The following is a 40,966-nucleotide window of genomic DNA, read 5'->3' on the forward strand; positions in this document are numbered from 1 at the left end:
TTTTTTTGTTCCCCCCCGGTGGTTTTAAATTGGGGGGGGGGGGGGGGGGGGGGTTACCCCCCCCCCCCCCCCCACGACCCCGCGTCGTTGTTAAAATTTCTCACCCCGCCAGCAGCGACATCGGGCCGGAGATCAGCACCGTCGCCCCCACGTCCGTCCACTGCTCGACGTGGTCGCTGCCGTCCTCCGCCCACTGGTAGTCGCCGGCCCGCATCCGCACCGTGCCGAGGATCAGCTCCCCCTCCAGCACCAGGCACTCCTCCAACCCGTCGTGGTGGTGCGGCGGAATCCGGCTGCCCGGCTCCAGCTTCACGATCGCCGAGAACCGCTTCGCCGTCGGGTCCAGGTGCAACAGTCGCGCGGACACGCCGGGCATGTGCGAGAACTGGAAGACGGCCTCCTCCTTGAACGAGAACCGCAAGTCCGGCAACTGGTCCGCGGCCGCCCGCTGCTGTTGCAGCGTCGGGTTCGCCTTCGGGGCCTTCGCCAATCGGTCCAGGATGTTCTGCTTGAGCGCGGGCGGCGGCTCGACCGACGGGATGTCGGCGGTCATCGCCAGCACCGTCGCGTCGAGCTGGTCCCACTCGTCGGCGGCGAAGACATCGAAGAGTTCGTCGTTGTTTGGCATGTTCATTGGCTCACCCCCGTCGTCAACCGCTCCCGCAGACGGAGGAATCCTAAGCGGATGCGCGTCTTCACGGTCCCCAGCGGGATCTTCAGGTGGCGGGCGATCTGGTCGTGGGTCAGCCCCTCGAAGAACGCCAGCCGGATCGGCTCCCGCTGGTCCGGCGGCAGCACCGCGAGGGCGGCCGTCACCTGGACCGCGTCGTCCTGCCGGTGCAGCGCGATGTCCGGTTGGCTGTCGGTCGCGACCTCGGGGATGGTGTCCGTCACCGTCTCCCGCCGCTTCCGCAGCCGGTCCACCGCCCGCGACCGGGCGATCATCAGCACCCACGCCTCGGCGGTGGCCCGTCGCGAGTCGAAACGGTCGGCCTGCCGCCACACCTGCCAGAACGCCTCCTGGAGTACGTCCTCCGCGTCCGTTCGGTTTCTGAGGAGGTGCAATAAAAGGCCAAATACCCGCGACGAGTACCGGTCGTAGAACTCGGCGAACGCCGTCCGACTGCGTTCGGCTATCCGGCTCAAAATTTCGCTGTCGGTGGGTGTCATGGGAAGGGACCACGTCCGGGTGAGTGGCGACGGGACAATTTTACTTGCAATAGGGGTTGTTCGGCAATTATCTAAAGGGATAACGGAGAAATCCGCCGGCCGGGGTGGGGCGTACAGACAGTTGGCCCGGCTGTCTTACACCGGTCCGTCACGTCTTTAATTCTCTAGGGGCAAGCACATGCGACGAGTGGCAACGTGGGCGGTCGGGGCGATCTTTGTCCTGACCGTCGGGACCGCCGTCGGCCAGGACAAGCCGGCCGAGTCCGTCAAAACCGCGGAGTTGGACAAGAAGGTCGCCAGCCAAATCTACGAAACGACGAAAATGGGGGTCGAGTTGTTCAACGCCGGCAAGCCGGCCGAGTGCCTGCGGGCGTACCAGGGCGCGCTGACGGTGCTGGAGGGCGTCCTCGACTACCGGCCGAAGACGGCCGCGGCGATCAAGGACGCCCTGGCCGCGGCGAAGACGCAGTCCGTGTCCGACGCCGCGTTCACCCTCCGCAAGGCGCTCGACGACGCCCAGTCGGACGTGACCGGCAAGAAGAAGGCGCTCTGGGACCGGCTCGGCGGCGAGCCGGCCGTGCGGGCCGTCGTCAAGGACTTCGTCCTGGCCGCCGCCCCGGACCCGAAGGTGAACTTCTTCCGCGACGGCAAGTACAAGCTCGACGACGCCGGCGTCGCCAAGCTCCAGCAACTGCTCGTCGAACTCATCTCCCAGGTGACCGGCGGGCCGCTGAAGTACACCGGCCGGAGCATGAAGGAGTCCCACAAGGGGATGAAGATTACCGAGGCCGAGTTCGGCGCGCTGGCCGGCCACCTCGTGGACACGCTGAAGAAGTACAAGGTCCCGCAGGCCGAGATTGACGAACTCGTCGGCATCGTCGCGAGCACGAAGGGGGACATCGTCGAGGCGGACGCGAAGCCGGAGAAGAAGGCGCTGTGGGACCGGCTCGGCGGCCAGAAGGCGGTCGAGGCGGTCGTCCACGACTTCGTCGTCGCGGCGGCCGGCGACGAGAAGGTGAACTTCTTCCGCAACGGCAAGTACAAGCTGGACGCGGACGGGGTGAAGAAGCTGGAGAAGCTGCTCGTGGAACTCGTGTCCGCGACGACCGGCGGCCCGCTGAAGTACAGCGGCCGCGGCATGAAGGAGTCGCACAAGGGGATGGCGATCACCGAGGCGGAGTTCAACGCCCTGGCCGGCCACCTGGTCGCGACGCTGAAGAAGTACGACGTGCCGAAGGCGGAGATCGACGAACTCGTCGCGATCGTGGCGAGCACGAAGGACGACATCGTCGAGAAGAAGTAACGCTCGGCGTTCCGCCAGGAAACGCAAAAGCCGCCGGGGTCGTCCCCGGCGGCTTTCTTGTCCACAACCCGTTACCCGACGAACACGCCGCCGAGCGGGTTGAAGTTCTGGTCGAACGCGTCGAACGACCGGAAGACCGGCGGCTGCCCCGCCGCCTGAATCTGCGACCCGAGGTACGCCGTCACCCGGCGGCCGCCCGGCCCGGACCCGGCCACGATGTCCGCCCGGCCGTCGCCGTCCAACTCCAGCGCCGCCACCGGCACGCCCTGCCGCTGGTTCGCGTCGCCGGCGAAGAAGTTCGCCTTGAACGTCAACAGCGCCCCGCCGGTCCGGAGCAGGTCGTTGCCGCTGTACGCCACCACCCGCGGGCCGCCGCCGGGGCCGGCCCCGAAGATCAGGTCGCCGAACCCGTCGCCGTCCACGTCGCCGACGGCCGCGAACGTGCCGTTGCGGAGCGTGCTCTCGAACGCGAAGAAGTCGTTGAACAGCTTCACCGGGACGTTCACCCGGACCGACCGGCCGTCGAACGCCGCCACCCGCGGGCCGCCGCCGAACCCGGCGGACACGACGAGGTCGTCCACCTGGTCGTTGTTGATGTCGCCGAGGGCCGCCCGCGCCCCGCCGCGGAAGTTCGGGTCGTCGATGCCGAAGAAGTTGGCCAGCACCTTCATCGACGCCCCGTCGAACACGGTGACCCGCGGGCCGCCGCCGCGGTCCGGGGTGACGACGAAGTCGGCCCGGAGGTCGCCGTTCACGTCCCCGCTGGCGACGAACACGCCGCCGGTGAAGTCCTCGAACGGGAAGGCGTCGAACAGCGGGGCGCTGGTCGCCCCGTCCAGGATGCGGACGCGGGCCTGCGTGCCGGGGCCGGTCCCGATGATCCGGTCCGGGACGCCGTCCCCGTTCACGTCCCCGGTCGCCACCCGCGCGCCGCTCGTGTGGTCCGGGCCGAACGCGAACAGCGGGTCCTGCGAGATCGTGCCGTCCGGGTTGTACACCCGGACGATGTCGCTGCCGCCGGCCCCCGCGCCGACGGCGATCGGGTCGATCACCCGCGTCGTGGTGAACGTCGTGGCGGCGGTCGTCGGCTTGTACGTCGGGTTCCCGGAGTAGGAGACGCTGATGACGTGCGCCCCGAGCGACAGCCGGGCCGTCACGGCCGCTTGGCCGTTCACCAGCGCCGCCGTGCCGAGCACCTTCGTCCCGTTGTCGAGGAACGTGACCGTGCCGGTCACGGCGTCCGTCAGCCCGTTGACCGGGGTGTACTGGACGGTGAACGTCACGTCCTTGCCGACGACGGCGACGGTCGTGCCGGTCGAGTTCGTAATCTCCACGGCCGGGGTCGCCCGCTCGGTGAGCACCTGGACGGCGTTCGTACCGGCCGGGGTGATCGACTCGGTGCCGCTGAACGCGGCGGAGAACGTCGAGGTCCCCTGCGGCAGGCCGGTGATCGTGGCGGCGGCGACGCCGTTGGCGACCGGGACCGGGCCGACGGTGATGGCCCGGCCGCTCGCGTCCGTGCCGGTGAACGTGACCGTGCCGACGAGGACCGGGCGGGGCGGCGTCTGGGTGTCGTTGACGAACGCGGACAGGACGACGCCGGTGCCGACCTCGTTGGTCGGCGGGGTGGCGACGAGGGTGGCCATCGACGTGGTCGGGGCGATGGTCACGGTGACGGCGTTGGACGTGGACGCGGAGACGCTGGGCGTGGCCACGAACTTGGCCGTGAACGTGTGCCCGCCGACCGTCAGGCCGGGGACGTTCACGGTCGCGTTCCCGGCCCCGTCCACCGCCCCGACGGCGACCTTCGTGGCCCCGTCGAAGAACTCGACCGTGCCGGTCGCCGTCCCGACGCCGGGGGCGGCGATGGCCACGTTCGCCTTGAACGTGATGACATCCCCGAAGATGCCGGTCAGGCTGCTGGCCGTCAGCGTGGTGACGGAGTTCGCCTTCGTGACGGACACGATGACGCCGGCGGAGGCGGTCGTCGCGAAGTTCGGCGACCCGAGGTACTGGGCCACGATCGAGTGGCTGCCGATGGTGAAGTTGCCGATCGTGATCGCCGCCCGGCCGGCCCCGTCCAGGGTCCCGGTGCCGATCAGGTTGCCGTTGTCGAAGAACACCACGTCGCCGGGCGGAACGAGGCCGGAGAACGTGCTCACGTCGGCCGTCAGCGTCACCGGCTGGCCGAACACCGGGGCCGTCGCGGACGGGGTGACGGCGGCGAACGTGGTCGCCTTCGTGACGTTCACCGCGACCGTGTTCGAGTTCTTGGCCGGGTAGTTCCCGTCCCCGAGGTACTTCGCCAGGACGGTGTGCTGGGCGACGGCGAACCCGCCGAACCCGAACTCGGCGACGGCGACGGAGCTGCCCTGGTTGTCCAGCCCCGGCTCCAGGGCGTCCTGGCCGAGGAACACGAACGTCTGCGCCCCGGTCGAGTCGGTCACCACGTCGAAGAACTGGACCGTGCCGGTCGGGATCGGCCCGCCGAGCGGCGGCGGGAAGATCGTCACGTCGTAGTTGACAGTGTCGCCGAACTCGGCCAGCCCGCGGTCCTGGACGAGGACCGTCTCCCCGCCGACGCCGGACTGGTTGAAGTACGGCGTGTACACCTGGCCGGCGGCCGTCCCGACGCCGACGACGAAATCGACGTTCCCGTTCCCGTCCAGGTCCACGTTCCCGATCGCGCCCGGCGGGGCGATGAGCGGGTCGAACGGGCTGCCGTTGGCCGACACCATCGCGGTCGCCAGCAGGTCGGTGCGGCCGAGGAGGACCTCGGCCGTGCTCCCGGCCGTGATGATCGCGAGGTCGTCGATACCGTCCACGTCGTAGTCGGCGGCCTCCATCCCGACGATCGACCCGCCGAGCGCCGTCCCGGCGTTCTGCTTGGTCGTGAACGTGTTGCTCGTCGGGTCCTTGAGGAACACCGTGACCTTGCCGTTGGACTGGCCGACGGCCACGTCCGGCCGGCCGTTCTTGTCGAAGTCGCCGACGGCGATGGCGTTCGGGAGGCCGGTCACGGACAGGTTGCGGGCGAACGAGAACCCGCCGGCCCCGTCCCCGAACATGACGGAGACGAGGGCGCTGGACCGCCGGAGCATGACGAAGTCGAGGTTCCCGTCCTGGTCGAAGTCGGCCGAGATCGGGGCCGTGTAGTCGGTCCCGGCCGTGCCGGTGTTTAGCGGCGTCTCGATCTGCGTGTACGACTTCCCGTCCCCGTTGTTCAGCAACACGACGTACTGGTTGCCGTTGACCGACCCGGTGAGGGTGACGATGAAGTCCCCCTTGTTGTCGCCGTTGAAGTCGCCGCCGGTGACGCCGCCGAGGTTCAGGTTCGCCTTGAACGGGGTGGCCGACTTGTCCAGGTCCACGACCGTGCTGGCGAGGGTGACGAACACCCCGGTGTTCTCCAGCCGGGAGACGGTGACCGCGCCGGTGGCGGTCGAGACGGAGACGATCTCGGCCTTGCCGTCGGCCGTCACGTCCACGGCGGCCAGCCCGAGCGGGTTGCCGAACCCGCCGCCGACGGAGAAGCTGGCGTTCGTCAGGTAGTTCGACCCGGCCTTCTGGTCGCTGAGGAACACGTCCACCCGCGGGAAGCTCTTGGCCCCGGTGGCGGCGGCCCCGGCGAAGTCCTGGCGGCCGTCGCCGTTGAAGTCCCCGGTCACGATGTTCAGCGGCGTCCCGTTGTTGTTCGCCGGGGCCCCGGTCGCCGGCAGCGTCCCGGCCGTGAACAGCGGGTCCGGGGTGAACACGGGCGTCAGCCGGTCTTCCAGCGCTTCCATCCGCAGCTTCGGGGCGTGGATGCCGACGAGGGCCGGCCGCGAGAGGGTCGGGCGGGGCCGGCGGACGAACCGGGTCACGGACATGGTGCGAGTCTCCTGATGCCGAACGGCCCGGCGAGTGGGGCAACCGGGGCAGCAAAATACAGACGGTTCAAGTCTTATATTGGATCGGCTTCAATTTTTTTCCGCAACAACATGCGGGCGCAGAAACGGGGAAACGGGGGGAAAAATCCGCTAATTTGCCGGAATTGCTCAAGCGGGCGCGGGGGCAAACTGGCGCGGATTGAGCGGTCGCGAAAGGGGTAGCGGACGACCGGGTTGCCCGGCCGGCCGCCGTAACCTGGGACCGCGGGCGTCCCGCCCGCCACGGCCCCGGCCAGTGAAGATTGGTCCCCGTGACCGGGAAGGTCGGCGGGCGGGACGCCCGCGGTCCCAAGGCCGCCCGGCCTTGAAACGACTCCTTATTCGGAGGCGCAAGCGATCATCCCACGAAGATGCCGCCGGTCCCACTGAAGGTTGTCACGTTCAGCCGCGGCTCCGTCCCGCCCTGGGCCAGGTCCGACCCGGTGTACACCCGCAGCCGGTTCTCGCCGCCCGGCCCGTCGCCGGCGATCAGCTCGAACGTGCCGTCCGCGTTCAGGTCGCGGGCACCGACCCGGATGCCGCCACGGAGTTTCGAGTCGCCGGCGAAGAAGTTCGCCACGAACGACTGGGTGTTCGACAGAAGGCTCTTGCCGTCGAACGCGGAAATTCGCGGCCCGCCGCTCGGCCCGCCGCCGGCGATGACCTCGGCGAACCCGTCGTCGTTCAGGTCGCCGACGGCGATGAACGCGCCGTTGCGGAGCGTCGGCTCGAACGCGAAGAAGTCGTTGAACAGCACCCGCGGGTTGCTGCCGGGCACGGACTTGCCGTCGTACACGGCCACCCGCGGCCCGCCGCCGAACCCGGCGGCGACGACCAGGTCGTCGGTCCCGTCGTTGTTCACGTCCCCGACGGCCGTTCGCGCCCCGCCGCGGAAGTTCGGGTCGGCGATGCCGAAGAAGCTGGCGACCTTCCCGAACCCGACGCCGCTGTACACGTCCACCCGCGGGCCGCCCCCCTCGTCCGGGGAGATGATGAGGTCCGGTACGCCGTCCCCGGTCACGTCCCCGGCGGACACGTACACGCCGCGGGTGAACGTCGTCTCGAACGGCTGGACGCCGAACAACTCGGCCTTCGTGACCGGGTCGATGACGCGGACGCGGGTGACGATCCCCGGCCCGGTCCCGGCGACGATGTCCGGCACGCCGTCGAGGTTGAAGTCGCCGGCCGCGACCCGGACGCCGCCGGTGAAGTTCGCGTCGAACACCGTCACGCTCGTGGCGACGGCCCCGGCCGCGTCGTACAGGGTGACGACCGGCGCGCCGCTGCCGGCCGCGGCGAAGGCCAGCCGGGCGTCCAGCCCGCGGTCCGGCCGGGCCTTCGAGAACGAGAACGCGGACGTGTCCCCGGCCGTCGTCGCCGTCGCCGTGGCCGACACGAACGGCCCGGTGAGGCCGGCCGGGACGTTCCCGGTGAACGTCGCGTTCCCGGCGGCGTCCGTCGTGACGGTGACGGTCGCGGCCTTCGTCTCCCCCTCCCCGAACCCGCTCGGGTCCTGGACGGCGTTCGTGTAGATCGTCACGTCGTAGCCGGTGTTCGGCTGCCCGGCGACCGTGCCGGTGACGGTCAGGGCGTTGATGCTGTCCGCCTTGATGTTCGTGATGTTCGGGGCGGCGAGGCCGTTCTGGGCGGTCGGGGCGATGTCCAGCCCGAGGCCGCCGTTGAGGTTGATGGAGTTGTTGACGACCCGGACGAACCGGCTGGTGTCGAGGACGGCGACGCCGGCCCCGCCGTTCCGCTGGATCGTGTTGGTGCTGATCGTGTTGTTCGTGCCGGGCGGGGTCAGCCCCCCGGCCGGGGCGGTGCCGGCGGCGTTCTCGACGAGGACGCCGTTGCCGATGTTGGGGGACGGGTTGCCGCCGAAGTCGAGGCCGATCCGGTTGCCGGAGACGAGCGTGCCGGCCGTCTGCGGGTCGCGGATGCGGACGCCGGCCTGGCCGTTGGCCGCGATGATGTTGCCGGCCCCGGCGACCGTCCCGCCGATCGTGGTGAACGTCGCCCCGTCGCTGACGAGGACGCCGTCGGCCCCGTTCCGGACCGGGGTGACGCCGTCGAACGCGACGCCGATCAGGTTCCCGGCCAGCGTGTTCTGCTTGACCGCGCCCTGGAAGACGACGCCCTGCTGGAGGTTCCCGCTGATGACGTTGCGGGTCGTCTGCCCCTCGCCGACGACGCTCTGGGTCGTGCCGTTGGTGAGCAGCACGCCGACGCCGTTCCCCTCGGCCGCGATGACCGTCGGGTTCACGCCGATGAAGTTGTTCTGGACGCGGTGCTGGCCGCCGGCGTCCAGCCGGATGCCGGCCCCGGCGAACCCGCCGACGGCGAGGCCGCGGACGGTGCTGCCGGTGTGGTTGACGAGGTTCAGCCCGTTCGCCCCGGCCCCGGCCTCGGCCCCGTTCAGCCGGATGAGCGGCGTGCCGGCGAAGTTCGGCTGGGTCGTCCCGTCGATGGTGACGGCGTCCGTGACGGCCGGGAGCGGGGCGGGCGGGAGGATCGTGCGCGTGTTCGGGCCGGGGATGTCGAAGGTGATCGAGTCCGCGCCGAACGCGGCGTTCGCGGCCAGGATGGCGGCCCGCAGCGACCCGCCCGTCGGGGCGGCGTTGTCCCCGTTGTCGGCGGTCGTGGTGACGGTGAAGATCGCCGGCGTGGCGCGGTCCTCGAGCTGAACGACGGTCAGGGGGTTGCGACGGAGCTTCCGCACGAATCGGTCCTCGGGGGTGGGTGTCTCTGCTGGTCTTCCCGCGGGCGGAACCCCTCGGCGGGTGCGAGCGGTTTGGGGTTCCTCCCGGCCGACGATTATCGGCGGGACGTGCGCCGCGTCATGAATTGGAGACGAATGAGGGGGCGGGGAAGATTGGGCGAACGCCCGACCGGGGCGGCCGCTCATTTCCTGCAACCCGTGTGGTCTCCGGAACCGACCCGCGTTCGCACGCCTCCCGATAGGCCCGTGTCACCGGCCGCAAGGGTCGGTCCTGTCCGTCTTGTGGAACCCGGAGCGGTAGCGACGGGGTGTTGGGGCCGGTCCACACCCCGTCGCTACCGCTCCGGGTTCCACGGCACGTGTGACTTTTTCGATTGGGAAAACTTCAACGGTTCTCCGGCCGCGTGCCGATAACACTCGACGACGGCGGAATTTCTCCCCGTGCGCGAGGGACACCCATGCCGTGGGGCAGCGTTTCGATCCGGGCGTTGGTGCTGGTCGTCGGCCTGTCGGCGACCGGCTGCCTGCACGCCCCGATGCACGACGGCCAGGGCCGGCGGCCGCTCGTCGCCGTCCCGACCGGGGACGTGCCGGGCGAACTCAGCAAGGTGACGCTGCCGCCCTACGTCATCGAGCCGCCGGACCAGCTGCTCGTCGAGGTCGTCGCGATCCTGGAAGACCCGGACGCCGCGGCCGTCGCCGCGAAGGCCGGGAAGCCGCCGGCGGCGAAGGAACTCAAGGCGTTCAGCCTGCCGGTGCAGCCGGTGTCCGGGCAGTTCTCCGTCCGGCCGGACGGCAGCGTGTTCCTCGGCATCTGGGGGTCGGTGCCGGTCGCCGGGCTGACGTTGCAACAGGCGGCGGACGCGGTCCGCGAACACATCGCGCGGCAGGAGGACCCGACGAAGCCGGGGACCGGCGGGTTCAACCGGGACACGCTGCGGGTGGTGCTGGACGTGGTACAGTACAACAGCAAGCGGTACTACGTGGTGACGGACGGCGGCGGGAACGGCGAGCAGGTGACGGCGTTCCCGATCACCGGCAGCGAGACGGTGTTCGACGCCATCGCGAACATCGGCGGGCTGCCGCCGGTCGCGTCGAAGCGGCAGATTTGGGTCGCCCGCCGCACGCCGCACGCGGGCCAGCCGGAACAGATTTTGCCGGTAGACTGGGTGGCGATCACGCAGCACGGGCTGACGACGACGAACTACCAGGTGATGCCCGGCGACCGGGTGTACGTGAAGGCCCAGCGGCTGGTGCGGATCGACACGGCGCTGGCCCGGTTCCTGTCGCCGGTCGAGCGGGTGCTCGGCGTGACACTCTTGGGGGCCTCGACGGTGAACCAGATTTCCGGCCGCGGGGCCGGGTTCGGGAACTGACGACCTGACTTCCGAAGTCCGGCTTCGACTTCGGAAGTCGATGTTGCACGGGGCCGTTGCACCGTTCGATCCGCTCATCGGTCCCGCTCGACTTCCGAAGTCGAAGCCGGACTTCGGAAGTCAAGGTTCTGAGGTGCACCATGCGATCCACCCTCCTCGCCCTCGTGCTGACCGCGTCGCCGGCCGCGGCGCAGCTGCCGAACTACCTGCCGAACTATTACAACCGCCAGACGCAGCCGCTCAGCCCGTACTTGAACCTCCTCCGCGGGACCGGCAACCCCGGCGTCAACTACTACTACGGCGTCCGCCCCGGCCTGCCGACCGGCGGGCTGAACACGTTCGGCCAGGTCCCGCCGGTCCAGCAACCGGTCGGCCCGCAGTTCGGCGGCTTCCTCCCGCAGTCGCAGATTCCTTACGACCCGGCCGGGCAAACCTACGAGCCGGGCGGCCAGCCGGTCCGCCTGAACTCGCCGAGCCACCCGGTCGTCTTCGGGAACCAGTACCCGGCGCACGGCGGGTTCTCGTCCGTGTACGCGCAGAACGTGAGCCGCACCGGGTTCGTCGGGCAACGACCCGCGCAATCCGTCGCCGGCCTCGGGACCGTGAACCGCGGCCGCGCCGCCGCGCCGATGCCGCCGGCCGGCCGGTGACGCCAGGATTTCTTCGGAAGGAACCGAACCGTGAACCGCAAGTCCGCCCGCCGAATTGTTGCCGTTTTCCTCTCCGGGGTCGGGGCCGCGCAACCGTCTTCGGCCGACCCGGTCCCGCTGGCCGCGGTGCGGCCGAAGAAGCCGGCCGTGCAACTCGTCGGCGTCCGCGAGGCGGCGGCCCCGGCCGTCGTCGCCCGCGGCGTGTCGAGCGGCCCCGGCCAGCCGTTCGACCCGTTCTTCGACCCGACCGCCCCGGCCCGAGCTGACACCGCGGTGTCAGGTTTGCCGGGCGGCTTCCCGATCAACGCGACCTTCGACCCGCGGACGCAGCAGCCGAACGGCCGCGGCGTGTGGGGCACGATCACGACCTGGACGAACGACCGGGCGAAGGCGGTCCGCACGGCGCTCGGCGAGCCGCAGCAACCGCCCCCGCGGGTCGGCCAGCTGCCGCCGGGCCAGCCGATGGTGGTGGGGCCGCCCGTCGTCGGCCAGCCGGTGATGGTCGGCGCGCCGATCCAGGGCTACGCCCCGACGGGGCGGGCGGCTTACGCGGGGAACCCGGCGTACCGGTGGTACGGGTGGGGCACGACGACGCCGGGGGCGAACGCCTACGCCCCGGCCGGGGACTACCCGCCGGCGTCCGCCCAGTGGCACGCGATGACCGGCGCGACGCCGGGGGCGTTCCCGGTCCCGGTGACGAACCCGTTCCGCCCCGAGCCGGGCGCGGAGCCGCCGGGGTACGCGGCCCGGCCCGCGCCGCCGAAGGCGGCCCCGGCCGTGCCGCCGCCGGCCGTCGCGGTGGCCGACGCGCCGCTCCCGTCGCCCCCGACGGCGACGCCGATCGCCGAGACGCCGCCGTTCCGGTACGTGCCGCCGGACGAGCTGCCGGTTCACACGTCGGTCGCGCCGGTCGTGCCCGCGGCCGGGCCGGACTGGCGCAGCCCGGTCGGGCCGATCTCGGCGAAGCCGACGGCCGAGCCGAAGCTCGCGCCGCCGGCCGACGAGACGACGTGGCAGCCGGTGAGCTACACGGAGCCGGCCGCCACCGCCGCCACCGCCACGGGGGGGGCCATGGTCGGCCAGAGCGTGCCGTCCGCAGACCGGCCGGCCGGCGGGAAGTTGTTGGAAGCATCGGCGAAGGCGACGAAGGAACTGTCCCCGGCGGAGCGGGTGCGGCTGGCGTGCGGCCCCGGCGTGTCGGCGGTCGAGGTGAAGAAGCTCGGCGCGGAGAACGTGATCGTGCGGTTCAACGCCGCGTCCGACGCCGTCGCCGAGCGGGCCGCGAAGGCGATTTCCGAGCTGGCCGAGTTGAAGCCGTACACGGTGACGTTCGACGTGGTGATCGGGAAGTAGACGGCCGTTCGAGGCGGGCCGTCACAATCAACGCGACACCGAACCGGCCCGCGATGGCTTTTGCCCCGAAGGGGCGGAACATGTCAGCCCAGGGCAACGCCCTGGGTATCGGCCCACCCAAACCCAACAAGCCCTGAAAGGGCGGCACAGCGCAACCCGTGTCGCCCTTTCAGGGCTTGATCCATTCGCGTTCCACCCAGGGCGTTGCCCTGGGCTGACATGTTCCGCCCCTTCGGGGCAAAAAATTCGTCCCAGCGATGCCCACCCCTTCGGGGTGAAAACCCTGTCGCCGCGGCATCCCGTTGATTCGGTAAGATGCCCCTCATGAAACTCATCCTCGCGATCATCAAGCCGGAGAAGCTCGACGCCGTGAAGGAGGCGCTCAACCGCGTCGAGGTGTTCCGCCTCACCGTCGTGGACGTGCAGGGGTTCGGCCGGCAGAAGGGGCAGTCCGAAATCTACCGCGGCCACGAGCTGACCGTGAACATGCTCCGCAAGGTGCAGCTCCAGATCGCCGTGAACGAGGACTTCGTCGAGCCGACGGTCACGGCCATCATGGACGCCGCCCGCACCGGGACCGACGGCCGCATCGGGGACGGGAAGATTTTCATCCTGCCGCTGGAGGACGCCATCCGCATCCGCACCGGCGAGCGCGGCCCGGAGGCGATCTGATTTGGAACAAATGCGCTCACGGAACAAGTTACCGGTAACTTCGTCCGTCACAGCCACGTGTGCGGCCGGGCGAACCGGCCGGTCACCCGCTCCCGGCGGACGGCGTCGCGGACGGCCGCGACCGGCGGCAAAGTCTTCACCGTCTCCGCAACCACCCGCCGCCCGTTCACCGCGACCGTGAACTCGCCGCGGGTTCCGTCCGCCAACTCGACCGCGACCTCCTGGCTTTCCAGCGCGGCCACCACGTCCGACAAGTAGTCCTGAAGGGCCGGGCAATTCGGGCAGTGCGAGATGACGGCGTGCAACATAGCGCTTCGTCCTTTTGCAAGGGTCGCGGCACCGGCGGGCGAGGCGGAGCGAGTCTGGAAAAAGTGCAATACTTCCCCACCGAGCAACCGGTGTGCCGGGCGTAGAATTGATCCCGACTCCATGCGCGAAGGGCGAACCCGTGAGCCGCGACCGTGACGATGACGACCGACCCCGACGGTCGGCGAAGAAGGGCAAGCGGCGAAAGAGTGCGGGGCCGACGGTCCTGCCGTGGGTCATCGCCGCCGCCGCGGTCCTCGTCCTCGGCGGCGTCGGGTTCGTCGCGATGCGGATGCTGACGGCGGACAAGCCGGCGGTCGGCGGCGGGCCGGGGGCCGCGGCCCGCCCCGGCGTCGCGGAGCTGCCGGCGGCCGCGCGGACCGGCGTGAAGTACGTGCCGCACGAGTCCGAGCGGAAGATGGGCGAATTCCTGGAGACGATCGGCGACCGCCGGGCGACGGAGGCCGAGGTGTTCGCGATCATGGGGGAGCCGACCCGCATCGACGGGCCGGACACGGTCCGGAAGCACGGGCACGTGTTCGTCGTCTACGAGGCGTTCTGGGAAGTCCCCGGCAGCGGCATCTCCAGCCGGATGGTGTTCTCCAACGGGGTCGAGAGTGGGATGATTCTCGGCCTGGAAGTGACGCCGCGGAAGTAGGTCGGTCAATTTGGCGAGCCGAGCGGCGTAAGCCGCCGGGTGTTGGACACTCACCCGGCGGCTTACGCCGCTCGGCTCGCCATGACGCTACGCCAGTTTCCACGGGGCGCGGTAGGACTTGGTCGCCATCGCCGCCGCTTCCGCGTCGCCGACGATCGCCTCCTTCGCCGGGTCCCACACGATCTTCCGTCCGGTGCGGACGGCGATGTTCCCCAGGTGGCAAACCGTCGCCGACCGGTGGCCGATCTCCACGTCGCAGATCGGCCGCTTGCGGGTCTTGATGCACTGCAACCAGTCGGCGTGGTGGTTGCCGCTCACGTACAGCTTCGTGTCGCCGGTCGCCAGCTTGTACGGGTCCGGGACCTTCTCGCCGTTCAGCGTCACCTCGATCTTGCCGCGGTTGACGTGGACGACGCCCTTCTCGCCCTGGAACGTCGTCCCGCCGGGGTGGCCCTTGCCGAGCGTGCAGGAGACGGGGATGCCGCTCGCGTAGGTGTACGTGATGGTCGCCGCCTCCGGCGTCTCGAACCACCCGTCCTTGTTGAACGTCGCCTTCCCTTCAATGGTCGTCGGGCCAGAGTCGTCCATGCCCAACCCCCACTGGGCGATGTCCAGGTGGTGCGCGCCGAAGTTCGTCTGCTGGCCGCCGGAGTAGTCCCAGAAGAAGCGGAACAGGTAGTGGACCCGCTTTTCGTTGTACGGCCGCATCGGGGCCGGCCCGAGCCAGAGGTCGTAGTTCAGCCCTCCCGGCGGGGTCGAGTCCGGCACCGGCGTCTTCGCCCGGTCGATCCAGTTCGGCCCCGGCAGCCCGACGAGTACCTTCGTCACCTTCCCGATGGCCCCGTTGCGGACGAGTTCGCAGGCCGTGCGGAACTCCTTGGACGACCGCTGCTGGCTGCCGGTCTGCACGACGCGGTTGTGCTTCCGGGCCGCGTCCGCCATCGCCCGCCCCTCGGCGATGACGAGGCTCAGCGGCTTCTCGCAGTACACGTCCTTGCCGGCCTCGCAGGCGTGGATCGTCTGCAGCGCGTGCCAGTGGTCCGGCGTCGTGAGGACGACGGCGTCGATGTCCTTGCGGTCGAGCAGCTTCCGGTAGTCCTCCTCCGCGACGGGCGTGCGCTTGCCGTCCTTCTCGACGGTCTTGGCGGCCTCCGCGAGCCGGGCCTTGTCCACCTCGCACACGGCGACGACGTGCTTGAGGAACGCCTTGAGATTGCCCTTGCCCTGGTTGCCGACGCCGACGGCGGCGACGCGGACCTGTTCGCTCGGCGGCGTGTCGGCGGCGAACGCGGCCCGGTACGTGACGGCGGGGAGCGTCAGGATCGCGCCGGACGCGGACAGGAATCGACGGCGGGAGAGCATGGGAGCGGCCTCGGGAGCGGGTGGGAGGAGTGCGTGGTAATTATCCGCGGCCGGGGGTAAGATTCAATTGCAGGTACGTTTCCGGAGCGAGGGCCGGCCATGGCAAGCGAAGCGATGCTGACGACTGAAACAAGTCCGGCGACCGCCCGACCCGCGTACCGACCGCCGGTCGGCACGGGCGACGATTGGCAACAGCGGGCGAAGCGCGTTCTGAGCGGCGACCGAAAGCCGGAGGATTACTTGCCTGTCCCGGACGAGGTGCGCGAAGCTGTCGAACGCGACATGGGTTACTTCCGCGAACGGCTCGGTGGGGCCGAACCCGTGCCGAAAGTCGCCGCCGATCAACTCGAAATTTACCTGCTGGCCTACCACCACGGCGGCCAAAACATCGGGTACGTCGGGGACGACCGTGGCATCGTCGTGGTGGCCGTAGGTCTCGAACAGATCGCGTATGTGTGCCAGGTCATGCCGTACTCGTTGACGGAGCACATGGCGTTCGCCGCGCCGGAACCGATTTGGGGTATTTGACAGCCGATGCCCACCCTTCACCTGCCGATCCACGGTCGCTTCGTGATTCCGCCGCGTGGGGAGGATGGCCCCATTCGACGAATCCTGACGACCCGCGTTGTGTTGGACGCCGTGGATCGATTCGGTCGCTTCCGCGACGTACCCGAGTGCCGCCTCGACACCGGGTGCAGCACGACGACGATGAGCGCCACCCTCGCGCGGTCGATGAGCCTGCCGTTTTCGATGACCGAGCCGCACCGCGTCCCAACCTTGACGGCGAACGGGCTGGTAAACGCCACCGTCTACTTCGGAGAACTGAAGGTCCGCTTCGCGGCCGATCCCGTCAACACCTACCGCCTGTTTTGTCATTTCTCCGAGGCCCATTCCCCCGGCGCGCCGCTGTTGTTGGGCCTACACGACCTGCTCGAAACCTTCCGGGCCACGTTCGTCGGAACGAGTTCTCTCGAGTTCCCGATGGGCCACGTCCGCCTCGAAACCTACGCTTGACCGCCCCGCCGCCGGCGGTATAGTCCCGCGTTCGTACCGGGGGACACGACCGACATGACGGGCCGCAGGTTGCTGGTTTGCCTTTCGCTCGGGCTGGCCGGGTGCGGGACCACCCGCACCACGGACACCACCCGCGCCGCCACCGAAATGCTCCTCGTCTCCCAGGCCGTGGACAAGGCCGTCGGGCAGATCGACTTCGCCCCCCTCAAGGGCAAGGCCGTCTACCTCGACGTGGCCCAGATCGACAAGGAAGTCATCGACAAGGGGTACGTCATCAGCTCCGTCCGCCAGCAACTGCTCGCGCACGGGGCGCTCGTCATGGAGGAGAAGCGGGACGCCGTGTACGTCGTCGAGGCCCGGATCGGGGCGATCGGCACGGACCGGCACACGCTCCTCTTCGGGTCGCCGCAACTGTCCGTGCCGGCCGTCGTGCCGGGGCTGCCGACGAACATCCCGGAGATCGCGCTCTACAAGCGGACCGACCAGAAGGGCGTCGCGAAGCTGGCCGTGTTCGCGTACAACCGCGTCACCGGCCGGGCCGTGTGGCAGTCCGGCCTCGTCGAGGACGTGAGCCGCAACAAGGACCGGTGGGTCCTCGGCAGCGGGCCGTACAGCTCCGGGTCGATCCGCCAGCGGACGGAGCTGGCCGGGGAGGCGCTGCCGCAACTGCCGCCGATCCCGATCATCGGGCAAAGCGAGGACGGGGCGGAAAAGGGGGAGAAGGCCGCGCCGCCGGGCGTGCTGCCGACGCAGGTGTTCCAGTACGTCAACGGCGACGCCCCGGTCCCGCCGCAGCCGGTCCCGGTCGGGCTGCTCGGCATTACCGGGGCCGCGCCTGCAATCAATCACCCGCTCCTGTCCCGATAACCCGGCGACCGTGCCGGACGTGCCGGCCGTGCGGGGCGGGGAAACCCGGCCCGATCTGCCGCTTCCGATTCGCCTCAACTCGGAAATTTGCCCCGGCCGATCCTGATTACCTCTCCCCACCTTGGCGGGTCGCCGCCACGATGACCGCAGCCCCGTGCCGGAGAGTTTGCCATGGCGAAACTATCCCTGTTCCGCGAAGCCGACGAGCCGAAGGTCGAGTTGCTCCGCCGCCACGGGTGGAGCGTTCGGAGTACCCACGGGGACTACTGCGTCGTGTGGCGCGGGTCCGAGGAAGTGCTGATGGTCTGGCGGGACGGCCGGTGGGAGCGGGTCGGCGGCGGCCAGCTCCGCGACGCCGCGTGACGGTTCCTGGGACCGCGGGCGTCCCGCCCGCTTCGCTCCCAGCCGCTGTAGACCGGTCCCCGATACCTCGCAGGTCGGCGGGCGGGACGCCCGCGGTCCCAGCCGGTCGTATCCTGACCGCATGGCGGACCGCTTCTACACCCCGGACGCGCTGCGGCCGGGCGACTACCAACTGACCGGCCCGGAGGCCCACCACCTCGCGGCCGTCCGCCGGGTCGGCGTCGGCGACCGCGTCACGCTCTTCAACGGCGACGGGTTCGAGTACCCGGCCGAAGTCCTCGGCGTCGCGAAGAAGGCCGTCGCCCTCCTCGTCGGCGACCCGGTCCCCGCGAACCGCGAGCGGGGTCATCCCTTCTGGGTCGCGTCGGCGCTGCCGAAGGGCGACCGACTCGACTTCCTGATCGAGAAGCTAACGGAACTCGGCGTGACGCGGTTCGTGCCGCTGGTCACGGACCGGAGCGTCGTGCGGCCGAAGGCGGACGCGGTCGAGAAGTACGAGCGGATGGTGGTCGAGGCGAGCAAGCAGTGCGGCCGGGCCGTGCTGATGGCGATCGACCCGCCGACGGCGTGGGAGGCGTTCGCGCGGCGAACCGACCTCCCGGCGACGCGGCTGATCCTTCACCCGTCCGGGCCGGTGGCGTGGGCGGCGACCGGGCCGACGGTGGTCGCGGTCGGGCCGGAGGGCGGGTTCACGGCGAAGGAGGCGGCGACGCCGGGGTGGACGCCGGCGTCCCTCGGCCCGACGATCCTGCGGGTCGAGACGGCCGCGGTCGCGGCGGCGGCGGTCACAGCTTCTGGTTCCCCACGGACAGCAGCGCGTCCTTGAAGTGCCGGGCCGTCGGGTACCGCTCCGCCGGGTCGCGGGCGATCGACTTCGTCAGCACGGCCGCGAGGTCGTCGTCGATGTGCGGGGCCAGGACCTTCGGGTCGCGGGCCGGGGTGTTCAGCCGCCGCCGGAGGTTCTCCTCGGACGACACCGACCGCTCCCACGGCAGGTGGCCGGTGACGACCTCGAACGCCGTCACGCCGAGGGCGAACAGGTCCACCCGGTGGTCCGTCCGGCTCCGCTTGATGATCTCCGGGGCCAGGATGTCCACCGTCCCCGTCCGGTTCCCCGGCTGGCAGAACGCCGGCGTGTACGGGATCGTCAGCCCGAAGTCGATCAGCTTCACCACCCCCTCCTTGTCCACCATCACGTTCCGCGGGCACAGGTCGCGGTGCAGGTACTTGGTGTCGTGCAGGTACTGCACGCCGTCGCACAGCTGCCCCAGGTAGTTCATCCGGTTGCCGTTCAGCTGCGCGTTCTTCGTCTCGACGAGGTAGTTCAGCCCGAGGCCCTCGATCCACTCCATGACCAGGTACGGCTCGCCCTTCGTCGTCAGGCCGAACTCGTAGCTCCGCACGAGGTTCTCGTGCTGGAGGGCCATGCAAATCTCCCCCTCCTGCGGCTTCACGAGGCCCATCTGGGTGAACCGGGCCTCGAACTTGATCGTCTTCTCCTTGTCCATGAGCTTCAGGCAGACGGTCCGGCCGAGGTCGCGGTCGTACGCCTGGAACACCTTCGACATGCTCCCCTGCCCGGTCCGGCCGCGGAGGTCCCACCGCTTGGCGAAGTCCACCCGCTTCATGCCCTTCGTGTTCATGGTCGGCTTCTTCTTGCCGCCGCCGCCGAACAGTTTGCTGAGGATGCCCACGCGCCGCCCCCGACGTGACGAGTCCGAAACGAGTCTGTGTGAGAGGAATTGTACCCGATTTCCGTGATTGGTGATTGGTGAATAGTGATTGGACGGGCCGCCCCTGCCCGCAAGGTCCGAGAACCAATCACCAATCACCAATCACCATCACTTCATGTCGCAGTAGTCGATGAGCTGCGCCACTTCCGTCCGCAGGTCGCGGCGGTGGACGATGCGGTCCACGAACCCGTGCTTCAGCAGGAACTCGCTCGTCTGGAACCCGTCCGGCAGCTCCAGCCGGATCGTGTTCTTGATCGTCCGCGCGCCGGCGAACCCGATCATCGCCTTCGGCTCCGCGAGCGTGATGTCGCCCTGGAACGCCCAGCTCGCGGCCACGCCGCCCATCGTCGGGTTCGTCAGCACGCTGACGTACAGGCCGCCGGCCGAGTCGTACTTCGCGAGCGCCGCCGACACCTTCGCCATCTGCATGAGCGACAGGATGCCTTCCTGCATCCGCGCCCCGCCGCCGGACCCGGAGACGAAGATCAGCGGCACGCGAAGGTCCGTGGCGCGCTCCGCCGCCCGCGTCAGCTTCTCGCCGACGACGCTGCCCATGCTGCCGGCCATGAACGCGAAGTCGGTGATGCCGATGACGACGCCGCGGCCGCGGATGAACCCTTGACCCGTCACGGCCGCGTCGTTCATCCCCGTCTTCTTCTTCTGATCGACGAGCCGCTTGCCGTACGGCTGGTTGTCCACGAACCCGAGCGTGTCAACGGATTGCAGGTCGGCGTCCCACTCCTCGAACGTGTTCTCGTCGAGCAGTTGCGCGATTCGGTCGGCGGCGGACGTGTAGAAGTGGTGCTGGCACTGGTCGCAGACGTTCAGGTTCCGCTCCACGTCCTTCTTGAAGAGCGTGGACTTGCACGACGGGCACTTGATCCACAGCCCCTCGGGGACGCCGCGTTTTTCGATGGAGGACATGGCGAATCTCAGCTGGGTTCTATATAGCCGCCGGCTTGCCAGCGGGGTTTTCGAGTTTCAAAACCCCGCCGGCAAGCCGGCGGCTATATAAACGCGGCGACTAAACCTTACCGGTCGTCGATTTGCGCGAGCGACTGGAACTTCTTGCCCTCGACGTAGGCCAGGAACGCGCCGCCGCCGGTGCTCACGTGCGTCATCTTGGCGTCGTACCCGAACTGCTCGACGGCTTCCGCCGTCTCGCCGCCGCCGACGACCGTGACCGCGCCGCTCGCCGCCATCGCCTCGGCGACGCCCTTCGTCCCCTTGCTGAACGCCGACTTCTCGAACCACCCCACGGGGCCGTTCCAGATGACCGTCGCGGCCTGCTTGATCTTGTCGGAGAACAGCGCCAGCGTCTTCGGGCCGATGTCCACGCCCTCGAACCCAGCGGCGATGTTGCCCTCGAACACCTGCGTCGCGTTCAGGTCGTCCGACTTCGCCGCGAGCGCGTCCACCGGCAGCGTGATCTTCGTGCCGACGTGTTGGAGCAGCGGCTGCGCGGCGGCCAGTTCCTCCGCCGCGACCTGGGTGCTGCCCACGTCCACGCCCTTCGCCTTGAGGAACGTGTACGCCATCTTCCCGCCGATCAGCAGGTGATCGACCTTTTGCAGTAGGGCGTTGATGAACGCGATCTTGTCGGACACCTTCGCCCCGCCCATGACGGCGAGGACCGGCTTCTTCGGCGCGCCCATGAGGCCGTCGATGATCTCCAGTTCCTTCGCGACGAGCAGCCCGACGGCCCGCGGCTTGCCGTTGGCCTTCAGCGCCGCGGGCACGGCGACCATGCTCGCGTCCTTGTCGTTGTGGCACGTCCCGAACGCGTCGTTCACGTAGGCGTCGCCGAGGGCGGCGACGGCGGCCGCGAACGCCGGGTCGTTCTTCTGCTCGCGGGGGTCGAACCGGACGTTCTCCAGCATGACCACGTCGCCCGGCGTCATCGCCGCGACGGTCGCCGACACGTCCGGGCCGACGACGGCGTTCCCGGCCTTCCGCACCGGCCGCTCCAAGAGGTCCGCCAGCCGCTCGACGACCTTGTCCATGGTGAGCAGCTTGTCCTTCGCCGGGTCGCCGCTCGGCCGCCCGAGGTGGCTCATCGCGATGACCGACGCACCGGCCTTGAGCAGCGCCTTGAGCGTGGGAATCGCGCCGCGGATGCGGCGGTCGTTCTTGATCTCGCCGCTGACCTTGTCCAGCGGGACGTTGAAATCGACCCGGATGAGGACCTTCTTGCCGGTCAGGTCGCCGAGGTCGGCAATCGTCTTCTTCGCCACGGATGCTTCCTCAAGAAAATGGGCCACCGATCAACACGGCGAACGGCACGGCGTAAGCGTGCCGGTGTGACGCGAGGGCGCACCACCGGCACGCTTACGCCGTGCCGTTCGCCAGCGACCTACCCCTTCGCGATCATGTACTTGAGCAGGTCCACGCACCGGTTGCTGTAGCCCCACTCGTTGTCGTACCAGCTCACCAGCTTGAAGAACGTCTTGCTGATCTCCGGGTTCTTCAGCGTCGCGTCCGCGTCGAAAATGCTCGACGCCGGGTCGTGGATGAAGTCGCTGCTCACGACCTCGTCCTCCGCGTACACCAGCACGCCCTTCAGGTACGTCTCGCTCGCCTTCTTCATGGCGGCGCAGATTTCCTTCAGCGTCGTCTCCTTCTTCGTCCGCACGTTCAGGTCCACGACGCTGACCGTCGGCGTCGGCACGCGGAACGACATCCCCGTCAGCTTGCCCGCGACCTCCGGGCAGACGAGGCCCACGGCCTTCGCCGCCCCGGTCCCGCTCGGGATGATGTTCACGGCCGCCGCCCGGCCGCCCTTCCAGTCCTTCTTGCTCGGGCCGTCGTTCGTCTTCTGCGTCGCGGTGTAGCTGTGAACGGTCGTCATCAGCCCTTCCTCGACGCCGAAGCCCTCCTTCAGCAGGACGTGGACGAGCGGGGCGAGGCAGTTCGTGGTGCAGCTCGCGTTGCTCACGATGTTGTGCTTGGCCGCGTCGTACTTCTCGTGGTTGACGCCCATCACGACGGTAACGTCCTCGCCCTTCGCCGGGGCGGAGATGATGACCTTCTTCGCGCCGGCCGCGATGTGCCCCTTCGCCTTCTCGGCCTCGGTGTAGAGGCCGGTCGATTCGATGACGTAGTCCACGCCGAGCGCCTTCCACGGCAGCGCGGCCGGGCCGTCCTTCACGGCGAGGCACTTGATGCTGTGCCCGTTGACGACGAGCAGGTCGTCCTCGGCGACGGAGGGCGACGACTTGGCGCTCTCGACGGTGCCGGTGAACTTGCCCTGGGTGGAGTCGTACTTGAGGAGGTACGCGAGGTTGTCCGCCGGGACGAGGTCGTTGACGGCGACGACGTCGAGTTCCTTGCCGAGAAGCCCTTGTTCGACGAGCGCCCGGAACACGAGCCGCCCGATCCGCCCGAACCCGTTGATGCCGACTTTGACCGCCATCGCAGTGACTCTCCTGGGAAAGACGCGCCGTCCCCGAGGGGTGGGGGCGTCGCAACCGGGTTAGGTTATGGATCGCGAACGGGAATGGCCCGCGGCCGGGCGAGCGTCGGGGACGAGGCGAGCGTCGGGGACGAGGCGAGCGTCGGGGACGAGGCGAGCATCGGGGACGAGGCGAGCGTCGGGGCGTCAGCCCGACGTGGCTGGACGGCGGGAAAAGGGCGAATGTGGATAAGGGGACGTGCCGGAACGCGGGACGCCACGTCGGGCTGACACCCCGACGCTCGCCGTTGCGTCACGGCACGGGTTCGTCCTCGGCCGGCGTCCGGAGCTGGCGGAACGCCGCCTTCACCCGGTCGTCCGCCTCGCCGAGCATCACCGTGAGCGTGTGCCGCTCGCCGTTGCGGTTCACAACGACGGCCAACTTCGTGCCCGGCCGCAGGCCGCCGACGAGCAACTGGATGTCCCGCCGCGTCTTCGCCTCGACCGGGCCGACGCTCACGAACTCGTCGCCGACCCGCAACCCGCTCTTGGCGACCGGCAGCGACGGCTCGATGGCCGACACGCCGAGGCCCTCGTCGGTGAACGTGATCCCCATCCGGCCGACCTCGAACGGGTCCGGCGGCGGCGGCTTCGGGACGGGGGCGGCCGCCGCGGTCGCGGCCGTGAGCAGGACGATCATCAATGACCGAGGCACGTTCGATTCCTCCGCCCGGCGGGTATCGAACATTATCCACAGTTGCAAAAACAAAGAAAGCCCCGCGACGAACGTCGCGGGGGAGACGGGTCATTACTTCTTGAACGTCTTCTCCGCCGCGTCCGCCTCGTCGGCGGAGATCAGGCCGTCGCCGTCGGCGTCCAGCGCCGCGAACTTCGCCCGCGGGCCGAGGAACTCCGCCAGCGACACGTCGCCGTCGCCGTTGCGGTCCATCTTCTGGAACCACCGCGGGCCGCCGACCTTCCGTGCCCCCGGCTTCGCGAACATGTTCGCCGGTTGCGTGTAGTCCTGGCCCGCGAACGCGGCGAACCCGAACCGCACGCTCGCCGACGGCTGCAGCGCCGCCCGCGTCACCGCCGCGCCGCCGCTCGGCTCCAGCACGATCAGCCGCCGGTACGCCGTCCGCAGTTCCCGCACGCCGAGTTGGTTGTCGCCGTTGTCGTCCATCAACTGGAACAGGCTCGGCCGGCGGGTCGCGAAGCTGGCCGTCACCGCGAGGTTGATCGTGTCCTCTTGCAGTTGCAGGTACTGCTTGAACTCGTCGCGGGTCAGCTTGCCGTCGGCGTTGCGGTCGGCCGCGTCGAACACCACCCGCAGGAACTGGAACGCCGGCCCGTTGATGTCGTTCTCCGTGACGACGTTCTTGTCCGCGGGGTAGACGGTGTTCAGTTGCTCCGTCACGCGGTTCGCCACGGCCCCCGGCGGCGGGGCGGCGGCGCTCAGGTCGAGCAGTTGGTTGTCGATCCGCAAGACGACCCGGCCCTTCTCGCCGGTGCGGAGTTCGCAGTTCTTCGGCAGCGCCGCCCGCGGCTTCAGCTCGACCGCCCGCCTCTGGTAGTCGTGGGCCACGTCCACCGCCGCGGTGAGGTCCGGCTCCAGGGAGCGCCAGGCGTCGAGTTCCGTGCCGGACAGCTTGCCGTCCTTGTTGGCGTCGAGCTTCGCGAACGCGTCGGCGGCGAACCCGACCTCCGCGGCGGTCAGGTGGAAGTCCTTGTTCGCGTCGTACTTCTGGAGCATCAGCTGCACGACGCTGCCGGGGATGCCGCCGCGGTAGACTTGCAGGTTCGGGTCGCGGGGCGGCGGGGCCGGCTGCCGCGGGGCCACGTCCGGCCGCGGGAACGTCTGCCGGACCATCGGCGTGCTGCGGACCTCCGCGGCGGACATCGCCTCGTTCTCGTCCGTGTCGAGCGCCAACAGCAGGGTCTCGGCGTTCGCCAGTTCGTCCTTCGACAGCTTGCCGTCCGTGTTCGCGTCGAGGCGGCCGAACAGTTCCTTCGTCAAATCCTGATCGACCGAGTCGTCGAGCGTGACCGACCGCAGCCGGACGAGGTCCGTCGCGACCTCGGCGTAGCTGGCGGCGAATTCGGCGAACGACACCCGGCCGTCGGCGTCGCGGTCGAGGTCGGCGAGCGACTTGCCGTCGTCGCCGGCCCCGTGGTAGTACGTGCCGCCGAGCAGCCCGCCGAGGCCCTTCGGGGAGAAGACGTTGTCCACCTCGAACCGGTTGAGGAACCCGTCGCGGTCGCGGTCGAAGACGGCGAACAGCTTCTTCAGGTGGTCCCGCCACACGTCGCCGAGGGGTTGGCCGTTGACCTTGAGCGTGGCGCGGACGCGGACCGGGCGGGCGTTCGCAAGGTAGACGATGTCGGCCGTGTCCGGGAAACTCGCCGCGGGGTCGCGGTCGAACTTCGGCGGCACGCGGCGGGCGACCGGCGTGGGGGCGGCGAGGCCGGCGAGGAACGCGTCCCCGCGGGGGCCGGTGGGCCGCGGCAGGCCGGGCGCGGCCGGCGGCGCGGCCGCCGCGAGCGGCGACGCGAGGAGCAGCGGCAGGAGGAAGCGGGTCACGGGAAAAGCCCGGCGAGCGTCGGGGCGTAAGCCCGACGTGGCTGTGGGTGTCAAACCACGTCGGGCTTACGCCCCGACGCTCGCCAAGAATTAGACCAACACGTCCGTCACCGGCCGCGCGGACTTGTCCACGATCCTGATCGGGCGGCCGACGTTCGACATGTTCTGCTTCTCGTGGTCCACGCCGAGCGCGCCGCAGACCGTCGCCAGCAGGTCGTGAACGCTCGTCTTGCGGTCCTCGACCGTCGTGCCGTCGGCGCTAGTCTTGCCGATGGCCTGGCCGCCCTTGATGCCGCCGCCGGCGAGGACCGTCGCCCACGCGTTCGGATAGTGGTCGCGGCCGTTGCCGCCGTTGATCCGCGGCGTCCGGCCGAACTCGCCCATCCACACGATCAGCGTGCTGTCCAACAGGCCGCGGTCCTTCAAGTCCTGCATCAGCGACCCCCACCCTTTATCGAGGTGTTCGCTGTTCCGCTTCACGAAGTCGAAGTTGTTGCCGTGCGTGTCCCACCCGCTCATCGTGACTTCGACGAACGGCACGCCCTTCTCCACGAGCCGCCGGGCGAGCAGGCAGCCCTGGCCGAACAGCGACTTGCCGTACCGGTCCCGTACGCGGTCCGGCTCCTTCGTCATGTCGAACGCTTCCGCGGCGTGCGAGGTCATCAGCCGGGCGGCGCGGTCGTAGGCGGCGACGTGGCTGTCGCTGATCGGCGTCGGCCGGCCGGCCGCGAAGTCTTCCTGCATGTCCCGCAAGAGCGCCAGCCGGCCGTCCGCGTGCGCGGCGTCCACGGACTTCGGCCGGTGGAGGTTCTCGACCTTGAGCTGCTCCCACATCTTCTCGCCGGTCGGCTCGTTGAAGGCGTTCGACGTGCCGACGAGCAGCGGGGCGTAGTTCGGGCCGAGGAAGCCGGGCGACGTGGGGTCGTTCTGGAAGAACAGCTTCCGCGACGCGATGCTGACGAAGTTGGGCAGCTCCGCCTTCGGGTCGCCGATCTCTTTGGAAATCAGCGACCCGATGTTCGGGTACGGGATCGGCCCCATCGGGAGCTGGCCGGTCTTCATCTGGAAGCTGGCCCGCTCGTGGTCGCCTTCCCGCGTGGACATGCCGCGGAGGAGGGCCATCTTGTCCATGAACTTCGCGAGCGTCGGCAGGTGCTCGCTGACCTTGATGCCGGGGACGTTGGTTTGGATTTCCTTGAACGGCCCGCCGTTGTCGTGGCCGGGCTTGAGGTCCCAGAGGTCGATGGTAGACGGCCCGCCGTTCATCCAGAGGAGGACGCACGAGCGTTTGCGAGCCGGGTCGGTGGCGGCGGCGTTGGCGAACGGGGCCAGCCACCCGGACGCGGTGACGGCGAGGCTCGCGCCGCCGAGTTGGGCCAGGAACGTGCGGCGGGAAGTGGGGGATCGCATGGGGAACCTCGTGCGGGAAGCTGGGCTTCACCCGTACTGACGATCCTAACCGAGGGTTATTTCACGGGGAATTGCCGACCGCACGGATTTGGCCTCGCCCCGAAGGAGACGCCGTCCCCCTCCCCGACGCGGGAACGACGCGGGAACCCGGCTTTCAGGCTGAAAGCCTGGAACACGTCAGCCCAGGGCAACGCCCTGGGTACGCTGCCACCCGACGCAACAAGCCCTGAAAGGGCGCGACAGTTGCGACTGTCGCGCCCTTTCAGGGCTTTCCTCCGCGGGCGTCCGACCCAGGGCGTTGCCCTGGGCTGACATGTTCGGCCCTTTCAGGGCCAAGACCGTTGGTACGGGATCGTTACTTCGACCAGTCAATCGTGAACGGCAACCATTTACCGTCGATCCCCACCCGCCCCGAGATTTCGACACGGCCTTGCTTGCCGATCTTGATGACTACGCCATCAACGCCGTTGTGTTCCATCATGTAGATCGCCACGTCGTAGTTGTCCGTGTCGTCAGGCATGAGGCGAACGATCATTCCCTTCGTAGGCGATCCGGAAACGGGGTACTCGCGGAGGTAGAACCGCGGGGGATAGAGCGTCCACGACCAAGGAGAGGATTCGTTCTCGGTTATCTGGGAATGGCGTTGCTTATCCCCTTTGATTTCAACGTTCAGAATGAGGCGGCCCTTGTCTTTGGTCGAAATGTCAACCGCGGAGCTGGCTTCATCAATCCCGAAGTCCGTGCCGTCGATGATGAAGCTGGCCACTCTGAACCCTCCGTGCATATCCGTATCCCGCTCCGCGCCGCGGCTTTCACTCCATGCTAGTGGTTGAACAAAAACTCCGTGCTGTTCAGCAGCACCCACATCACGTCGGCGACGGCCTTCTTCTTGTCCCCGGTCGGGCCGCCGCGGTCGGCGTAGCTGGCGTACTTCTCCCGCTCCGCGTCCGTCGCCTTGCGGCCGACCACCGCCAGGAACAGCGTGTCGATCCGCTCGTCCGTCGTCAGGAACGGGGCGTCCGCCACCGCCGCCAGCGCCTGGCTCGTGTCCACCGTCGTCTGCTCCGCCATCTGCTTGCCGTTCATCATCAACAACGCCTGCAGGATCGACGTTTGCGTGTCGATCGACTTCGACCCGGCCGGGTACATCTTCAGGAACTTGCCGCGGAGCGTGCGGTCGCGGAAGTCCTGGTTCTCGTCGTCGAACAGTTGGTTCGCGTTGCGGATGCCGGTCGCGATCACGAAGCTGTCGAAAATCTGCCCGCCGTTGAGGCCCTTCATCGCCATCTTCGCGAACCGGCGGGCGTCCCCCTGCGTCGGGTGCGACAGCCGGCTGGAGAGCTGGTACGCCTTGCTGCCGACGATGCCGCGGATCATCGTGTGGTGGTCGAACCCGCTCGCGACGAACCCCTTCGCCAACTCGTCGAGCAGTTCCGGGTGGGACGGCGGGTTCGCGTCGCCGGGTTCGTCGATGGGATCAATCAGGCCGATGCCGAAGAAGCGTGCCCACAGGCGGTTGGCCATGTTCTTCGCGAAGAACGGGTTGCCCGCGCCGGTCAGCCACGCGGCCAGTTCCTCCCGCGGGCTGGCGGTCGGCTTCCAGTCCGGGGTGGAGCCGTCGAAGTACGTGGCCAGCAGCGTCGTTTCCGTGTTCGGGATCGTGATCTGGTTCTTGCGGAACTGCGGTGGGAGCGGGCCGACGAAGCTCGGCGCGACCGGCGGCAGGGCGGCGAACTCGCCGAAGAACGCGGCCGTCTGCCAGAACTGCTCCTTCGTGTACGTCGCGAACGGGTGGTCGTGGCACTGCGCACATTCCAACTTCACGCCCATGAACAGGCGGGACGCGGCGGCCGCGAGGTTCTCCGGCCGGCCCTCGTTGGCCTGGTAGAACGCGGCGATCCGGCCGTTGGTCGTGTCGCTTCGGAGGCCCTCGTCGAGGTCGCGGAACCGGGCGAGGCCGTCCGGGACCTTCACCGTCAGCACGTCGCGGACCATCGCGTCGAGCGGGGCGTTCTTCCGGAACTGCGTTTGCAGCCACTCCTCGAACTGGACGCCGTTGTTGAAGAACCGGATGTCCGTGGCGGCCTGCGGCATCCACTCGTGCCGGGTGGTGTACGCGAAGTGCCGGGCGTAGGCCGGCATCGTCAGCAGCCGGTCCACGAGCTTCGCCCGCTTGTCCGGGGCCTTGTCCGCGAGGAACGCCGTCACTTCCGACAGCCGCGGGATGCGGCCGACGACATCGAGGTAGACGCGGCGGGCGAACTCGGCGTCGTCGCTGACGGCGGCCGGCTTGATGCCGCGGGCGGCCCAGTCGGCGGTCAGGTGCTTGTCGATCGCGGCGGTCAGTTGCTTCGCCACGTCCGCCTTGTCCGCGGTTCGCCCGACGGCCGGGGCGACGACGACGAGGGCCAGGGCCAGCCGGCATACCTGCGACATTGGGGAAACCTCAGAGACAGATAGCGGTGGGCTTGCCCACCGTGCGGTTTCGAGTCCGCGAGAAACCGCATGACGGAGCCTCGTCAAGAGACCTGACCGCCGGGGAAAATACGTTGCCGGGGGAGGCTCGCCCGTGCGGGCTCTCGAAGACTCGAACCCGCACCCCCGGCAAGCCGGGGGCTATATACCCGAGACGCGGCGAAGCCGTCATTCTAACGACCCGCTCATCCGGGATGACGCCGCAGTTCGGCGGCCATTTCACGGATTCTGGCCAGCGGGCTGCCCGTCAGTTCGCGGACTTCCTCCGGGAATTTGCCCGCCGCGAGGAGGCCCAACACCAACTGCCGCCGCCCTTTCCGCGTGCGGCGGGGGTCCGTCAGGAAGCGGTACGGCTTCGCGAAGAAGGCCGGCTCCCGGCTCGCGTTCAGCCCCACGCGGGCGGAGGTGTAGACCGTTCGCCCGTCCGGCTGGGGGAGTTGTTCCAAGTGAACCGGGCACGCCGGGTCCCACGCCGGCCGCTCGCCGAGGAGGGCGGCGAGTTCCCGCGAGGTCTTCGTGCCGGTCCGCTTCAAGAGGTGATCGACGAGCAGGGACGGGCCGTCGATGAAGTTTCCGTCCGCCGTCTCGAGGCCGCGGAGAAGGACGCCGGCGAACGCCCCGTCGCCACCGAACGCGAGGTCGATCCCCTTGAAGCTGCCGCCGGTCCGGTGGACGTACCACCGGCCGCGGTGCAACTGCACCGGGTCGCGGTGGGCGAACGGGTCCTCGTGGCCGGGGCCGTGAAAGTAAACCTCGACTTCCGCGAGGCGGTGCGGCTGGTTCGCGACGACGAGGCGGGTTTGCGTGAGGAGGGCCGTCGCGACGCGGGCGAACCACGCGTCGAAGTCCGGCGACGGGGCGAGGAGCTGGGTCCAGAACTGCATGGCGGTTAGCGCCCGACTTCCGAAGTCCGGCTTCGACTTCGGAAGTCGATGCGGGAGGGGGCGTCTGCGGACAGAGTGAAGGCCGCCGCGGCGTTCGACTTCCGAAGTCGAAGCCGGACTTCGGAAGTCAGGGTTGAACGGGTTCTTCCTTCGCCGGCGCGTCCTCCGCGTGCGCCGCCCCGTTCGCCGACGGTTCCGGCGGCTTCTCCTCGCCCTCCGGCGGCTTCGCCTCCTCCGGCGGCTTCTCGTCGTGGTGGCGGTGGACCACCTTGTCGTAGGCTTTCTCCACCACGTGCTCGACCGCCTCCGTCACCTTCTCGACCGGCTTCACGATCATCGGCACGTCCTTCGACTCGCCGGTCGTCACCCGCCGGTCCACGAACAACTTGTACAGGATCACCCCGGCCGCCGCGGACAGGACGCCGACCACGACGAGCTGCTTGTACTGCTCGATCCGGTGGAACACGTCGAGGACCTGGTCCGTCAGGAAGTACGCCAGCCAGAACATGGCCATGACGCCGGGGATGGCGTACAGGCCGTCGGCCAGCAGGAACCGGGTAAACGACACCCGCAGCACGCCGGCCATGAGGAAGATCGGCGTGCGGATGCCGGGCGTCAGCCGGGCGGTGAGCAGGATCATCACGCCGCGTTCCTGGAAGTTCTTCTCGATGACGGCCCGCTTCTCCGGCGAGAGAATCTTCCGCTGCACCCACGGGTTGCCGAGCAGCCGCGGCCCCCAGAGGCGGCCGACGCCGTACAGCAGCCCGTCGCCGACGACGACGGCCGCGATCACGACCGGCAGCATGATCCACCACCGCAGGCGGTCCGGCGGCAATGCGGTCATGCCCGGCGTGAGCGTGTCCCCGTGCCCGACGAGCACGCCGGAGAACAGGACCGGCAGCTCCTCCGGCATCGGCAGCCCGAACCCCGTCGCGATGATCGCGCAGAAGATGCCGACGTAGCCGTATTTCGCGAAGTCTTCAATCATTCCTGGCCTACCAGGACTGGGGACGATCCCATCACGGTACAGTAAATATGAGCCGGGCGTGAAGGTCAAAAGAGAAAACGGTCGGCGGGCGAAACCGCCCCTCGGCCGCGGTGCGTACTCCCTCATCCCGGAGACCCTTCCCATGCAGCTCGGCCTCATCAACTCCGCGTGGGTGCAAGCCGGCCGCGGCACGGCCCACGGCATCCGCCAAACGAAGGCGGTCGGGTTCGACGCCATCGACATCTTCGCCGACCCGCTCGACACGGACGCGAAGGAGCGCCGGCTCATCCGCACCGAGTGCGAGGCCGCCGGGCTGCCGGTCGTGAGTTTGGCGTGCGTGGCCGTCGGCCTCATCGACTTCAACCCGTCGGTGCAACGCTTCCACCTCTCGCGGTGCAAGGCGTACCTCGACTTCGCGTTCGAGTTGCAGGCGAAGAACGTGCTCCTCGTCCTCGGCGAGTACATCTGGGAGAAACAGGTCATCCCGCCGGGCGAACAATGGAATACGGCCGTCGCGCACCTGAAGGCCCTCGGCGACTACGCCGCCGCCCTGGGGGTGCAGATCGCGCTGGAACTGGAGCCGTTCGAGTTGTCCCTGCTGAACGACGTGGATAGCATGGTGCGGTTCGTCGATGCCGTGAACCACCCGGCGGTGGCCGCGAACATCGACGTGTCGCACCTGGCCCTGGCGAACGTGAAGCCGGAGGAGCTGCGCCGGCTGAAGGGCAAGGCGATTCACGTCCACATCTCGGACTGCGACGGGAAGGTCCACGGCGACCTGCCGCCGGGCCGGGGCGTGGTGGACTTCGGCCCGTACCTCCGCGAGATCCGCGACCTGGACATCCCGGCCATGAGCATCGAGCTGGAGTATTCGCCGGAACCCGACAAGATCGGCGAGTGGGTGGCGGAAGCGTACTCCGCGACCGACCGGCTGATGCGCGAGGCGGGCATCCGCCGCGGCTAACAGAAAACAATGGCCCGCAGATGACGCGGACTTCGACGCAGATGAAAACCGGATAAGAACTAATTTCATTCTCGGTTTTTATCCTCTTCATCTGCGCCGAAGTCCGCGTCATCTGCGGGCCGATTCTTCGAGACTCTCTCCCATGCAAACCAAGCTCACCGACTCGCAGATGATCCGCTGGGGCAAGGACTCCGGCACCGTCACGCCCGAGGCGACGCGGTTCCTCCAGGGGCCGCAGAAGCGGACGTTCGAGCTGTGGCGGGCCGTCCAGGTCTTCCGCGAGATGATCTACGGCTTCCGCAAGCTGCACTTCGTCGGCCCGTGCGTCACCGTGTTCGGCTCCGCCCGGTTCGACGAGAACCACAAGTATTACAAGATGGCCCGCGAGGTCGGCCGGCTCTTGGCGAAGAGCGGGTTCACGGTCATGACCGGCGGCGGCCCCGGCATCATGGAGGCCGCCAACCGCGGCGCGAAGGACGTGCCCGGCGCGCGGTCGATCGGGTGCAACATCATCCTGCCGCACGAGCAGAAGCCGAACCCCTACGTGGACCAGTGGATCGACTTCGAGCACTTCTTCGTCCGCAAGCTGATGCTCATCAAGTACAGCTACGCGTTCATCGTCCTGCCCGGCGGGTTCGGCACGCTCGACGAGCTGTTCGAGGTGCTGACGCTCATCCAGACGGGCAAGCTCGAAGACTTCCCGGTCGCGCTGATGGGCACGGACTTCTACCGGCCGGGGATCGAGCAGTTGAAGACGTTCGTGGAGCAGGCGACGATCGACGCGATGGACCTGTCGAAGCTGACGATCAGCGACGACCCGGTGCAGGTGGTGAACGGCGTGACGGAGACGGTGATGAAGTCGTTCGGCCTGACCTACGGCTCGCCGCCCGTTCGCCGCAAGCGGTGGTGGTTGGGCGAGTGGTGACAGATGGCGGTGTGGCTCTGCCCTCGGTCAGATAGCGGTGTGGCTCTGCCCACCGTGCGGGTTCGAGTCTTCGAGAACCCGCGTGGGCCTTCCCGACAGGGGGGCGTTCCTCCCATCGCGACCAGCTACCGTGGGCGAGAAGGCGTTCCTCCCACGGGAACGTCCCTCCCGCCGCAGATAGTTCCCCGCGGGAGGCTCCGTGGTGCGGGTCTCGCAAAGCCTCGCCCCGCACGGTGGGCAGAGCCACACCGCTATCTGACCGACAGCCGCAGCGAGTTCAAGATCACGCTGACGCTGCTGAGGCTCATCGCGGCGGCGGCCCACAGCGGCGTGACGACGCCGACCGCCGCCAGCGGGACCGCGACCGCGTTGTACGCGAACGCCAGGAACAGGTTCTGCCGGATCGCCCGGACCGTCGCCCGGCTCAGCGATCGCGCCTCGACGACCAGCCGCGGGTCCGGCCGCACGAGCGTCACGCCGGCCGCGGCGATGGCCACGTCCGTGCCGGTCCCCATCGCCAGCCCCACGTCCGCGGCCGCCAGCGCCGGGGCGTCGTTGATCCCGTCGCCGACCATCGCCACCGTCCGGCCGGCCGCCTTCAGCCGCTCGACCTCGCCGTGCTTGTCCGCCGGCAGCGTCTCCGCGATCACCTCGGAAATGCCGACCGCTTGCGCGACGACTTCGGCCGCGGCCCGGCGGTCGCCGGTGAGCATGACGGGGCGAACCCCGTCGGCCGTCAGCGCCGCCACGGCGTCCCGGCTGGTCGCCCGCGGCTGATCCGAGACGTGCAGCGTCCCGGCGAGTTGACCGTCCACGGCGACGCCGACGCCGGCCCCGTTCAGGTCGGGAAGGTTGCCGACACGGACCGTCCGCCCGTCCACCGTGCCGCGGACCTCGCGGCCGGGGACCGCTTCCACGTTCGCGGCCGGCGGCAAACTCAGCCCGCGGGCCTGCGCCGCCGCCACGACCGCGCGGCCGACCGGGTGCTCGCTGCCGACCTCCACGGCCGCGGCGAGCGTCAGCACTCGTTCCTCGGCCCACCCGGCGGCCGGCTCCACGCGGTCGAGCGCCGGCTTCCCCTCCGTCAGCGTGCCGGTCTTGTCGAAGACGACGGTATCGACCGCCGCGAGTCGTTCCAGCGCCGCCGCGTCGCGGAACAGGACGCCCCGCCGCGCCGCCCGGCCGGTCCCGACGACCACGGCCATTGGCGTCGCCAGCCCCAGCGCGCACGGGCAGGCGATGACCAGCACGGTGACGGCGCACGCCACCCCGACCGCCGGCCGACCCGCGACCGCCCAGCCCACGAGCGTGAGGGCCGCGATCAACACGACGACCGGGACGAACCACGCGGACACGCGGTCCACCAGCTTCTGGATCGGCATCCGCGACCGCTGCGCCTGGCCGACGAGTTCGACGACCTTCGCGAGCAGCGTGTCCGTGCCGACCTTCGCGGCCTCCACGAGCATCGCGCCGTTGCCGTTGAGCGTTCCCGCGGACACGGCGTCGCCGACGGCCTTCGCCACCGGCAGCGGCTCGCCGGTGAGCATCGCCTCGTCCACGGCGCTCGCCCCCTCGCGGACGACGCCGTCCACGGCGAGCCGCTCGCCGGGCCGCACGCGGACGCGGTCGCCGACGTGGACCAGTTCCGCCGGCAGTTCGACTTCCTTCCCGTTCGGCAGCAGCACGCGGGCCGTGGCCGGCGTGAGTTTTAACAGTTCGCGGACGGCCGCCCCGGTCCGGCGGCGGGCGTGCAGTTCCAGCACCTGGCCGAGCAGCACGAGGACGACGATGGCCGCGGCGCTCTCGAAGTACGGCTCGACGTGGCCCATCGCCGTGCGGAACGCATCCGGGAACAGCCGCACGCCGAGGGCGTCCGCGAGGGCGGCGACGCTGAATAACACGGCCGCGCCGACGCCGAGGCCGATGAGCGTGAACATGTTCGGCGACCGGTTCCGCAGCGACGCCGCGAACCGCTCGAAGAACGGCTTCCCGCACCACGCCACGACCGGGGCCGCGAGCACGGCCTGGAGAATCAGGAAGCGCGTGTGGCCGAGGGCGTGGCTGATCGGCATGTTCGGCAGGAACATGTCGAGCATCGCGAGGGCCAGCAGCGGGACGCCGAAGATCAGCCCGACGACGAGGCGGCGGGTGAAGTCGATGAGTTCCGGGTCCGGCCGGTCGTCGGCCGTCGGGGTGGCCGGCTCGAGCGCCATGCCGCACTTCGGGCAGGAACCGGGGCGGTCGCTCTCCACTTCCGGGTCCATCGGGCAGATGTACCGCACGGCGGGCGCGGTCATGCCCTCGCGGTGGCCGCCGAGGTACCTGGCCGGGTCGGCCATGAACTTCCGGCGGCACCGCTCGGCGCAGAAGTGGTAAGTCGTCCCGGCGTGGGCGTGCGTGCCGGCGGCGCGGCCGACGGTGACGGTCATCCCGCACACGGGATCGACGGCGGTGGTTTCGGGGGCGAGGTCGAGGGAGAGTGCCATGAGGGGGTATACCGGCGGTGGTCGGCCCTCTGTCAGATAGCCCCCGGCTTGCCGGGGGTGCGGTTGTCACATAGCCCCCGGCTTGCCGGGGGTGCGGTTTCGAGTCTTCGAGAAACCGCGTGGGCCTTCGCACGCCGGGGACGTTCCTCCCCGCGCGGGGAGGTCGTCGCGGGTGGGGAGGCGCTCCTCCCGCGGGGGCGCTCCTCCCACTCCGCACGGTTCCCGGCGAGAGGCTCCGCGGTGCCGTTTCTCGAAGACTCGAAACGGCACGGTGGGCAGAGCCACACCGCTATATGACAAGAGACTTCCCACGCTTCGCCAGCAAACGGGACAACTCGTCGGCGGAAAGTCGCGGGTCGTCGGTGAAGAGGCCGCCCAGCTCCGTCAGCACGAACTGCTCCAGGTCGTCGCCGTCCCACCCGTCCTTCACCAGCCGCGCGCCGAGCACCTCCAGCGCCTTGTCCCGCAGCTTGTCCGTCTGCCGGGAGATCGTCCCCTCGTGGACGCCGAGCAGGTTCGCCACTTCCCGCTGGCTCATCTTGTACCGCCACCGCAGCCCGAGGATCAGCCGCTCGCCGTCGGCGATGTCGCCGAGCCACTCGCGGGCGGCGGTCACGAACAGCTCGTGCCACCGCGTCTCCGCGTGCGGCGCGGTCGGCAGCGGCATCGCCAGGTCGTCGTCCGGCAGCGCGACCGTGCCGCCGTGCTGCCGGAGCTTCGACAGGTGCCAGTTCTGGAACACCCGCACCAGCCACGGCGTCAGCGGCCGCTGGCCGTCGTACCGGGCCAGTACCGGAAGCGCCGTGTCCGAGTCGGACGCGATCAGGCTGCTCCAGAACTCGGTGACGGCCGTTTCCTGCTTCTCCTCGTTCCGCGGGTAGAGCCGCACGGCGCGGGCGCGCAAGGCATCGACGAGGAGGGAATCGCTCCGCCCCATCCGCGCGGCGAACAACAGCTCCCACGCGGCTTCCATCCCTTCCAGGCAGCCGACGCACACGGCCCAGTCGAACGAGTAGAGGCCGTCCAGGTAGGACGCCCACGTCACGGGCGTCTCGCTCTTCGCCGCGAAGATGTTCAGGGTACGTGCGAGGTGGGAATCGAAGTTTTCGCGGGCCAGGGCGATGCGGGGAAACTGGACGCGGAGGAGGTGGTAGAGGAGCGTCTGCCGCAACTGTTCGGCGTCGGTCGGCGGCGGCACGTCGGTCACAGCGTCGTCTCCGTGAGCGAACGGCCGCCCGTTCGCGCGTCCTTATGGCGGGGTGAACGTCAGCACCTGCACGTAGTTCGCCGGCAGCGGTTCCGTCGCCGTCACCGGCGACCCGCCGCCGCCGAGGCCGACCGTCGCGACCTTCCGCCGGCTCCACCAGCCCATTTTATGCGCGCCGTGGTACTTCAAGTGCTCGGCCACGATTTCGGCCTGCTTGCGGGTCAGCTGCTCGGCCGTCGCGCTCGATACGAGTGCATCCGCCGGGTCGCTCGCCGCGGCCACCACGACTTCCGTTTTCCCGTTCGCCTGCCCCTTTAGCCACGTCACGACCGCCTCCAGGTGCGCCCGGCCGGTGTCCGTCAGGATGGCCGTGCCCGGCTCGAACAGGTCGTGCGCGTTGTACGTCATCGCCTCCCGGCGGCAGTCCGGGCGAACCAGGATCGCCGTCGCGCTCTCGACGTAGTTCCGCACGATCGGCAGCCGGGCGACGGCGTCGCTGTTCTGCCGCACGGACTGAATCGCGACCCGGCCGTCCTTCACCAGGCCCCGCACGCCGGCCGCCTCCGTTTCCACGGCGGCATCGACCTTCTTGACCGCGCCCCGCACGTCGCTGGTGAGCACGCGCACGTCGCCGACCATGCCGCGGATGTCCTTGAGCGCCGCCTCCCCCTCGGCCGCGAGGCTCGCGAGGTCCGGCGTCGGCGCGGCCGCGAGCGTGTCGGTCGTCAGCGGCCCGGCCGCGGTCGTGCCCGGATGCACGGCGATCACCTTCGACCCGAGCAGGCCGGTCGGCTGGACCTGGGCCTTCGCGTCGGCGAACAGCTTGCCGCGGAACTTCGCGTCGAGTTCGAGGCGAACCCGGACCGGCCCGTCGCCGTCCGGGTAGTCGAGGGCGACGACCTGCCCGGCGTCCACGCCGCGGACGCGGACCGGCGTGCCGGGCGTCACGTCGTGCGCCTCCGGGAAGCCGACGGAAACGCCGAAGGTTTCGCGCCAGTAGCCTTGCTTTGCGGCGATGGCGACGAGGCCGCCACCGCCGAGGGCCACGGCCGCCGCGACGACGAGGCCGAGCACGACCGCCTGGAGCCGGGAGAGTTTGTCCGTCATGGGCCGCCTCAACGGGGAGTACGAGCGAGGACGCTCACCGGATTATTCGCCGAAGGAACGGACGCGATTTGGGGAAAATGCCGCCACCCGACTTCCGAAGTCCGGCTTCGACTTCGGAAGTCGAGCGGGGCGAAGGGCAACGGGACCGGGAAGGACCGCCCCCGCACGGGATCGGCTTCCGAAATCGAAGCCAGACTTCGCAAGTCGGGCCGCCGTCAGCCGCCCGGCCGCTCGAACGCCGCGATCCGGCAGTTGTGCCACACGTCGTCGCGGTTCCACGGCGGCGCGGACCGTACCGCGTCCGCCGCCGGCACCCACCCGGCGGCCCGCAGCTTCGCCACGAACGCCGCCCCCACCTCCCGGCCGGTCGGGTCGGCCGCGTCGATGCAGACGGCCCACAACCGCCCCGGCACGTCGGCCGGCGCGGGCACGGCCCCGACCGGCAGGGCGTGGTCGCGGAACCGGCTCACGTGCCACCGCACCTCCTGGTTGTCTTGCACCGTCGGGCGGAACACCGCCGCGTCCGGGTCGAACGCGATCCGGTCGCCGGGACGGAGTCGGTCCGCCAACTCCCGGTGCAGTTCCCGCCCCAACCGGCAGACCGGGTCGTGGTCCGGGAACGTGGCGTCGAAGACGACCTGCCCGACGGCGTACCCGCCGAGGACGACGGCCGACACCCGCACCCACTTCAAGCGCGCCGTCAACGACGGGGCGATTCGCTCGTGAACTTTTGCCCACCCGACGCCGGCGAGCAGGCAGATCGCCGGGGCGAGGTGCTGCGACAGCCGGCAGCACGCCCCGTAGGGGTAGCGGCCCATCACCGCGGCCGCGAAGTTCAGCCCGAACGGGACGAGGCACAGCGCGAGTAGCGGCCGGTTCCCGGTCCGCCACGCCTGCCAGACGCCGACCGCGAACAGCACGAACGTGAGCGTGCTGCCGCCGTTCTTGTCGCCGATCGGGTACGCGAACATCCGCCCGGTGTGCTGCGCCGCCAGCCAGACGGGGAACTTGACCACGTCTCCCGGCGGGAACCCGCCCCGCCAGTAGTCGAGCATGAACCGGTTCAGCGACTGCCCGGCCGCGGCGTCCTTCTCCCGGAGTTGCACCGCCAGACACCCGGCGAACGTGCCGACCAGGAGCACATTGAACGCGACGAACCCGAGCTTCGCCCGCCAGTCCGGGTGTCGCCACGCGACCGGCAGCAGGTAGAGCGAGATCGCCCCGGCCGCGAACACGACCGGGAACGACGACGCGACCGCGACCGGCACGGCGACGACGAGTGCGGCCAACCACCGCAACCGGTCCGGCCGGTGTCGCCACTCGGCCGCGAGCGCCAGCAGCGCGCAGGCCCAGAACAGGTCGCCGGCGTAGGGCTTCACCGTCGAGGACATGAACACCGGCCACCGCGCGGCCGCGAGCAAGCCGACGGCGAGGACGGCGGCCGTCGGCGACACGGTCCGGCGGGCGAACGCCCAGAACGCCCCGAGGGCAGCGACGCCGGACAGCAGCGGCACGAGCCGCAGCGCCCACCCGCCGTCGCCGAGGAGCAGGAACGCCGCCCGCTCCGCCCACAGGAACAGGACCGGGCAGACCTGGAAGTAGTCGAGCGTCTTCGTGAGGCCGAGGAACCCGCGGTCGGCGACGTTCAGGGCGAGCATCGCCTCGTCGTTCCAGATGGCCGGGCCGACGGCGTACCGGGACACGCGGGCGACGACGCCGACGGCGACGAGCCACACCGCGAGGCGGCGGACGGCCCGGTCGTAGTCGCGGGCGGATGGGTCGGGCATGGTGTAGGTGTCCGGAAGGTAAACGGGTTTAACCGCCGCCAGAATGTTCGTCAATCCCGAAGGGCCGCGAATTTCCCCTGGACAACCGCGCTTCCCCACGGTATTGCCCGCCCCCAATCGTTCACACTCGGGCCGGGGACCGACCGTGGCTGCCGCCAAGCCGGACAGCGAGCTGGTGGTCGAAACGTCGCACCTGACGAAGATCTACCAGAACCGCCAGATCGCCCTCAACGACGCCACGCTCGCCGTCGAGCCGGGGACCGTCCTCGGCCTGCTCGGCCCGAACGGCGCGGGCAAGACCACGTTCCTCCGGCTCATCCTCGGCCTGCACCGGCCGACCGCCGGCTGGGCGAAAGTCTTCAACAAGGTGATGACGCCGAACGCCGCGGACCTCCGCCGCCGGATCGGGTACATCCCGACGAACCCGCAGTTCCCGAAGGGCATGACGCCCATCACGTACCTCGACTACATCGCGCGGCTGTTCGGCATGCCGCGGGACGAACGCAAGCCGCGGCTCGCGAGCCTGATTCGCGCCGTCGATCTCTTGCCGCACTCCGGCGAGTCGATCGCGCACTTCACCCCCGGCCAGACGGCGCGGCTGGCGGTCGCGGCGAGTTTGATTAACGAACCCGACCTGCTGATCTGGGACGAGCCGACGCACGGGCTGGACATCGAGGCCCGGCGGTCGATGCTCGAACTCATCAAGACGCTGGCGGCCGAGAAGACGCTGATCCTGAGCAGCCACAACCTGACGGACGTGGACGAGGTGTGCAACCACGCGGCCGTGCTGAACAAGGGGCAGCTCATCTTCCACGGCAGCCTTCAAGAGTTGAAGGGCCGCATCCGCAAGAACCACTACGAGCTGGACCTGGACGGCGACCAGAAGTCGATCACGAAGTCGCTGGGCGTGCTGAAGTCGATGAAGGAAGTGACGCAGGCCGTCCTGCGGCAGCGGCGGATGGACCTGAAGCTGACCGACGACGTGCCGAACACGGCGATCCTGGCGCAGGTGTTCCAGGTGCTGTTCGACAACAAGGTGACGCTGATCTGCCTCCGCAGCGTCGGGATGCAGACAGAGCAGGCGTACCTCGACCTGATGGAACAGGAAGAGAGCCGCGGGTTCACGCGGCTGGTGCAGCTCGCGGACGCGGCCTGAGGCGAGCGTCGGGGGGGGGGGGGGGGGGGGGGGGGGGGGGGGGCGGGGGGCGCCCCCCCCCCCGCCCCCCCCCCCCCCCCCCCCCCCCCGCCTCCGCCCCCCCCCCCCCCTCCCCCCCCCCCCCCCGCGGCGCCCCCCCCCCCCCCGCCCC

35 protein-coding genes are annotated in these 40,966 nt (G+C 69.5%); 14 read left to right on the forward strand and 21 right to left on the reverse strand.

The window, feature by feature from the left end; genetic code table 11:
• Window positions 1-100: 100 nt before the first annotated feature.
• Window positions 101-628, reverse strand: a complete 528-nt coding sequence (locus tag AC5JJ2_RS05455) for a cupin domain-containing protein (protein WP_495856954.1) — start codon at window positions 626-628, stop codon at window positions 101-103.
• Between the two features lie 2 nt (window positions 629-630).
• Entirely contained in the window at window positions 631-1,170 is a 540-nt protein-coding gene (locus tag AC5JJ2_RS05460) for an RNA polymerase sigma factor (RefSeq protein ID WP_495856955.1), read from the reverse strand.
• A gap of 178 nt (window positions 1,171-1,348) precedes the next feature.
• On the opposite strand from AC5JJ2_RS05460, the gene AC5JJ2_RS05465 reads away from it, so the two are divergent.
• Window positions 1,349-2,473 carry a group I truncated hemoglobin gene (locus AC5JJ2_RS05465; protein WP_495856956.1) on the forward strand — a complete coding sequence of 375 codons (1,125 nt, stop codon included), beginning with the start codon at window positions 1,349-1,351 and terminating at the stop codon, window positions 2,471-2,473.
• 71 nt (window positions 2,474-2,544) lie between these two features.
• On the opposite strand, the gene AC5JJ2_RS05470 is transcribed toward AC5JJ2_RS05465, so the two are convergent.
• A complete protein-coding gene (locus tag AC5JJ2_RS05470; RefSeq protein WP_495856957.1) occupies window positions 2,545-6,342 on the reverse strand; it encodes an Ig-like domain repeat protein in 3,798 nt (1,265 codons plus the stop codon).
• Between the two features lie 397 nt (window positions 6,343-6,739).
• On the reverse strand, window positions 6,740-9,100 hold the full coding sequence (locus tag AC5JJ2_RS05475; protein ID WP_495856958.1) for a beta strand repeat-containing protein: 2,361 nt from the start codon (window positions 9,098-9,100) through the stop codon (window positions 6,740-6,742).
• A gap of 458 nt (window positions 9,101-9,558) precedes the next feature.
• Here AC5JJ2_RS05475 and AC5JJ2_RS05480 point away from each other — a divergent pair, with 458 nt between their 5' ends.
• The 4 genes from AC5JJ2_RS05480 to AC5JJ2_RS05495 all read left to right on the forward strand — a co-directional run bounded on the left by AC5JJ2_RS05480 (window position 9,559) and on the right by AC5JJ2_RS05495 (window position 13,151).
• Complete coding sequence (locus AC5JJ2_RS05480) at window positions 9,559-10,476, forward strand: polysaccharide biosynthesis/export family protein (RefSeq protein ID WP_495856959.1); 918 nt, start codon at window positions 9,559-9,561, stop codon at window positions 10,474-10,476.
• 140 nt (window positions 10,477-10,616) lie between these two features.
• Window positions 10,617-11,126, forward strand: a complete 510-nt coding sequence (locus AC5JJ2_RS05485) for a hypothetical protein (RefSeq protein ID WP_495856960.1) — start codon at window positions 10,617-10,619, stop codon at window positions 11,124-11,126.
• Window positions 11,127-11,156: 30 nt separating this feature from the next.
• Window positions 11,157-12,479 (forward strand): hypothetical protein, encoded by a 1,323-nt coding sequence (locus tag AC5JJ2_RS05490; protein WP_495856961.1) that lies wholly within the window; start codon window positions 11,157-11,159, stop codon window positions 12,477-12,479.
• Between the two features lie 324 nt (window positions 12,480-12,803).
• Window positions 12,804-13,151, forward strand: a complete 348-nt coding sequence (locus tag AC5JJ2_RS05495) for a P-II family nitrogen regulator (RefSeq protein WP_495856962.1) — start codon at window positions 12,804-12,806, stop codon at window positions 13,149-13,151.
• A 47-nt stretch (window positions 13,152-13,198) separates the two neighbouring features.
• Here AC5JJ2_RS05495 and AC5JJ2_RS05500 read toward each other — a convergent pair whose 3' ends face one another.
• Window positions 13,199-13,459 (reverse strand): hypothetical protein, encoded by a 261-nt coding sequence (locus AC5JJ2_RS05500; RefSeq protein ID WP_495856963.1) that lies wholly within the window; start codon window positions 13,457-13,459, stop codon window positions 13,199-13,201.
• Between the two features lie 140 nt (window positions 13,460-13,599).
• Here AC5JJ2_RS05500 and AC5JJ2_RS05505 point away from each other — a divergent pair, with 140 nt between their 5' ends.
• Window positions 13,600-14,115 carry a hypothetical protein gene (locus AC5JJ2_RS05505; protein WP_495856964.1) on the forward strand — a complete coding sequence of 172 codons (516 nt, stop codon included), beginning with the start codon at window positions 13,600-13,602 and terminating at the stop codon, window positions 14,113-14,115.
• Between the two features lie 87 nt (window positions 14,116-14,202).
• Here AC5JJ2_RS05505 and AC5JJ2_RS05510 read toward each other — a convergent pair whose 3' ends face one another.
• Window positions 14,203-15,477: a Gfo/Idh/MocA family protein gene (locus AC5JJ2_RS05510; protein ID WP_495856965.1), complete on the reverse strand. Its 1,275-nt coding sequence runs from the start codon at window positions 15,475-15,477 to the stop codon at window positions 14,203-14,205.
• 99 nt (window positions 15,478-15,576) lie between these two features.
• On the opposite strand from AC5JJ2_RS05510, the gene AC5JJ2_RS05515 reads away from it, so the two are divergent.
• From AC5JJ2_RS05515 to AC5JJ2_RS05535, 5 genes are all read left to right on the forward strand, one after another.
• On the forward strand, window positions 15,577-16,005 hold the full coding sequence (locus AC5JJ2_RS05515) for a hypothetical protein (protein ID WP_495856966.1): 429 nt from the start codon (window positions 15,577-15,579) through the stop codon (window positions 16,003-16,005).
• A 111-nt stretch (window positions 16,006-16,116) separates the two neighbouring features.
• A complete protein-coding gene (locus tag AC5JJ2_RS05520) occupies window positions 16,117-16,491 on the forward strand; it encodes a pepsin/retropepsin-like aspartic protease family protein (RefSeq protein ID WP_495856967.1) in 375 nt (124 codons plus the stop codon).
• 54 nt (window positions 16,492-16,545) lie between these two features.
• Window positions 16,546-17,358: a DUF6655 family protein gene (locus AC5JJ2_RS05525; RefSeq protein WP_495856968.1), complete on the forward strand. Its 813-nt coding sequence runs from the start codon at window positions 16,546-16,548 to the stop codon at window positions 17,356-17,358.
• Window positions 17,359-17,529: 171 nt separating this feature from the next.
• Window positions 17,530-17,721: a hypothetical protein gene (locus AC5JJ2_RS05530; protein ID WP_495856969.1), complete on the forward strand. Its 192-nt coding sequence runs from the start codon at window positions 17,530-17,532 to the stop codon at window positions 17,719-17,721.
• Window positions 17,722-17,842: 121 nt separating this feature from the next.
• Window positions 17,843-18,547, forward strand: coding sequence for an RsmE family RNA methyltransferase (locus tag AC5JJ2_RS05535; protein ID WP_495856970.1), 705 nt, complete (start codon window positions 17,843-17,845; stop codon window positions 18,545-18,547).
• Here the strand turns inward: AC5JJ2_RS05535 and AC5JJ2_RS05540 are convergent.
• The 11 genes from AC5JJ2_RS05540 to AC5JJ2_RS05590 all read right to left on the reverse strand — a co-directional run bounded on the left by AC5JJ2_RS05540 (window position 18,507) and on the right by AC5JJ2_RS05590 (window position 31,183).
• Window positions 18,507-19,415 (reverse strand): serine/threonine protein kinase, encoded by a 909-nt coding sequence (locus tag AC5JJ2_RS05540; protein ID WP_495856971.1) that lies wholly within the window; start codon window positions 19,413-19,415, stop codon window positions 18,507-18,509. The two genes, AC5JJ2_RS05535 and AC5JJ2_RS05540, sit on opposite strands and share 41 nt — an antisense overlap.
• A 147-nt stretch (window positions 19,416-19,562) precedes the next feature.
• Window positions 19,563-20,378 carry an acetyl-CoA carboxylase, carboxyltransferase subunit beta gene (gene accD / locus AC5JJ2_RS05545; protein WP_495856972.1) on the reverse strand — a complete coding sequence of 272 codons (816 nt, stop codon included), beginning with the start codon at window positions 20,376-20,378 and terminating at the stop codon, window positions 19,563-19,565.
• A 107-nt stretch (window positions 20,379-20,485) separates the two neighbouring features.
• Window positions 20,486-21,688, reverse strand: a complete 1,203-nt coding sequence (locus AC5JJ2_RS05550; protein ID WP_495856973.1) for a phosphoglycerate kinase — start codon at window positions 21,686-21,688, stop codon at window positions 20,486-20,488.
• Between the two features lie 119 nt (window positions 21,689-21,807).
• Window positions 21,808-22,866, reverse strand: coding sequence for a type I glyceraldehyde-3-phosphate dehydrogenase (gene gap / locus AC5JJ2_RS05555; protein ID WP_495856974.1), 1,059 nt, complete (start codon window positions 22,864-22,866; stop codon window positions 21,808-21,810).
• A 292-nt stretch (window positions 22,867-23,158) separates the two neighbouring features.
• Window positions 23,159-23,560, reverse strand: a complete 402-nt coding sequence (locus tag AC5JJ2_RS05560; RefSeq protein ID WP_495856975.1) for a PDZ domain-containing protein — start codon at window positions 23,558-23,560, stop codon at window positions 23,159-23,161.
• Between the two features lie 93 nt (window positions 23,561-23,653).
• Window positions 23,654-25,426: an EF-hand domain-containing protein gene (locus AC5JJ2_RS05565; protein ID WP_495856976.1), complete on the reverse strand. Its 1,773-nt coding sequence runs from the start codon at window positions 25,424-25,426 to the stop codon at window positions 23,654-23,656.
• A gap of 90 nt (window positions 25,427-25,516) precedes the next feature.
• Window positions 25,517-26,836 (reverse strand): DUF1501 domain-containing protein, encoded by a 1,320-nt coding sequence (locus tag AC5JJ2_RS05570; protein ID WP_495856977.1) that lies wholly within the window; start codon window positions 26,834-26,836, stop codon window positions 25,517-25,519.
• Window positions 26,837-27,191: 355 nt separating this feature from the next.
• Entirely contained in the window at window positions 27,192-27,602 is a 411-nt protein-coding gene (locus AC5JJ2_RS05575; RefSeq protein ID WP_495856978.1) for a hypothetical protein, read from the reverse strand.
• Window positions 27,603-27,658: 56 nt separating this feature from the next.
• A complete protein-coding gene (locus AC5JJ2_RS05580) occupies window positions 27,659-29,272 on the reverse strand; it encodes a DUF1549 domain-containing protein (protein WP_495856979.1) in 1,614 nt (537 codons plus the stop codon).
• A 224-nt stretch (window positions 29,273-29,496) separates the two neighbouring features.
• Window positions 29,497-30,195: a hypothetical protein gene (locus AC5JJ2_RS05585; protein ID WP_495856980.1), complete on the reverse strand. Its 699-nt coding sequence runs from the start codon at window positions 30,193-30,195 to the stop codon at window positions 29,497-29,499.
• A gap of 127 nt (window positions 30,196-30,322) precedes the next feature.
• Window positions 30,323-31,183, reverse strand: a complete 861-nt coding sequence (locus tag AC5JJ2_RS05590) for a DedA family protein (RefSeq protein WP_495856981.1) — start codon at window positions 31,181-31,183, stop codon at window positions 30,323-30,325.
• Between the two features lie 142 nt (window positions 31,184-31,325).
• On the opposite strand from AC5JJ2_RS05590, the gene AC5JJ2_RS05595 reads away from it, so the two are divergent.
• Both AC5JJ2_RS05595 and AC5JJ2_RS05600 read left to right on the forward strand, forming a co-directional pair.
• On the forward strand, window positions 31,326-32,147 hold the full coding sequence (locus AC5JJ2_RS05595) for a sugar phosphate isomerase/epimerase family protein (RefSeq protein ID WP_495856982.1): 822 nt from the start codon (window positions 31,326-31,328) through the stop codon (window positions 32,145-32,147).
• Between the two features lie 142 nt (window positions 32,148-32,289).
• On the forward strand, window positions 32,290-33,072 hold the full coding sequence (locus AC5JJ2_RS05600; protein ID WP_495856983.1) for an LOG family protein: 783 nt from the start codon (window positions 32,290-32,292) through the stop codon (window positions 33,070-33,072).
• A gap of 251 nt (window positions 33,073-33,323) precedes the next feature.
• Here AC5JJ2_RS05600 and AC5JJ2_RS05605 read toward each other — a convergent pair whose 3' ends face one another.
• From AC5JJ2_RS05605 to AC5JJ2_RS05620, 4 genes are all read right to left on the reverse strand, one after another.
• Window positions 33,324-35,558, reverse strand: a complete 2,235-nt coding sequence (locus AC5JJ2_RS05605) for a heavy metal translocating P-type ATPase (RefSeq protein ID WP_495856984.1) — start codon at window positions 35,556-35,558, stop codon at window positions 33,324-33,326.
• A 289-nt stretch (window positions 35,559-35,847) separates the two neighbouring features.
• A complete protein-coding gene (locus AC5JJ2_RS05610) occupies window positions 35,848-36,765 on the reverse strand; it encodes an RNA polymerase sigma factor (protein WP_495856985.1) in 918 nt (305 codons plus the stop codon).
• 42 nt (window positions 36,766-36,807) lie between these two features.
• Window positions 36,808-37,872 (reverse strand): MlaD family protein, encoded by a 1,065-nt coding sequence (locus tag AC5JJ2_RS05615; RefSeq protein WP_495856986.1) that lies wholly within the window; start codon window positions 37,870-37,872, stop codon window positions 36,808-36,810.
• 215 nt (window positions 37,873-38,087) lie between these two features.
• Window positions 38,088-39,659 carry a glycosyltransferase family 39 protein gene (locus tag AC5JJ2_RS05620; protein ID WP_495856987.1) on the reverse strand — a complete coding sequence of 524 codons (1,572 nt, stop codon included), beginning with the start codon at window positions 39,657-39,659 and terminating at the stop codon, window positions 38,088-38,090.
• Between the two features lie 145 nt (window positions 39,660-39,804).
• Here AC5JJ2_RS05620 and AC5JJ2_RS05625 point away from each other — a divergent pair, with 145 nt between their 5' ends.
• Complete coding sequence (locus AC5JJ2_RS05625) at window positions 39,805-40,815, forward strand: ABC transporter ATP-binding protein (protein ID WP_495856988.1); 1,011 nt, start codon at window positions 39,805-39,807, stop codon at window positions 40,813-40,815.
• Window positions 40,816-40,966: the final 151 nt, after the last annotated feature.

The organism is Limnoglobus sp., assembly GCF_059499385.1.

What these genes read in the sequence shown, in the direction of transcription:
- AC5JJ2_RS05455 (WP_495856954.1), bottom strand. Translation starts at nt 628, where the DNA reads ATGCCAAACAACGACGAACTCTTCGATGTCTTCGCCGCCGACGAGTGG.
- AC5JJ2_RS05460 (WP_495856955.1), bottom strand. Translation starts at nt 1,170, where the DNA reads ATGACACCCACCGACAGCGAAATTTTGAGCCGGATAGCCGAACGCAGT.
- AC5JJ2_RS05465 (WP_495856956.1), top strand. Translation starts at nt 1,349, where the DNA reads ATGCGACGAGTGGCAACGTGGGCGGTCGGGGCGATCTTTGTCCTGACC.
- AC5JJ2_RS05470 (WP_495856957.1), bottom strand. Translation starts at nt 6,342, where the DNA reads ATGTCCGTGACCCGGTTCGTCCGCCGGCCCCGCCCGACCCTCTCGCGG.
- AC5JJ2_RS05480 (WP_495856959.1), top strand. Translation starts at nt 9,559, where the DNA reads ATGCCGTGGGGCAGCGTTTCGATCCGGGCGTTGGTGCTGGTCGTCGGC.
- AC5JJ2_RS05485 (WP_495856960.1), top strand. Translation starts at nt 10,617, where the DNA reads ATGCGATCCACCCTCCTCGCCCTCGTGCTGACCGCGTCGCCGGCCGCG.
- AC5JJ2_RS05495 (WP_495856962.1), top strand. Translation starts at nt 12,804, where the DNA reads ATGAAACTCATCCTCGCGATCATCAAGCCGGAGAAGCTCGACGCCGTG.
- AC5JJ2_RS05500 (WP_495856963.1), bottom strand. Translation starts at nt 13,459, where the DNA reads ATGTTGCACGCCGTCATCTCGCACTGCCCGAATTGCCCGGCCCTTCAG.
- AC5JJ2_RS05510 (WP_495856965.1), bottom strand. Translation starts at nt 15,477, where the DNA reads ATGCTCTCCCGCCGTCGATTCCTGTCCGCGTCCGGCGCGATCCTGACG.
- AC5JJ2_RS05515 (WP_495856966.1), top strand. Translation starts at nt 15,577, where the DNA reads ATGGCAAGCGAAGCGATGCTGACGACTGAAACAAGTCCGGCGACCGCC.
- AC5JJ2_RS05525 (WP_495856968.1), top strand. Translation starts at nt 16,546, where the DNA reads ATGACGGGCCGCAGGTTGCTGGTTTGCCTTTCGCTCGGGCTGGCCGGG.
- AC5JJ2_RS05530 (WP_495856969.1), top strand. Translation starts at nt 17,530, where the DNA reads ATGGCGAAACTATCCCTGTTCCGCGAAGCCGACGAGCCGAAGGTCGAG.
- AC5JJ2_RS05535 (WP_495856970.1), top strand. Translation starts at nt 17,843, where the DNA reads ATGGCGGACCGCTTCTACACCCCGGACGCGCTGCGGCCGGGCGACTAC.
- accD (WP_495856972.1), bottom strand. Translation starts at nt 20,378, where the DNA reads ATGTCCTCCATCGAAAAACGCGGCGTCCCCGAGGGGCTGTGGATCAAG.
- gap (WP_495856974.1), bottom strand. Translation starts at nt 22,866, where the DNA reads ATGGCGGTCAAAGTCGGCATCAACGGGTTCGGGCGGATCGGGCGGCTC.
- AC5JJ2_RS05570 (WP_495856977.1), bottom strand. Translation starts at nt 26,836, where the DNA reads ATGCGATCCCCCACTTCCCGCCGCACGTTCCTGGCCCAACTCGGCGGC.
- AC5JJ2_RS05580 (WP_495856979.1), bottom strand. Translation starts at nt 29,272, where the DNA reads ATGTCGCAGGTATGCCGGCTGGCCCTGGCCCTCGTCGTCGTCGCCCCG.
- AC5JJ2_RS05585 (WP_495856980.1), bottom strand. Translation starts at nt 30,195, where the DNA reads ATGCAGTTCTGGACCCAGCTCCTCGCCCCGTCGCCGGACTTCGACGCG.
- AC5JJ2_RS05590 (WP_495856981.1), bottom strand. Translation starts at nt 31,183, where the DNA reads ATGATTGAAGACTTCGCGAAATACGGCTACGTCGGCATCTTCTGCGCG.
- AC5JJ2_RS05595 (WP_495856982.1), top strand. Translation starts at nt 31,326, where the DNA reads ATGCAGCTCGGCCTCATCAACTCCGCGTGGGTGCAAGCCGGCCGCGGC.
- AC5JJ2_RS05600 (WP_495856983.1), top strand. Translation starts at nt 32,290, where the DNA reads ATGCAAACCAAGCTCACCGACTCGCAGATGATCCGCTGGGGCAAGGAC.
- AC5JJ2_RS05605 (WP_495856984.1), bottom strand. Translation starts at nt 35,558, where the DNA reads ATGGCACTCTCCCTCGACCTCGCCCCCGAAACCACCGCCGTCGATCCC.
- AC5JJ2_RS05615 (WP_495856986.1), bottom strand. Translation starts at nt 37,872, where the DNA reads ATGACGGACAAACTCTCCCGGCTCCAGGCGGTCGTGCTCGGCCTCGTC.
- AC5JJ2_RS05620 (WP_495856987.1), bottom strand. Translation starts at nt 39,659, where the DNA reads ATGCCCGACCCATCCGCCCGCGACTACGACCGGGCCGTCCGCCGCCTC.